This is a genomic window from Shinella pollutisoli (assembly GCF_024609765.1).
Classification (GTDB): domain Bacteria; phylum Pseudomonadota; class Alphaproteobacteria; order Rhizobiales; family Rhizobiaceae; genus Shinella; species Shinella pollutisoli.
On sequence record NZ_JANFDG010000016.1, the window covers coordinates 1 to 53,751 of the forward strand.

61 protein-coding genes and 1 tRNA gene (1 of these 62 only partly in view) are annotated in these 53,751 nt (G+C 65.7%); 33 read left to right on the forward strand and 29 right to left on the reverse strand.

Annotated features, from left to right (window positions below):
* The 3 genes from NNZ72_RS13980 to NNZ72_RS13990 form a co-directional block, all read right to left on the reverse strand.
* A partial coding sequence (locus tag NNZ72_RS13980) for a methyl-accepting chemotaxis protein (RefSeq protein ID WP_257315935.1) occupies positions 1-2,264 on the reverse strand: 2,264 nt, incomplete at its 3' end.
* Positions 2,265-2,497: 233 nt separating this feature from the next.
* Entirely contained in the window at positions 2,498-3,397 is a 900-nt protein-coding gene (locus tag NNZ72_RS13985) for a ribokinase (protein ID WP_257315936.1), read from the reverse strand.
* A gap of 44 nt (positions 3,398-3,441) precedes the next feature.
* The gene (locus NNZ72_RS13990) at positions 3,442-4,641 is read right to left on the reverse strand and encodes a DNA recombination protein RmuC (RefSeq protein WP_371747758.1); all 1,200 of its coding nucleotides are present in this window, start codon (positions 4,639-4,641) and stop codon (positions 3,442-3,444) included.
* 112 nt (positions 4,642-4,753) lie between these two features.
* Here NNZ72_RS13990 and def point away from each other — a divergent pair, with 112 nt between their 5' ends.
* The 3 genes from def (at position 4,754) to truA (ending at position 7,030) form a co-directional block, all read left to right on the forward strand.
* On the forward strand, positions 4,754-5,278 hold the full coding sequence (gene def, locus NNZ72_RS13995) for a peptide deformylase (RefSeq protein ID WP_257315937.1): 525 nt from the start codon (positions 4,754-4,756) through the stop codon (positions 5,276-5,278).
* A gap of 76 nt (positions 5,279-5,354) precedes the next feature.
* Positions 5,355-6,287, forward strand: a complete 933-nt coding sequence (gene fmt, locus NNZ72_RS14000) for a methionyl-tRNA formyltransferase (RefSeq protein WP_257315938.1) — start codon at positions 5,355-5,357, stop codon at positions 6,285-6,287.
* On the forward strand, positions 6,287-7,030 hold the full coding sequence (gene truA / locus NNZ72_RS14005; protein ID WP_257315939.1) for a tRNA pseudouridine(38-40) synthase TruA: 744 nt from the start codon (positions 6,287-6,289) through the stop codon (positions 7,028-7,030). The genes fmt and truA overlap by 1 nt, the downstream gene beginning before the upstream one ends.
* Positions 7,031-7,034: 4 nt before the next feature.
* Here truA and NNZ72_RS14010 read toward each other — a convergent pair whose 3' ends face one another.
* The 4 genes from NNZ72_RS14010 to dapD all read right to left on the reverse strand — a co-directional run bounded on the left by NNZ72_RS14010 (position 7,035) and on the right by dapD (position 10,144).
* Complete coding sequence (locus tag NNZ72_RS14010; protein WP_257315940.1) at positions 7,035-7,631, reverse strand: hypothetical protein; 597 nt, start codon at positions 7,629-7,631, stop codon at positions 7,035-7,037.
* Complete coding sequence (dapE, locus tag NNZ72_RS14015) at positions 7,618-8,811, reverse strand: succinyl-diaminopimelate desuccinylase (RefSeq protein WP_257315941.1); 1,194 nt, start codon at positions 8,809-8,811, stop codon at positions 7,618-7,620. Before dapE ends, NNZ72_RS14010 begins: the two co-directional genes overlap by 14 nt.
* 64 nt (positions 8,812-8,875) lie before the next feature.
* The gene (locus tag NNZ72_RS14020) at positions 8,876-9,280 is read right to left on the reverse strand and encodes a DUF805 domain-containing protein (protein WP_257315942.1); all 405 of its coding nucleotides are present in this window, start codon (positions 9,278-9,280) and stop codon (positions 8,876-8,878) included.
* Between the two features lie 3 nt (positions 9,281-9,283).
* Positions 9,284-10,144, reverse strand: coding sequence for a 2,3,4,5-tetrahydropyridine-2,6-dicarboxylate N-succinyltransferase (gene dapD, locus NNZ72_RS14025; protein WP_257315943.1), 861 nt, complete (start codon positions 10,142-10,144; stop codon positions 9,284-9,286).
* Positions 10,145-10,392: 248 nt separating this feature from the next.
* Here dapD and NNZ72_RS14030 point away from each other — a divergent pair, with 248 nt between their 5' ends.
* Positions 10,393-11,289, forward strand: a complete 897-nt coding sequence (locus NNZ72_RS14030) for an LOG family protein (RefSeq protein ID WP_257315944.1) — start codon at positions 10,393-10,395, stop codon at positions 11,287-11,289.
* A 37-nt stretch (positions 11,290-11,326) separates the two neighbouring features.
* On the opposite strand, the gene NNZ72_RS14035 is transcribed toward NNZ72_RS14030, so the two are convergent.
* Entirely contained in the window at positions 11,327-12,262 is a 936-nt protein-coding gene (locus NNZ72_RS14035) for an EF-hand domain-containing protein (protein ID WP_257315945.1), read from the reverse strand.
* Between the two features lie 130 nt (positions 12,263-12,392).
* Positions 12,393-13,088, reverse strand: coding sequence for a pyrimidine 5'-nucleotidase (locus tag NNZ72_RS14040; RefSeq protein WP_257315946.1), 696 nt, complete (start codon positions 13,086-13,088; stop codon positions 12,393-12,395).
* Between the two features lie 90 nt (positions 13,089-13,178).
* Between NNZ72_RS14040 and NNZ72_RS14045 the strand changes: the two genes are divergently transcribed.
* Entirely contained in the window at positions 13,179-14,093 is a 915-nt protein-coding gene (locus NNZ72_RS14045) for an EamA family transporter (protein ID WP_257315947.1), read from the forward strand.
* A 25-nt stretch (positions 14,094-14,118) separates the two neighbouring features.
* On the opposite strand, the gene argB is transcribed toward NNZ72_RS14045, so the two are convergent.
* A complete protein-coding gene (gene argB / locus NNZ72_RS14050; RefSeq protein ID WP_257315948.1) occupies positions 14,119-15,006 on the reverse strand; it encodes an acetylglutamate kinase in 888 nt (295 codons plus the stop codon).
* A 166-nt stretch (positions 15,007-15,172) separates the two neighbouring features.
* Here argB and NNZ72_RS14055 point away from each other — a divergent pair, with 166 nt between their 5' ends.
* The gene (locus NNZ72_RS14055; RefSeq protein WP_257315949.1) at positions 15,173-15,583 is read left to right on the forward strand and encodes a hypothetical protein; all 411 of its coding nucleotides are present in this window, start codon (positions 15,173-15,175) and stop codon (positions 15,581-15,583) included.
* A gap of 9 nt (positions 15,584-15,592) precedes the next feature.
* Here the strand turns inward: NNZ72_RS14055 and yihA are convergent, their stop codons facing one another.
* Genes yihA through rpmH form a run of 4 tightly spaced genes read right to left on the reverse strand, consistent with a single transcriptional unit; the run spans position 15,593 to position 18,619 of the window.
* Positions 15,593-16,237 carry a ribosome biogenesis GTP-binding protein YihA/YsxC gene (yihA, locus tag NNZ72_RS14060; RefSeq protein WP_257315950.1) on the reverse strand — a complete coding sequence of 215 codons (645 nt, stop codon included), beginning with the start codon at positions 16,235-16,237 and terminating at the stop codon, positions 15,593-15,595.
* Between the two features lie 16 nt (positions 16,238-16,253).
* Positions 16,254-18,056 carry a membrane protein insertase YidC gene (gene yidC, locus NNZ72_RS14065; RefSeq protein ID WP_257315951.1) on the reverse strand — a complete coding sequence of 601 codons (1,803 nt, stop codon included), beginning with the start codon at positions 18,054-18,056 and terminating at the stop codon, positions 16,254-16,256.
* Positions 18,056-18,448, reverse strand: a complete 393-nt coding sequence (gene rnpA, locus NNZ72_RS14070) for a ribonuclease P protein component (protein WP_257315952.1) — start codon at positions 18,446-18,448, stop codon at positions 18,056-18,058. Before rnpA ends, yidC begins: the two co-directional genes overlap by 1 nt.
* A 33-nt stretch (positions 18,449-18,481) precedes the next feature.
* On the reverse strand, positions 18,482-18,619 hold the full coding sequence (rpmH, locus tag NNZ72_RS14075; protein WP_037405882.1) for a 50S ribosomal protein L34: 138 nt from the start codon (positions 18,617-18,619) through the stop codon (positions 18,482-18,484).
* Positions 18,620-18,999: 380 nt separating this feature from the next.
* Between rpmH and NNZ72_RS14080 the strand changes: the two genes are divergently transcribed.
* The 3 genes from NNZ72_RS14080 to NNZ72_RS14090 all read left to right on the forward strand — a co-directional run bounded on the left by NNZ72_RS14080 (position 19,000) and on the right by NNZ72_RS14090 (position 22,819).
* A complete protein-coding gene (locus NNZ72_RS14080; RefSeq protein WP_257315953.1) occupies positions 19,000-21,003 on the forward strand; it encodes a methyl-accepting chemotaxis protein in 2,004 nt (667 codons plus the stop codon).
* A 149-nt stretch (positions 21,004-21,152) separates the two neighbouring features.
* Positions 21,153-22,622 (forward strand): sensor histidine kinase, encoded by a 1,470-nt coding sequence (locus NNZ72_RS14085; RefSeq protein WP_306766309.1) that lies wholly within the window; start codon positions 21,153-21,155, stop codon positions 22,620-22,622.
* A gap of 120 nt (positions 22,623-22,742) precedes the next feature.
* Positions 22,743-22,819, forward strand: a tRNA-Arg gene (locus NNZ72_RS14090).
* Here the strand turns inward: NNZ72_RS14090 and NNZ72_RS14095 are convergent.
* Positions 22,790-24,430 (reverse strand): recombinase family protein, encoded by a 1,641-nt coding sequence (locus NNZ72_RS14095; RefSeq protein WP_257315954.1) that lies wholly within the window; start codon positions 24,428-24,430, stop codon positions 22,790-22,792. The two genes, NNZ72_RS14090 and NNZ72_RS14095, sit on opposite strands and share 30 nt — an antisense overlap.
* Positions 24,427-24,651 carry a hypothetical protein gene (locus tag NNZ72_RS14100; protein ID WP_257315955.1) on the reverse strand — a complete coding sequence of 75 codons (225 nt, stop codon included), beginning with the start codon at positions 24,649-24,651 and terminating at the stop codon, positions 24,427-24,429. The genes NNZ72_RS14095 and NNZ72_RS14100 overlap by 4 nt, the downstream gene beginning before the upstream one ends.
* Before the next feature lie 263 nt (positions 24,652-24,914).
* Between NNZ72_RS14100 and NNZ72_RS14105 the strand changes: the two genes are divergently transcribed.
* Positions 24,915-25,562 carry a DNA methyltransferase gene (locus NNZ72_RS14105; protein WP_257315956.1) on the forward strand — a complete coding sequence of 216 codons (648 nt, stop codon included), beginning with the start codon at positions 24,915-24,917 and terminating at the stop codon, positions 25,560-25,562.
* 134 nt (positions 25,563-25,696) lie between these two features.
* On the opposite strand, the gene NNZ72_RS14110 is transcribed toward NNZ72_RS14105, so the two are convergent.
* The 3 genes from NNZ72_RS14110 to parA form a co-directional block, all read right to left on the reverse strand.
* On the reverse strand, positions 25,697-26,419 hold the full coding sequence (locus NNZ72_RS14110; protein ID WP_257315957.1) for a helix-turn-helix domain-containing protein: 723 nt from the start codon (positions 26,417-26,419) through the stop codon (positions 25,697-25,699).
* 359 nt (positions 26,420-26,778) lie between these two features.
* Positions 26,779-27,252 carry a hypothetical protein gene (locus NNZ72_RS14115; RefSeq protein WP_257315959.1) on the reverse strand — a complete coding sequence of 158 codons (474 nt, stop codon included), beginning with the start codon at positions 27,250-27,252 and terminating at the stop codon, positions 26,779-26,781.
* Entirely contained in the window at positions 27,194-27,868 is a 675-nt protein-coding gene (parA, locus tag NNZ72_RS14120) for a ParA family partition ATPase (protein WP_257315960.1), read from the reverse strand. The genes NNZ72_RS14115 and parA overlap by 59 nt, the downstream gene beginning before the upstream one ends.
* Positions 27,869-28,011: 143 nt before the next feature.
* On the opposite strand from parA, the gene NNZ72_RS14125 reads away from it, so the two are divergent.
* Positions 28,012-28,707, forward strand: a complete 696-nt coding sequence (locus NNZ72_RS14125) for a hypothetical protein (RefSeq protein WP_257315961.1) — start codon at positions 28,012-28,014, stop codon at positions 28,705-28,707.
* 96 nt (positions 28,708-28,803) lie between these two features.
* On the forward strand, positions 28,804-29,235 hold the full coding sequence (locus tag NNZ72_RS14130; protein ID WP_257315962.1) for a hypothetical protein: 432 nt from the start codon (positions 28,804-28,806) through the stop codon (positions 29,233-29,235).
* Between the two features lie 3 nt (positions 29,236-29,238).
* On the opposite strand, the gene NNZ72_RS14135 is transcribed toward NNZ72_RS14130, so the two are convergent.
* Both NNZ72_RS14135 and NNZ72_RS14140 read right to left on the reverse strand, forming a co-directional pair.
* Positions 29,239-29,478 (reverse strand): hypothetical protein, encoded by a 240-nt coding sequence (locus NNZ72_RS14135; RefSeq protein WP_257315963.1) that lies wholly within the window; start codon positions 29,476-29,478, stop codon positions 29,239-29,241.
* Between the two features lie 116 nt (positions 29,479-29,594).
* The gene (locus NNZ72_RS14140) at positions 29,595-29,783 is read right to left on the reverse strand and encodes a hypothetical protein (RefSeq protein WP_246225473.1); all 189 of its coding nucleotides are present in this window, start codon (positions 29,781-29,783) and stop codon (positions 29,595-29,597) included.
* 633 nt (positions 29,784-30,416) lie between these two features.
* Here NNZ72_RS14140 and NNZ72_RS14145 point away from each other — a divergent pair.
* From NNZ72_RS14145 to NNZ72_RS14155, 3 genes are all read left to right on the forward strand, one after another.
* Positions 30,417-31,322 carry an ArdC family protein gene (locus NNZ72_RS14145; protein ID WP_257315964.1) on the forward strand — a complete coding sequence of 302 codons (906 nt, stop codon included), beginning with the start codon at positions 30,417-30,419 and terminating at the stop codon, positions 31,320-31,322.
* A gap of 228 nt (positions 31,323-31,550) precedes the next feature.
* Positions 31,551-31,820, forward strand: a complete 270-nt coding sequence (locus NNZ72_RS14150; RefSeq protein WP_306766310.1) for a type II toxin-antitoxin system RelE/ParE family toxin — start codon at positions 31,551-31,553, stop codon at positions 31,818-31,820.
* A complete protein-coding gene (locus NNZ72_RS14155; protein ID WP_166956369.1) occupies positions 31,817-32,134 on the forward strand; it encodes a helix-turn-helix domain-containing protein in 318 nt (105 codons plus the stop codon). The genes NNZ72_RS14150 and NNZ72_RS14155 overlap by 4 nt, the downstream gene beginning before the upstream one ends.
* 114 nt (positions 32,135-32,248) lie before the next feature.
* Here the strand turns inward: NNZ72_RS14155 and NNZ72_RS14160 are convergent, their stop codons facing one another.
* The gene (locus tag NNZ72_RS14160) at positions 32,249-32,590 is read right to left on the reverse strand and encodes a hypothetical protein (RefSeq protein WP_257315966.1); all 342 of its coding nucleotides are present in this window, start codon (positions 32,588-32,590) and stop codon (positions 32,249-32,251) included.
* Positions 32,571-33,008 carry a hypothetical protein gene (locus NNZ72_RS14165; RefSeq protein ID WP_257315967.1) on the reverse strand — a complete coding sequence of 146 codons (438 nt, stop codon included), beginning with the start codon at positions 33,006-33,008 and terminating at the stop codon, positions 32,571-32,573. The genes NNZ72_RS14160 and NNZ72_RS14165 overlap by 20 nt, the downstream gene beginning before the upstream one ends.
* Before the next feature lie 616 nt (positions 33,009-33,624).
* Between NNZ72_RS14165 and NNZ72_RS14170 the strand changes: the two genes are divergently transcribed.
* From NNZ72_RS14170 to NNZ72_RS14185, 4 genes are all read left to right on the forward strand, one after another.
* Positions 33,625-33,858: a hypothetical protein gene (locus NNZ72_RS14170; protein ID WP_257315968.1), complete on the forward strand. Its 234-nt coding sequence runs from the start codon at positions 33,625-33,627 to the stop codon at positions 33,856-33,858.
* A 54-nt stretch (positions 33,859-33,912) separates the two neighbouring features.
* Positions 33,913-34,152 carry a hypothetical protein gene (locus tag NNZ72_RS14175; protein WP_257315969.1) on the forward strand — a complete coding sequence of 80 codons (240 nt, stop codon included), beginning with the start codon at positions 33,913-33,915 and terminating at the stop codon, positions 34,150-34,152.
* Positions 34,149-34,493 (forward strand): hypothetical protein, encoded by a 345-nt coding sequence (locus NNZ72_RS14180; RefSeq protein ID WP_257315970.1) that lies wholly within the window; start codon positions 34,149-34,151, stop codon positions 34,491-34,493. The genes NNZ72_RS14175 and NNZ72_RS14180 overlap by 4 nt, the downstream gene beginning before the upstream one ends.
* 111 nt (positions 34,494-34,604) lie before the next feature.
* Complete coding sequence (locus NNZ72_RS14185; RefSeq protein ID WP_257315971.1) at positions 34,605-34,853, forward strand: hypothetical protein; 249 nt, start codon at positions 34,605-34,607, stop codon at positions 34,851-34,853.
* An 8-nt stretch (positions 34,854-34,861) separates the two neighbouring features.
* Here the strand turns inward: NNZ72_RS14185 and NNZ72_RS14190 are convergent, their stop codons facing one another.
* Positions 34,862-35,170: a hypothetical protein gene (locus NNZ72_RS14190; protein ID WP_257315972.1), complete on the reverse strand. Its 309-nt coding sequence runs from the start codon at positions 35,168-35,170 to the stop codon at positions 34,862-34,864.
* A 13-nt stretch (positions 35,171-35,183) separates the two neighbouring features.
* The gene (locus tag NNZ72_RS14195) at positions 35,184-36,809 is read right to left on the reverse strand and encodes a type IV secretory system conjugative DNA transfer family protein (protein WP_257315973.1); all 1,626 of its coding nucleotides are present in this window, start codon (positions 36,807-36,809) and stop codon (positions 35,184-35,186) included.
* Between the two features lie 112 nt (positions 36,810-36,921).
* Here NNZ72_RS14195 and NNZ72_RS14200 point away from each other — a divergent pair, with 112 nt between their 5' ends.
* The 7 genes from NNZ72_RS14200 to NNZ72_RS14230 all read left to right on the forward strand — a co-directional run bounded on the left by NNZ72_RS14200 (position 36,922) and on the right by NNZ72_RS14230 (position 41,566).
* Positions 36,922-37,728 (forward strand): hypothetical protein, encoded by an 807-nt coding sequence (locus NNZ72_RS14200; RefSeq protein WP_257315974.1) that lies wholly within the window; start codon positions 36,922-36,924, stop codon positions 37,726-37,728.
* The gene (locus NNZ72_RS14205; RefSeq protein ID WP_257315976.1) at positions 37,728-38,084 is read left to right on the forward strand and encodes an ankyrin repeat domain-containing protein; all 357 of its coding nucleotides are present in this window, start codon (positions 37,728-37,730) and stop codon (positions 38,082-38,084) included. The genes NNZ72_RS14200 and NNZ72_RS14205 overlap by 1 nt, the downstream gene beginning before the upstream one ends.
* Before the next feature lie 93 nt (positions 38,085-38,177).
* On the forward strand, positions 38,178-38,504 hold the full coding sequence (locus NNZ72_RS14210) for an ankyrin repeat domain-containing protein (protein ID WP_257315977.1): 327 nt from the start codon (positions 38,178-38,180) through the stop codon (positions 38,502-38,504).
* Between the two features lie 410 nt (positions 38,505-38,914).
* Entirely contained in the window at positions 38,915-39,265 is a 351-nt protein-coding gene (locus tag NNZ72_RS14215) for a plasmid mobilization protein (RefSeq protein ID WP_257315978.1), read from the forward strand.
* On the forward strand, positions 39,262-40,704 hold the full coding sequence (locus NNZ72_RS14220; RefSeq protein WP_257315979.1) for a relaxase/mobilization nuclease domain-containing protein: 1,443 nt from the start codon (positions 39,262-39,264) through the stop codon (positions 40,702-40,704). Before NNZ72_RS14215 ends, NNZ72_RS14220 begins: the two co-directional genes overlap by 4 nt.
* Positions 40,705-40,723: 19 nt before the next feature.
* Complete coding sequence (locus tag NNZ72_RS14225) at positions 40,724-41,062, forward strand: hypothetical protein (protein WP_257315980.1); 339 nt, start codon at positions 40,724-40,726, stop codon at positions 41,060-41,062.
* Positions 41,063-41,170: 108 nt separating this feature from the next.
* Positions 41,171-41,566, forward strand: a complete 396-nt coding sequence (locus NNZ72_RS14230; RefSeq protein ID WP_257315981.1) for a hypothetical protein — start codon at positions 41,171-41,173, stop codon at positions 41,564-41,566.
* A gap of 81 nt (positions 41,567-41,647) precedes the next feature.
* On the opposite strand, the gene NNZ72_RS14235 is transcribed toward NNZ72_RS14230, so the two are convergent.
* Genes NNZ72_RS14235 through NNZ72_RS14250 form a run of 4 tightly spaced genes read right to left on the reverse strand, consistent with a single transcriptional unit; the run spans position 41,648 to position 46,668 of the window.
* Positions 41,648-42,760 (reverse strand): ABC transporter permease, encoded by a 1,113-nt coding sequence (locus NNZ72_RS14235; protein WP_257315982.1) that lies wholly within the window; start codon positions 42,758-42,760, stop codon positions 41,648-41,650.
* A gap of 4 nt (positions 42,761-42,764) precedes the next feature.
* Positions 42,765-43,895, reverse strand: a complete 1,131-nt coding sequence (locus tag NNZ72_RS14240) for an ABC transporter permease (RefSeq protein ID WP_257315984.1) — start codon at positions 43,893-43,895, stop codon at positions 42,765-42,767.
* A complete protein-coding gene (locus NNZ72_RS14245) occupies positions 43,892-45,673 on the reverse strand; it encodes an ATP-binding cassette domain-containing protein (RefSeq protein WP_257315987.1) in 1,782 nt (593 codons plus the stop codon). Before NNZ72_RS14245 ends, NNZ72_RS14240 begins: the two co-directional genes overlap by 4 nt.
* Complete coding sequence (locus NNZ72_RS14250) at positions 45,670-46,668, reverse strand: HlyD family secretion protein (RefSeq protein WP_257315988.1); 999 nt, start codon at positions 46,666-46,668, stop codon at positions 45,670-45,672. The genes NNZ72_RS14245 and NNZ72_RS14250 overlap by 4 nt, the downstream gene beginning before the upstream one ends.
* A 447-nt stretch (positions 46,669-47,115) precedes the next feature.
* On the opposite strand from NNZ72_RS14250, the gene NNZ72_RS14255 reads away from it, so the two are divergent.
* The 7 genes from NNZ72_RS14255 to NNZ72_RS14290 form a co-directional block, all read left to right on the forward strand.
* Positions 47,116-48,024 carry an alpha/beta hydrolase gene (locus tag NNZ72_RS14255; RefSeq protein WP_257315989.1) on the forward strand — a complete coding sequence of 303 codons (909 nt, stop codon included), beginning with the start codon at positions 47,116-47,118 and terminating at the stop codon, positions 48,022-48,024.
* On the forward strand, positions 48,024-48,767 hold the full coding sequence (locus tag NNZ72_RS25470; protein WP_306766311.1) for a TetR/AcrR family transcriptional regulator: 744 nt from the start codon (positions 48,024-48,026) through the stop codon (positions 48,765-48,767). The genes NNZ72_RS14255 and NNZ72_RS25470 overlap by 1 nt, the downstream gene beginning before the upstream one ends.
* Positions 48,768-48,781: 14 nt before the next feature.
* Positions 48,782-49,945 carry an FAD-dependent monooxygenase gene (locus tag NNZ72_RS14270; RefSeq protein ID WP_257315990.1) on the forward strand — a complete coding sequence of 388 codons (1,164 nt, stop codon included), beginning with the start codon at positions 48,782-48,784 and terminating at the stop codon, positions 49,943-49,945.
* Between the two features lie 56 nt (positions 49,946-50,001).
* A complete protein-coding gene (locus NNZ72_RS14275; RefSeq protein ID WP_257315991.1) occupies positions 50,002-50,292 on the forward strand; it encodes a DUF3861 domain-containing protein in 291 nt (96 codons plus the stop codon).
* A gap of 364 nt (positions 50,293-50,656) precedes the next feature.
* Positions 50,657-51,619: a galactofuranose ABC transporter, galactofuranose-binding protein YtfQ gene (gene ytfQ, locus NNZ72_RS14280; protein ID WP_257315992.1), complete on the forward strand. Its 963-nt coding sequence runs from the start codon at positions 50,657-50,659 to the stop codon at positions 51,617-51,619.
* A 76-nt stretch (positions 51,620-51,695) separates the two neighbouring features.
* The gene (ytfR, locus tag NNZ72_RS14285; RefSeq protein ID WP_257315993.1) at positions 51,696-53,216 is read left to right on the forward strand and encodes a galactofuranose ABC transporter, ATP-binding protein YtfR; all 1,521 of its coding nucleotides are present in this window, start codon (positions 51,696-51,698) and stop codon (positions 53,214-53,216) included.
* Positions 53,213-53,751 carry the 5' portion of an ABC transporter permease gene (locus NNZ72_RS14290; protein WP_257315994.1) on the forward strand. 490 nt of this gene lie beyond the right edge of the window, so only the first 539 of its 1,029 coding nucleotides appear in the window; the start codon lies at positions 53,213-53,215; its stop codon lies beyond the right edge, outside the window. Before ytfR ends, NNZ72_RS14290 begins: the two co-directional genes overlap by 4 nt.

The following is a 53,751-nucleotide window of genomic DNA, read 5'->3' on the forward strand; positions in this document are numbered from 1 at the left end:
GCGGCGGCACGCGGAGCCTCGGCGCGGGCGCGCCGCTGCTGCGGCCGCGCGGCGGGCTGCGCCGCCTGCTGGACTGCCGGCGTGCCGCCGCCGGCGCGGAAGCGGGCGACGAGCGACTTCAGCACCTGCGCCTCCTCGTTGAGCGCCATGCTGGCGGCGGTCGTCTCCTCAACCATCGCGGCGTTCTGCTGCGTCACCTGGTCCATCTGGTTGACGGCCGCGTTGATCTCGCGAAGCCCCACGGCCTGCTCCGAGGCGGAGCTGGAGATCTGGCGGATGAGGCCGTTGATCTGCATCACCTGCTCGGCGATCTTCTCCAGTGCGCCGCCGGCCCGGCCGACGAGATCGACCCCTTCGCGCACCTGCACCTCGGAGGTGTTGATCAGCGTCTTGATCTCCTTGGCGGCATTGGCGGAGCGCTGGGCGAGCTCGCGCACCTCCTGGGCGACGACGGCGAAGCCCTTGCCGGCCTCGCCGGCGCGTGCGGCCTCGACGCCGGCGTTCAGCGCCAGCAGGTTCGTCTGGAAGGCGATCTCGTCGATCACGCCGATGATGCGGCTCACCTCCGTCGAGGACTGCTCGATGCCGTGCATGGCGGCGATCGCCTTCTGCACGACCTCGCCGGAGCGCTCCGCGTCGGTGCTGGCCGTGGCGACGGACTGCGCGGCGGTGCGGGCGTTCTCGGCGCTCGAATTGACCTGCGAGGTCAGCTCGTCGAGGGCGGCGGCGGTCTCTTCCAGCGAGGCGGCCTGCTGCTCGGTGCGGTGCGAGAGATCGGCCGCGCCGTTGGAGATCTCGCTGGTGCCGTTGCCGATGTTGCCGATCGAGAGGTTGACCGTGCGGATCGTCTCCTCGAGGCTGGCGATCGCCGAGTTGAAGTCGGTCTTGAGCTTGGCGTATTCGCCCGGGAAATCGCCGTCGAGGCGGAAGGTGAGGTTGCCGGCGGAAAGCTGGGAGAGGCCGTCGCCGAGGCGGGCGACGATGTCGCGCTGGAGCGCAACCGCCTGGGCGCGCTCGCTTTCGGAGCGGCTGCGTTCGGCCTCCGTCATCTGCCGCTGGCTGTCGGCCTCGGCCTCGAGCCGCCTCGCGTCGGCGAGCTGGTGGCGGAAGCCCTCCAGCGCCTTGGCGACGGCACCCGTCTCGTCCGAGCGGTTCTGTCCGGAGATCGGCTGGCCGTAATTGCCGTTGGAAAGCGTCGCGACGTCGGCGACGAGGCCGGCGAGCGGCTTCTGCACGAAGCTGCGCAGGGCGAGATAGAGACCGGCGAGCACGGCGCCGAGCACGATGAGGCCGCCGGCGATCATCATGTAGGTCTGGTCCATCACCGGCGCGTTGATCGCCGCGCGCGGCACGTCGACGAGGATGACCCAGCTCGTGTTGATGTCGGGCAGTGCGAAGGGGTAGACGACGCGGTCGAAGGCGGCCATCTCGTCGAAGCTGAGGTTCTCGATATGGCCGGTCCTGCCGGTCGCGAGCGCCTCGCGGATCACCTCGACGCCCTCGCCGTCATAGTCCTTCATCAGCAGGTCGGCATTCGGGGCGACGAGCCACTTGCCGGTCTGCGACAGGAGCGTGACGCGGCCGGTCTCGAAGGGATGCAGCGCGTTCAGCTTGTCGGACAGCGTCTTCAGGGAGACGTCGACGCCGGCCACGCCGATGCGCTTGGCCCCCGACGTGACGGGATAGGCGATCGACGCCATGGTGAAGTTCTCGCCCGTCGAGCTTTCCACGTAAGGCTGGCTCATCGCGCCCTTGCCGCTCCTGGCGGCCAGCGCGTACCACTCGGCCTCGTAGTCGGAGGCGAACGTCGAGAGCGCGATGCCGTCCTTGCGCTTCGTCCAGTAGGCGTTGAACGAGCCGTCCTTGTGCGTGCCGTTCTGCACGTCTTCCGCCATCTCGCGGGACCTGCCGTCGAATGCGTTCGGCTCCTCGGCGAACCAGCTTCCGAGCGCGAAGCTGTTCTTCTCGACATTGGCCTTGAGGATGCTGACGACCTCCTGGCGATCCATGTGCCCGCCGGCATGGGCCTGCTCGATGACGCCCGCCATCGAGCGCGCCGCGCTGGCGAGCTGGCCGATATCGCCGGTGATATCCGCCGCGATCGCCTTGGCCTCGGTGTCGGCCCCGCTGTAGACGAGATGGGCGACCCGGTCCTGGGTCTGGGAAATGAGCACGACATTGGATGCGAGCATCACCAGGGCGATCGTGCCGCCGGTGACGGCGATGAGCTTCGTCGCGAGCGACTTGGCCTTGAAGCTGAACATGAAATCCTCACGGCAAGGGGTGTTCGCGGCAGGCAGGCCGCGAGACAGCGCATTCGGTGTAGGGGTGGACTCCGTCATGGAGGACGGGCGCAGGACCAGCGCCGAGACGGACCGTCCTCGATGCCGCGGCGGTCGACGTCCGGTGATTTGAGTAGCCGATCAAGTCTTAATAAAACGCCAAGTTTCGAGGGCGACTAATATGCAACCGCCTGGCTTTTCGGGATCCGCCGCGGCTAGGCCTGGGCGTCCACGGCCGCCGCGAAGGGGATCGAGGGCTGCGCGCCCGGCTTGAGGCAGGCGAGCGACCCGGCGACCGCGGCCCGGCGCAGCGCGCGGGCGAAGTCGAGGCCGCCGTCGAGCGAGGCGGCGAGGTAGCCGCAGAACGTGTCGCCGGCGCCCACCGTGTCGACGGGCTCGATCTTCAGGCCCTGGGCGCGGACGATCTCGCCGCGGCGGATGGCGACGACGCCGTCGGCGCCGAGCGTGACGATGATCGTCTGGCCGGTCCCGGCATGCAGAGCCCGCATCGTCTCCTCGCGCTCCGCGGCCGTCTGGTCGTCCTTGCCCGAATAGAGCGCGAATTCCGTCTCGTTGGCGACGAGGATGTCGGCGAGCGCGCCGAGGCGGCGGGCATCGGCGGTGAGCGGCGCGATGTTGACGATGGAGAGGACGCCCTTGGCCTTCGCGCCCGTCAGCGCGGCCTCGACGGCGTCGGCCGGGATCTCGAACTGCAGCAGCAGGTAGTCGCCGCGCGACATCGCGCCGATCGCCTTCCTCGCGTCCTCCGCCGTGACGGTGCCGTTGGCGCCGGGCACGACGACGATCATGTTCTCCCCGTCCTCCGCCACGAGGATATGCGCGGTGCCGGTCGCCTCCGCCGCCACGCGCACGTTCGAGAGGTCCACCGCCGCGTCCGCGAGCAGCGCCAGCGCCTGGCTCGCCATGGCGTCGTCGCCGACGGCACCCGCCATGCGGACGATCGATCCCGCCCGGCGCGCCGCCAGCGCCTGGTTGGCGCCCTTGCCGCCGGCCGCCGTCGTAAAGGCGCTGCCCATGACGGTCTCGCTCGGCTTCGGCAGGCGGGCGGTCATGGCGTTGAGATCCATGTTGATGGAGCCGAAAACTGTGATCATGGCGGCGCGTTCCCCTGTTTGAGCCGCGACACTGCCCGAGGCGGTCAGTCCTCGTCAACCACCCTCAGGCGCAACTGGCCGGTCCGGCTCTCCACGGCCCTCTCCTCCCCGCGGTCGGGATCGGCTCCGGCCGCCTCGAATTCCAGCTCGCCGATCCTGAGGCCCCGCTTGGCGAGCTTCTCGGTGGAGGTCAGGATCTGGTCCACGTCCCTCTGCGCGGCAGTGAAATGACCGTGCAGTTTTCGCACCCGGTCGTCGAGCCGCGTCAGGTCATCCATCAGCCGCACCACCTCGCCCTGGATGACATGGGCCTGCTCGCGCATCCGCTGGTCCTTGAGGAGCGCCTGCAGGACCTGCACGGAGAGCATCAGCAGCGAGGGGGAGACGATGACGATGCGGGCGCGCTGCGCGCGCTGCACGATCGCCTCGAAATGCTCGTGGATGCCGGCGAAGATCGATTCGGACGGAACGAAGAGGAAGGCCGTGTCCTGCGTCTCGCCGGCGATCAGGTACTTCTCGGCGATATCGCGCACATGCGTCTCCATGTCGCGGCGGAACTGCTGGCCCGCGGCCTTGGCGGCCTCCGGCGTCTTCGCCGCCGCCAAGGCGTTCCAGGCCTCCAGCGGGAACTTCGCATCGACGACGAGCGGCGGCTGGCCGTTCGGCATGCGGATCGTGCAGTCGGGCCTGACCCCGTTGGAGAGCTGCGGCTGGAACTGGTAGGCGCCGGTCGGCAGGGCGTCGGCGACGATCGTCTCCATGCGCGACTGGCCGAAGGCGCCGCGGGTCTGCTTGTTGGAGAGGATGGCCTGCAGCCCGACCACGTCCTTCGCCAGCGACTGGATGTTGGTCTGGGCGTTGTCGATCACGGCGAGCCGCTCCTGCAGGCGGCGCAGGTTCTCGTGCGTCGCCCGCGTCTGCTCGGAGATCGACTGGCCGAGCCGCTGGGTGAGGCCGTCGAGGCGGGCGTTGATCGCCTGGTTCGTCTCCGCCTGGCGGCTGCCGAAGACCTCGGCCATGGCGGCGAGCCGCCCCTGCATCTCCGTCTGCGCCTTCAGGAGCTCGGCGAAACGCTGCCCGGCCGCTTCCGCCGCCAAGCGCTGCCGCGCAGCATTCCGGCGGGCGGCGATCAGGCCGAAGAGCACGACCGCGGCGGCCGCAAGCAGCATCAGCGCCGGGACGGGGCCGCCCAGCCGGTCGGCGAAGGCGAGAAGCGTATTTTCAAGGGAAGGATCGAACTCCATCTATAAACCTTAGCATGAATTGCGGCGGAAACCAGATCATATCGTGAACAAACTGCGCGTCCCGGCCCCGGAAGTCGATTGAAAGCGCAGGCGAACCGCGCTAAGGAGGCGCATGACCATCAAGCCGCTGATCATCCTCCCCGACCCGCTCCTGCGTCAGGTCTCGAAGCCCGTCGAGACCGTGAACGACGAGGTGAAGAAGCTCGCCGACGACATGCTGGAGACGATGTACGACGCGCCGGGCATCGGCCTTGCGGCGATCCAGGTCGGCGTGCCGCGCCGCATGCTGGTGCTGGATGTCGCCAAGGACGGCGAGGAGAAGGCGCCGCGCGTCTTCATCAATCCCGAGATCGTCGCCTCCTCGAACGACCGCTCGGTCTACGAGGAAGGCTGCCTGTCGATCCCCGACTACTATGCCGAGGTGGAGCGCCCGGCCTCCGTCACCGTGCGGCACCTCGACCGGGAGGGCAGGGAGCAGATCATCGAGGCCGACGGCCTGCTCGCCACCTGTCTCCAGCACGAGATCGACCACCTGAACGGCGTCCTCTTCATCGACCATATCTCGAAGCTGAAGCGCGAGATGGTGATCCGCAAGTTCACCAAGGCGGCGCGGCTGCGCGGCGCGAAGGCGATCTGACGAACGCTTTGTTTCCACGCAGTTCCGGGCGCAAGACCGTCTTGCGCTTCGCCGGAATTGCCCACGGAGGCTCACCATGGCCCTTCGCATCATCTTCATGGGCACGCCGGACTTCTCCGTTCCCACGCTGGAGGCGCTCGCCGAAGCCGGCCACGACATCGTCGCCGTCTATTCGCAGCCGCCGCGGCCTGCCGGCCGGCGCGGGCTGGAACTGGTGAAGTCGCCCGTGCACCGGGCGGCCGAACGGCGCGGCATCCCGGTGTTCACGCCGGCCGATTTCCGCGACGAAGCCGACCGCGCCGCCTTCCGGGCGCTCGACGCGGACGTCGCGGTGGTCGTCGCCTACGGCCTGCTGTTGCCCGAGGCGATCCTGACGGGCACGCGGCTCGGCGCGTACAACGGCCATGCCTCGCTCCTGCCGCGCTGGCGGGGGGCGGCGCCGATCCAGCGGGCGATCATGGCGGGCGATGCCGAGACGGGCATGATGGTCATGAAGATGGACAAGGGGCTCGACACCGGCCCGGTCGCGCTGACGGCGCGCCTCGCCATCGGCGGGGACATGACCGGCGGCGAGCTGCACGGCGCGCTCTCGGCGGCCGGCGCCGCGCTGATGGTCGAGGCGATGGCGCGGCTCGAAGCCGGCGACCTGCCGCTGACGCCGCAGGCGGAGGAGGGCGTGCTCTACGCCGCCAAGATCGACAAGGCGGAGACGCGCATCGACTTCTCCCGTCCCGCCCGTAACGTGCACGACCATATCCGCGCGCTCTCGCCCTTCCCGGGCGCGTGGTTCGAGCTTGCGGGGGAACGGGTCAAGGTGCTGGGAAGCCGGCTTGCCGGCGAGGCGCCGGGCCATGCGCCGGGCACGGTCGTCGACGACCCGCTTGCGGTCGCCTGCGGCGACGGCCGGGCCGTGCGGCTCGTGCGCCTGCAGAAGGCCGGCGGCAAGCCGCTCGACGCGGCCGATTTCCTGCGCGGCACGCCGGTCGTGCCCGGTACGGCGCTCGCCTGATGCCGCGCTACCGCCTCACCATCGAATATGACGGCATGCCCTATGTCGGCTGGCAGCGGCAGGACAACGGGCCGTCCGTGCAGGGTGCGATCGAGGCGGCGATCCTCTCGCTCACCGGCGAGACCGTGTCGATCCGCGGCGCGGGGCGGACGGATTCCGGCGTGCACGCGCTCGGCCAGGTGGCGCATGCGGACCTGTCGCGCCCCTGGAAGGAGCACGTGCTCCGCAACGCGCTGAACGCGCATCTGGCGCTCGCCGGCGAACGCGTGGCGATCCTCGACGCGGCGGCGGTGCCGGACGATTTCGACGCCCGCTTCTCGGCGGTCCGGCGTCACTATCTCTATCGCATCATCTCGCGCCGCGCGCCGCTGGCGCTGGAGGCCAGGCGCGCCTGGCTGGTGATGAAGCCGCTCGATCACGAGGTGATGCACGCCGCCGGGCAGGTGCTCGTCGGCAAGCACGACTTCTCCACCTTCCGCGCCGCCCAGTGCCAGGCGAACAGCCCCGTGCGCACCATCGACCGGCTCGACGTCACCCGTTCGGGCGAACGGATCGAGATCCGCGTCTCCGCCCAGAGTTTCCTGCACAACCAGATCCGCTCCTTCGCCGGAACGCTGAAGCTTGCGGGCGAGGGCAAGTGGAGCGTGGGCGACGTGCGCGCGGCGCTGGAGGCGAAGGACCGCCGCGCCTGCGGCCCGGTCGCGCCGCCGGACGGGCTCTATTTCGTCGGCGTCGACTATTGAAGGGTCAGGCCGGCATGGTGCCGAGGAGGCGCTGCAACTCCTGGCCGACGATCATCGGCGGCAGCACGTAGATCGCCGTCATCGCCGAGGCGAGCAGTGTCTGGCGGCCGACGCACATCCAGACGAGCCGGTATTGCAGGATGACGCTCGCACCGAAGACGGCATAGAGCATGAGGCCCGCCACGGGGCCGCTCGACGGCACGAGCAGCGTCAGCGCGAAGGGGACGGCCGCCGCGTAGCCGAAGGGCACGGCGATCCAGTTGCTCGCCGTGATCACCGTCGCAAGCTGCCGGCCGTAGCCGAGCGGGCGGGCCAGCGCGGCGAGGATGACGGGCGGCAGCAGCCAGCCGGCGACGTCGATGGCCAGCAGCTTGCCGATGAAGCCGATCCCCGCCGCGGTGCCCTCGGGCATGCCGGCGAGGTAGTAGAGCCGCCAGGAGGCCCAGATGACGGCGAAGGCCGGCACGCACCAGGCGAAGGCCCAGAAGGAACGCAGCAGCCCCCGGAAGCTGAGGTCGAGCCAGCCGAACCCCTCCGGCTTCTGCCTCAGGAGCAGCCAGATGCCGTTGAGATAGTGGAGGACCTCGTCAAGACCGGGCATCGCCGAACCAGCGCGCGATGAAGGTTTCGTAGATGTCGGTCAGCGTCCCGAGATCGGCGAGCGCCACCCGCTCGTCCACCATGTGCATCGTCTGGCCGACGAGGCCGAACTCGACCACCGGGCAATAGTCCTTGATGAAGCGCGCGTCCGAGGTGCCGCCGGTCGTGGAGAGTGCCGGCTGCCGCCCTGTCACGGCGGCGACCGCGCCCGACAGCGAGGCGATCAGGCGGTCGTCGCGGGTGAGGAAGACGTGGCTCGGCCGCTCGGCCCAGGCGATGTGGTAGCGGATCGGCGGACGGCCGGGTCGGAGCGTCTCGTCGCGCGCGGCGGCGTCGAGCCGGCGGACGATCTCGGCCATCACCGTCTCGGCGCTCCAGGCGTCGTTGAAGCGGATGTTGAAGCCGGCGCTGGCCTTCGCCGGGATGACGTTGGTGGCGCGGTTGCCGACGTCGATCGTCGTGACTTCCAGGTTCGAGGGCTGGAAATCGGCGGTGCCGGCGTCGAAGGGCGGGTGCATCAGCGCCCTGGCGAGCGCGATGACGCCGCGCACCGGATTGTCGGCGAGGTGCGGATAGGCGGCGTGGCCCTGCACGCCGTGCACGGTGACCGTGCCGGAGACGGAGCCGCGCCGGCCGATCTTGATCATGTCGCCGAGCGCGTCCGGATTGGTCGGCTCGCCGACGAGGCAGGCGTCCCATTTCTCGCCGCGCGCGGCGGCCCATTCGAGGAGCTTCACGGTGCCGTTGACCGCCGGCCCCTCCTCGTCGCCGGTGATGAGGAAGGAGATCGACCCGTCCGGCGCCCCGTGTTTCCCGATGTGGCGCGCGACGGCGGCGACGAAGCAGGCGATGCCGCCCTTCATGTCCACCGCGCCGCGGCCGAACATCTGGCCATCGGCGATCTCGGCGGCGAAGGGGCCGTGCGTCCAGGCCGCCTCGTCGCCGACCGGCACCACGTCCGTGTGCCCGGCGAACATCAGGTGCGGGCCGCCGGTGCCGAGCCGGGCATAGAGGTTCTCGATGTCCGGCGTTCCGGGCTCGCGCGCCACCATGCGCTCGACCGCAAAGCCGAGCGGTTGCAGCATCGCCGCCAGCGCCGCCAGCGCGCCGCCCTCGGCGGGGGTCACGGACGGGCAGCGGATGAGGGTGGCGAGGTTGGCGATCGGATCGGTGGATGTCATGGCGTCGCGATTCGCGGACTGGAAGGAAGGGTTCCGGCAGTCTTAGCCGATCGCCCCCGCCCTGTCATCCACGGCCTGCGGGGGGATCCCGGGGGCCGTTCTGCAGCGTGCCGTGGTCGTTGGGGCCCTTGGTGCCGGGCCAGACCATGAAGGCGATGAGGGCGATGAAGGAGATCGCCGGGATGAAGAGACAGATGACGAGCGCCGCCGGCAGGTCCATGTCGTGCAGCCGCTTGACCGTCATCATGATCGTGGAGACCGTCGAGGCGATCGCCGTGCCGAAGAAGACGAAGGCCCAGAACAGGAAGGACGGGTCGTCGTTGGGCACGATCATGATGCGGGCGAGGGCCGCCGACAGCAGCATCAGCCAGAACAGCCAGCCGAGAGCATAGGGCGCCCGGCCGATCCGGCCGGACCAGCCGAAGAAGAACCAGCCGAGGCCCGGCCCGCGCCCGTCTTCGGCCGCCATGCCTCAATCCCGGAGCAGTTCGTTGATGCCGGTCTTGGCGCGGGTCTTCTCGTCCACGCGCTTGACGATGACGGCGCAGTAGAGGTTCGGAGAAGGCAGGCCGTTCGGCATGGTCGGGCTGCCCGACGGCATGGAGCCGGCGACGACGACGGAATAGGGCGGCACCTCGCCGTAGGTCACCTCGCCGGTGGCGCGGTCGACGATCTTCGTCGACTTGCCGATGAAGACGCCCATGCCGAGCACCGAGCCCTCGCGGACGATGCAGCCCTCGACCACCTCCGAGCGGGCGCCGATGAAGCAGTTGTCCTCGATGATCGTCGGGCCCGCCTGCATCGGCTCCAGCACGCCGCCGATGCCGACGCCGCCGGACAGATGCACGTTCCTGCCGATCTGCGCGCAGGAGCCGACCGTCGCCCAGGTGTCGACCATCGTGCCCTCGCCGACATAGGCGCCGAGATTGACGAAGGAGGGCATCAGGATGGCGCCCGGCGCGATATAGGCCGAGCGGCGCACGACGCAGTTCGGCACGGCGCGGAAGCCCGCCTTCTCGAATTCGTTGACGCTCCAGCCGTCGAACTTCGAGGGCACCTTGTCCCACCAGGCAGACTCGCCGGGACCGCCCTTGACGATCTCCATCGGGTTGAGGCGGAAGGAGAGGAGCACGGCCTTCTTCAGCCACTGGTTCACCGTCCAGGCGCCGTCCGCGCCGCGCTCGGCGACGCGCGCCTTGCCGCTGTCGAGCAGGTTCAGCGCAGCCTCCACCGCCTCGCGGACCTCGCCGCGCGTGGACGTGTTGACGCCGTCGCGATCCTCGAAGGCGCGCTCGATGGTGGCGGAAAGGGCGGCGAGATCAGTCGTGCTCATCGGAATTCCTTAAACTTCGAGGCTTATTTTCGATTGTCGGGATACCGGAAGATCGATTTCATCGAACTGCGGATTGCTCTAGGGCGCCGCGCGTCCTCACGGACGCGCAAAGGCCGCTCTAGCACTTTGAAGTTAGAGCATCTTATCTGCGATCGGGTGATTCCACCCGATCGCAGGATGCTCTAGAGCAAGTGCCCGGAAAGATGAAGCCCCCTCGGGGACATAAGTCGCAAGAGCAGGACAGGACGATGGCAAGACTGAAGAAGAAGAATCTCCGCCGCAAGGACGGCGTCTGGGATACGTTGGCCGACAGCGCACAGGACCGGCGCCGCGCGCTCGCCACCCCGCAGACGCCCCAATCGGCAAACCCCGCCTACCGGCTCGCCTATGTCGACGAGGATTTCCTCTGCCGCGAGGAACTGCGGCCGGTGCGCCTGCAGCTCGAACTCCTGAAGGTGGAGATGATGCTCGCCGAGCGCGGTATCCGCTCGACCGTGGTGATGTTCGGCGGCGCGCGCATTCCGGCGCCCGGCATGGAGGCCTGGGCCGCGCGCAACGAGACGCAGCGCGCCAACCTGGAGGCCGCCTCGGTCTATTACGACGAGGCGCGCAAGTTCGCCCGGCTGTGTTCGGAGCGCTCGGCGGAGCTCGGCTACAAGGAATATGTCGTCGTCACCGGCGGCGGCCCGGGCGTCATGGAGGCCGGCAACCGCGGGGCGGCGGAAGTCGGCGCGCCGTCGATCGGCCTCAACATCGTGCTGCCGCACGAGCAGGCGCCGAACGCCTACGTGACGCCGGAGCTCAGCTTCAACTTCCACTATTTCGCCATCCGCAAGATGCATTTCCTGCTGCGCGCCAAGGCGGTGACGGTGTTCCCGGGCGGCTTCGGCACGCTGGACGAGCTGTTCGAGACGGTGACGCTGATGCAGACGGGGCGCATGGCGCTGGTGCCGCTCATCCTGTTCGGGCGGGAATTCTGGCGCCGGATCATCGATCTCGACGCGCTCGCCGCCTTCGGCACGATCGCGCCCGCCGACGTCGACCTCCTGCAATTCGTCGAGACGGCCGACGAGGCCTGGGACATCATCGTCCGCTTCTACGAGCGGCTCGAGGCCGAGCAGGCCGCCGCCGTCGCCAACGGTTGAGGCGGAAACGCCCCGGCCATGGCCGGGGCGTCGGGGCTTACCTGTGGCGCCGGCCGATCTCGTCGGCGGCGATGAAGCCGTCGCCGTTGCGGTCGCGCTGCTTGAACATCGCCGCCGCGGCCGTCTCCATCTCGGCCTTCGTGAGCGTGCCGTTGCCGTCGGCGTCCGCGCGGGAGAAGAGCCGCCCGGCCATCGGCCCGGGCCGCGCCTCGCGCAGGGCGCGGCGCGCTTCCTGCCGCGCTTCGCCGCCGGTCGCCTTGACCTCGCGGAACGCCTTGCGGGCATCGCGGAAGGCTTCGCGCTTCGCATCGACCTCGGCCCGGGTGACCTCGCCGTTGCCGTCCGCGTCGACGCGCTGGAAGGCATCCGAGGCGCGCCGCAGGAACTCGTCCTGCGAGACCTTGCCGTCGCCGTCGGCGTCGAGGCGCTTCAGCATGCGGGCGGCGTGCTGCTCGCCGCGGCGGCCCTTGCCCTTGCGCGGGCCGGCGTCCGCCCGGTCGAGCGCGCCGTCGCCGCTGCGGTCGCGGCGTTCGAAGATCCGTTCCGCCGAGGCGAGCACCTCGGCCTCGGAGAGCGAGCCGTTGCCGTCGGCATCGGCGCGTTCGAACGTGCGGCCGGCACCCGGCAGCATGAACGGCCCGGCGGCGCGCAGCGCCTCGCGTGCCTTGTCCTTGTCGGCTGCGGCCGCCGTGCGGAGGGCCTTGCGGGCCTCCTTGAAGGCGTCGCGGCGGGCCTCGATCTCGGCCTTGGTCACCTGGCCGTCGCCGTCGGCGTCGAACACCTTGAAGGTGGCGGCGACGTGCGCCTTGAACTCGTCGAGCGAGACCTTGCCGTCCTTGTCGCCGTCGAGGCGCTCGATCATCCGCGCGCCGCGGGCCTCGTGTCCGCCCTTCGCCGCGAAGGCCGGGGCACTGTAGCCGGAAAGCAGAAGGCCGGCGGCAACCGCGCCGAGAAGAAGGTCTTTTGCTGCCATGGTCGTTTCCTTTCGTCCATCGTCGTCCCTGAGGGGCAGGATAGGCGGAAAGGCTGTCGGCACCAGTTACAAATTCGTAATTCAACCTTTTGACGGGAAAGGGTTTTTTCCGTGTCCGGAATGTGTCCGGCTAGCGCAGCGCGTTGAGGAAGGCCGTCAGGTCGGACGTGGTGTAGTCGATATGGATGTCCTCTTGCGAGTGCTTCTCCCAGGCGTCGGCGAATTCGTGTCCGGCGTCGCGGGGCGTGAGAAGCACGGTCTTCATGCCGAGCGCTTTCGGCACGAGAAGGTTGCGCGGCAGGTCCTCGAACATCACGGCGTGGAGCGTGTCGACCCGGTGCAGCGCCATGAACTTGTCGTAGGTGGCGCCGGCCGGCTTCGGCACGTATTCCGCCGCGACGATGTCGAAGACGTCGTCGAAATGATCGAAGATGCCGAGCGCGCGCGCCGCCATCTCGGCATGCTTCACGCTGCCGTTGGTGAAGATGAACTTGCGCCCCGGCAGCGCGCGGATCGCCTCGCCGAGGTCCGGGTCCGGCGAGAGCACGCCGTAGTCGATGGCGTGCGCCTTCTCCAGGAAGTCCAGCGGGTCGATGCCGTGATGGATCATCAGCCCTTTCAGCGTCGTGCCGTGATCGTGGTAGTAGCGCTTCTGCAGCGCGCGGGCCTCCTCGCGGGAAAGGTCCAGCAGCGCGGAGACATAGGCCGTCATGTTCCGGTCGATCTGCGCGAAGAGGTCGACGTGGTGGGGATAGAGCGTGTTGTCCAGGTCGAAGACCCAGTCGCGCACGTGGGAGAAATCGGTCTTGGTCGGCAGGTTCGTCATGGGCCGTCTTATCGCACGCGCGTGCGGCGAGGGGAACGGAATTTTCCGCGCCCGATGGATTTCGCGTGAACCCCGTGCTAGCGGCGGGCCATGGAAACCTGGGTCCTCATCACCGTCGCGGCGGCCTTCCTGCAGAACGTCCGCTCCGCCATGCAGAAACACCTGAAGGGACGGATGGGCACGACGGGCGCGACCTTCGTGCGCTTCGGCTTCGGCGTGCCCTTCGCGCTCCTCTACATGGCGCTCCTCGCCGTCGTGCTCGCCCGGCCGATGCCGGTGCCGGACGCGCGCTTCTTCGCCTGGGCCGTCGTCGGCGGCATCGCGCAGATCGCCGCGACCTTCCTGCTGGTGCACCTGTTCTCGTTCCGCAATTTCGCGGTCGGCACCGCCTATTCGCGCACCGAGCCGGCGCAGGCGGCGCTCTTCGCGCTCGTCTTCCTCGGCGAGAAGGCGTCTGCCGGAACGCTTGTCGCGATCGCCATCTCGGTCGCGGGCGTCATGGTGATCTCGGTCGCGCGCAGCGTCGTCTCCGTGCGCTCGCTGTTCCTATCGGTGTTCACGCGGACGGCCGGGATCGGGCTTCTCTCCGGCACCTGCTTCGGCATCTCCGCCGTCGCCTACCGCTCGGCCTCGCTGGCGCTCGCCCCGAGCCTGCCCGCACCCGACTACATGATCCAAGCGAGCTACACGCTGGTCTTCGTCATCGTGCTGCAGACGCTGCTGATGCTCGGCTGGCTCGTCATGAGAGAGCGGGGCGAGCTTGCCCGCATCGCGAGCGCCTGGCGGCCGGCGCTCCTCGTCGGCTTCGTCGGCGCCACGGCCTCCTTCGGCTGGTTCATGGCGATGACGCTGCAGCAGGCGGCGGTCGTCAAGGCGCTGGCGCAGGTGGAGATGCTCTTCACCTTCGCCTCCGCCGTCCTCGTCTTCAAGGAGCGCGTCAACCGGCTGGAGATCGCCGGCTGCACGCTGATCGTCATCGGCGTGCTGGCGCTGCTGATGACCTGACCAGGACCCAAGATCAAGGCCCGGATCAGGGGATGATCAGGGTGCCGGCGCCATGCTCCGTGAAGAGCTCGAGCAGCACGGAATGGGCGGTCTTGCCGTTGAGGATGACGACGCCCTGCACGCCCGCCTGGATCGCCTCGATGCAGGTCTCGACCTTCGGGATCATGCCGCCGGAAATCGTGCCGTCCTTGATGAGCGCGCGGGCCTCGGCGACCGACAGCTCCTTGATGAGCTGGCCGTTGCGGTCGAGCACGCCCGGCACGTCGGTGAGGAAGAGCAGGCGCGTGGCGTTGAGCGCGCCGGCGATGGCGCCGGCGAAGGTGTCGGCGTTGATGTTGTAGGTGTGGCCGTCGCGGCCGGGCGCCACCGGCGCGATCACCGGGATCATCTCCGAGCGGGCGAGCAGGTCGATCAGCGTGCGGTCGACCTCGACCACCTTGCCGACGAAGCCGAGGTCGAGGATACGCTCGATGTTGCTGTCCGGGTCGACCACGGTCTTCCTGGCCTTCTCGGCGAAGACCATGTTGCCGTCCTTGCCGCAGAGCCCGATCGCCCATTCGCCGGTCTGGTTGATGAGCGCGACGATCTCCTTGTTGATCGAGCCGGCGAGCACCATCTCGACGATCTCGACGGTCTTCTCGTCGGTGACGCGCAAGCCTCCCTCGAACTTCGATTCGATGCCCATCTTCTTGAGCATGGCGCCGATCTGCGGGCCGCCGCCGTGCACCACGACGGGGTTGACGCCGGACTGCTTGAGGAGCGCGATGTCGCTGGCGAAGGCCTTGCCGAGTTCCGGATTGCCCATGGCATGGCCGCCGTATTTCACCACGATGGTCTTGTTCTCGTAGCGCTGCATGTAGGGCAGCGCCTGGGCGAGAAGGCGGGCTTGGGTTTCGCTTTCGGAAAGGGACATGGGCGGCCTCGTCGATCTGGTGCCGGTCTCTTTAGCGCATGTCCGACGACGATGGAATGACGCGTCCCGGCAAAAAGAGGCGAGGAACCGCGTGCGAAGATGGTGGCAAGGCGCGCCGATGCGGCCTATGATGCCGGTTCGCTGGAACCCGGAGAATGCAGCGCCGATGACGGCCTTCGACAAGGACATGAGCGACCCGCGCCGCGACGAGGTGATCGCCGGGGAATATGTGCTCGGCGCGCTTTCGGCGGAGGATCGCCGCAGGGTGGAGCGCCGGCTGGCGCGGGACCGCCGCTTTGCCGCCGTGGTCAGCCGCTGGGAGAGGAATCTTGCGGATTTCGACGAGGATCATCCGGCCTATCCCGCCGTCGCCCGGCGTCTGCGCGTCACCGCCACGCCCTGCGACGTCCGGTTCGCCGGAACGGTCTCGGGCGGCCTGTGGAATTCGCTCGTCTTCTGGCGCGCGCTGGCGCTCGCCCTGCTCGCCGTCGTGGTCGCCCTCGCCGTCACGGCGAGGTTGCCGGTGCCGGACACGGCCGCCCCGGCGCCCGCCTCGGGCAGCGTGCGCGTCGACTGACGCAGGCCGTCAGCGGCGGATGGCGGTGAGGATGGCGTCCCGCAGCGCGTCCAGCCCCTTGCCCTTTTCCGAGGAGGTGGCGATCACGTCCGGAAAGGCGGCCGGGCGCTTGGCGATCTTCTGCAGCGTCTCCTCGACGAGCCGCGGCACGCCGGCCTCCTTGATCTTGTCCGTCTTGGTCAGCACGACCTGGTAGGAGACGGCCGCCTTGTCGAGGAGCGCGAAGACCTCCTCGTCGTTCTTCTTGATGCCGTGGCGGCTGTCGATGAGGACATAGACGCGCTTCAGCGTCGAGCGGCCGCGCAGGTAGTCGAAGACGAGCTTCGTCCAGGCATCGACCTGTTCCTTCGGCGCCTGGGCATAGCCGTAGCCCGGCATGTCGACCAGCGCCATCGGCGGCAGGTCGTCGGCCGCCCCCGAATGGCCGTCCGGCACGAAGTAGTTGAGCTCCTGCGTGCGGCCCGGCGTGTTCGAGGTGCGCGCCAGACCCTTGTGGCCGACGAGCGCGTTGATGAGCGAGGACTTGCCGACGTTCGAGCGACCGGCGAAGGCGACCTCGGGCGGACCTTCCGGGGGCAGGAACTTCATGGCCGGCACGCCGCGGATGAAGATCCACGGCGTGGCGAACAGAGGCTTGTCGTCCGGTTCCGTCATAGCGCCTTCGCCATCGTCAGGCCGATCCGGCCTTCTTCCGGAACAATCCCTTGAGATTGTCGAAGAGCTCGATCTTCACGCCGTGGCGCTTCATGATGATCCCCTGCTGGATGATCGAGAGCAGGTTGTTCCAGGCCCAGTAGATGACGAGGCCCGCCGGGAAGGCCGCCAGCATGAAGGTGAAGATCAGCGGCATCCAGGTGAAGATCATCGCCTGGGTCGGATCCGGCGGCGTCGGGTTCATGCGCATCTGCAGGAACATCGTGATGCCCATGACGATCGGCCACACGCCGATCATGAGGAAATGCGGCACGTCGTAGGGAAGCAGGCCGAACAGGTTGAAGAGCGACGTCGGATCCGGTGCCGAAAGGTCCTGGATCCAGCCGAAGAACGGTGCGTGCCGCATCTCGATGGTGACGTAGATGACCTTGTAGAGCGCGAAGAACACCGGGATCTGCAGGAGGATCGGCCAGCAGCCCGCGAGCGGGTTGATCTTCTCCTCCTTGTAGAGCTGCATCATCGCCTGCTGCAGCGCCATGCGGTCGTCGCCGTGCTTGGCCTTCAGCTCCTCCATCTTCGGCTGGATCTTCTTCATGTTCGCCATCGACGCGTACTGCTTGTTGGCGAGCGGGAAGAACAGCGCCTTGACGACGATCGTGGTGATCAGGATGGCGATGCCGAAATTGCCGAAATAGCGGTAGAAGAAGTCCATGAGCTGGAACATCGGCTTGGTGAAGAACCAGAACCAGCCCCAGTCGATCATCAGGTCGAAGCGCGGGATGGAATAGGACGCCTCGTACTGGTCGATGATCGGCACCTCCTTGGCGCCGCCGAAGACGAGGTTCTTGAGCTCCAGCGTCTGGCCGGGCGCGACGGTGACGGCGTCCTGGCGATAGTCGGCCTGGTAGCGCGCGCGCCCGTCGGTAAAGTGCGAGAAGCGCGTCTCGTAGGGCGTGCCCTGCGGGGGCACAAGCGCGGCCGCCCAGTACTTGTCGGTGATGCCGAGCCAGCCGCCCGTCGCCTTGCCGGGCGCGACGGTCGTCTCGTCCTCGGTCTCGGAATACTTGACCTCGTGCAGGCCGAGCTCGCCGAGCACCCCGATGAAGCCTTCGTGCAGCACGTAGACCGACGGATCGGTGGGCTTGAAGAAGCGCGTGACGCGGCCGTAGGGCGAGAGCGAGACGGGCGCTTCCGACCGGTTCTCGATGGCGTCGACCACCTGGAACATGTAGTGCTCGTCGACCGAGATCGTGCGGGTGAAGGTGAGGCCCTTGTCGTTGACGAAGGAAAGCTTCACCGGCGTCGTCGCCGTCAGCTTGCCGCTGCCCTCGTGGGTCCAGACGGTCTGTGGGCCGGGCACCTGGCCGGTCGCCTCGCTGCCGACATAGCCGAGTTCGGCGAAGTAGCCGTGCTCGGTCTCCGCGGGGCTGAGAAGCGTGATGATCGGGCTCGACTTGTCCACCGTCTGGTGGAAGTCCTTGAGCTTGAGGTCGTCGAGGCGGGCGCCGGCGAGGTTGATGGAGCCGGAAAGCGAGGGCGTGTCGATCTCGACGCGCTGCGAGCCGCCGAGCGCCGCTTCGCGGCTTTCCGTCGTGCTGCCGGGCGTGGCGCCGGCCGGCAGCGTGCCGCTCGCGCCGGTCTCGGTCGTGGTCGTCGCCGTGCCGCCCGCAGCCTTGTTCTGCTCGGCCTGGACGGCCTGCTGGGCTTCGAGCGCGGCGCGGTCGGCCTCGATCTTCGGGTTCACGTAGAGAAACTGCCAGGCGACGAGGATCAGCACCGACAGTGCGATCGCCACGAAGTAATTACGGTTGTTTTCCATCACTCTTTCCCGGGCGCGGCGGGGTCCTGCCGCTGCTTCTGTTTCTGCCTCGGCGCGATCCTGTCCTTGAGACCGGCTTGCAGGGCTTTAAAGGGCGCGGTGAGCACGTCCCGCCTGGCGACAACCACATAGTCGTGTCCGGGCTGCATTGCAAATCCGGCCGAAAGCCGCACGGCCTCCTTGAGGCGGCGGCGCATGCGGTTGCGCTCCACGGCATTGCCGTGTTTCTTGGTCACGGTGAAGCCGACGCGGGGCGGCTCGTCGGGTGCCTGCCTGTCGCGCACCTCGAGGAGGAACAGCGGTCCCTTGCGCCGTTCGCCCTCGCGCACGAAAAGAAACTGCGGACGGCTTTTCAGCCGTCCGACAGCGGGTTTTCTAGCAGTTTTCGCCATTGCCCGTCGTCTCCGTTCGGGCGGGCACGGCCCTTAGGCCGAGAGGCGGGCGCGGCCGCGTGCACGACGGGCGGACAGGACCTTGCGGCCGCCCTTGGTCGCCATGCGGGCGCGGAAGCCGTGGCGACGCTTGCGCACGAGCTTGGAGGGTTGGTAGGTACGCTTCGACATTTATTTAATACCGCGGTGTGCGGCCCTTCTTGGGTTTGCGTTTCAGCAAGGAGCGTTACCGCCCGGCACAGCTTCGCGCTTACGGGAAGCGGGCTTTCCGGACGTGCGCGGCTTATAAGGGCAAAGGCGGTGGAGAGTCAATCGCGCGCCGCCGTCACGAAGGTTAACGCCGCTTCGCCCGCCGGTCCGGCAACGACACGGGCTGCCTTCCGTAACGTGAAGCAATATCTGCTGTTTTCCTGAGCAGACGAAGCGCCTGCCCGCCCGACTCCTGACAAATATTAAAACTCTAATTAACTTTTCACTGTCACAATCCGACGGAATGCTTGGGATGCACTGGTCATCCCGCCGACCCCGTTTCCGGATTTTGGAGTTGTGACGTGAAGATACGCGGCAAGATCTATCTCATCGTGGGCGTTATGAGCCTCATCTCGATGCTCATCGGCGGCATCGCGCTGCATGTCGTCTCGGAATACAACAAGAAGCTCCGCCAGTACGAGAACGCCGCCGACCGCGCCTTCCTCGGCGAGCATCTCAACCGCCAGGTCACGGCGGTGGTGATGGAGGCGCGCGGCATCTACGCCTCGAAGGACGCCGAGGGCGCCAAGAAGTTCGGCGAGGGCATCGCCAGGGAACTGGACGGCATCGACGAGACGCTCGCGCAGTGGCGCCCGCTGGTTCCCGCCGCGCAGATGGCCGCCTTCGACGCGGTCGTCGCCCGCGCCGCCGAGTTCCGCACCTTCCGCATGGAGACGGTCCGCCTCGGCACCGAGGTGTCGATCGCCGCGGCCAACGAGCAGGGCAACAACGAGGGCAACCGCGCCAACCGCAAGGCCTTCCAGCAGGAGATCGACGCCGTCGTCCAGACGGACCGCGAGAACCTCGACGCGATCAAGGCGGAGATCGCCTCCTTCGAGACCTTCATGCTCACGCTGGTGCTCGGCACCGTCGGCGTCGGCATCGTCATCGGCGGCGGCACGGCCTTCTACATCGCCACGAACCAGTTGAGCCGTCCGATCCAGAACGTGACGGAGACGATGAACCGGCTCGCCGGCGGCGACCTCGACACGGAAGTGCCCTATGCCGGCCGCAAGGACGAGATCGGCGAGATGGCCGCCGCCGTCGCCGTCTTCCGCCAGAACGCGCTGACGGTGCGCGACCTCAACGCCCAGGAGCAGGCGCTGCGCGAGAAGAGCGCCGACCTGCAGTCCTCGATCGCCACCGTGGTGCACGCGGCCGCCGACGGCGACTTCAGCGCCCGCATCGACAAGGACTACGGCAACGACGACCTGAACCGCTTCGCCGAAAGCGTGAACGCGCTGGTGAGCGGCGTCGAGGACGGCATCGCCGAGACCCGCCGCGTCATCGGCGCGCTCGCCGAGGGCGACCTGACGCAGACCATGAACGGCAGCTTCCGCGGCGCCTTCGCCGAGCTGCAGCAGAACGTCAACGCCACGCTCGCCACCCTCCAGCGCACGATGCGCGAGGTGCGCGCCTCCACCGACTCGCTGAACGCCGGCTCCGGCGAGCTGCGCACCGCCTCCGACGACCTTTCCAAGCGCACCGAGCAGCAGGCGGCCGCGCTGGAGGAGACCTCCGCCGCGCTGGAGGAGATCACCGCCGCCGTCAAGAACTCGACGGAGCGCGCCCAGGAGGCGACCGTCATGGTGGGCGAGGCGACGCAGAGCGCCAAGCAGTCCGGCGACGTCGTGCGCAACGCCGTCGACGCCATGGGCCGCATCGAGCAGGCCTCGAACGAGATCACCCAGATCATCAACGTCATCGACGAGATCGCCTTCCAGACCAACCTCCTGGCGCTCAACGCGGGCGTCGAGGCGGCCCGCGCCGGCGATGCCGGCAAGGGCTTCGCCGTCGTCGCCCAGGAAGTCCGCGAGCTCGCCCAGCGCGCGGCGAGTGCGGCCAAGGACATCAAGGGCCTCATCACCAAGTCGAGCGACGAGGTGGCCGTCGGCGTCAAGTACGTCCAGGCGACGGGCTCGGCGCTCTCCGACATCGAAAGCCGCGTGCTGAAGATCAACGACCACATCCATTCGATCGCGACGGCCGCCCGCGAGCAGTCGACCGGCCTGCAGGAGGTCTCCACCGCGATCAACCAGATGGACCAGGTGACGCAGCACAACGCCGCGATGGTCGAGGAGACCTCGGCCGTCACCCACAAGCTGAAGAACGAGGCCGACGGCCTTGCCGACCTCGTCGCCCGCTTCCGCACCGGCGAGGCCGCCGCCCGCCCGGCCGTCGCGGTCGCCGCGGCGGATGCCCGGCCGGCCGCTTCGCCCGCGCGGCGGATGATGGGCAGCGTCGCCCGCGCCTTCAGCGGACGCCAGGCGGCCGCAGCCGTGCAGGAGAACTGGGAAGAGTTCTGATCCCGGGCTATCTTTCAAGGAAGGGCGCGGCGGCCAGGGGCTGCCGCGCCCTTTTGCCGCCTGCCCTGCGGCGTTGGAAAATCCCGGCCGATCCCCTATTATGGCCGCCGATCGATTTGCCGCCGCGGCGGCATGGCCGGAGCAGAGAGATGATGGACAGGGAGCCTCCTCCGCCCGAAGCCGGGGCGCCGGTTCCGGTGGCGGGTTTCTTGTCCGGCCTTTCCGGCAAGCTCCTGATGCTCACCGTCGCCTTCGTGATGATCGCCGAGGTGCTGATCTTCGTGCCGTCCGTCGCCAACATGCGGCTGATGTGGCTGCGCGACCGGCTGAGCACGGCGGCCGCCGCGAGCGTCGTGATCGAGGGGCTGCCGGACCGCGAGCTGCCGCGCCCCGTCCAGGACGAGACGCTGATGGCGACGGGCACCAAGGCGATCGTGCTGCGCCGCGCCGACGCCTCGCGCATGGTCGCCGCCGTCGACATGCCGCCGAGCGTCGACGCCCAGTACGACATCGCCCACGTCTCCTTCCCCGGGGCGATCTACGATGCCTTCGACACGCTCCTCTTCGGCGGCAAGCGCATCATCCGCGTCTATGGCCCGGTGGCCGATTCGCAGACGACGATCGAGCTGCTGCTCGACGAAGGGGCGCTCAGGCGCGCCATGCTCGTCTATGCGCGCAACGTCTTCGCACTCTCCATCATCATCTCGCTGATCACGGCGAGCCTCATCTTCTTCGCCATCAACCGCCTGCTGATCCGGCCGATCCGCCGGATGACGGCGAACATGCGCGACTTCTCCGAGGAGCCCGCCAACCCGGCGCGCGTCCTGGTGCCCTCGCCGGGCAGGGACGAGCTCGCGGTCGCCGGCATCCACCTCTCGCAGATGCAGCAGACCCTGCAGCGCACGCTCAAGGAACAGAAGAACCTCGCCGATCTCGGCCTTGCCGTGTCGAAGATCAACCACGACATGCGCAACATCCTCTCCTCGGCGCAACTGATGTCCGACCGGCTTGCCGCCGTCGACGATCCGGTCGTCAAGCGTTTCGCGCCGAAGCTCCTGCGCAGCATCGACCGCGCCGTGGGCTACACCAACGAGGTGCTGTCTTACGGCCGCATGAAGGAGCCGGAGCCGCGGCGGCGCTTCGTGGCCCTGCGGCCGCTCGTGCTGGAAGTGTCGGAGATGCTGGCGCTCGACGCGCGCGCCGACATCGATTTCGGCCTCCAGGTCGAGCCGGGGCTGCAGGTCGACGCCGACGGCGAGCAGCTCTTCCGCGTCATCCACAATCTCTGCCGCAACGCCGTCGAGGCCTTGTCGCAGGACAGCGGCGCGGCGCGGCGCAGCCTCACCGTCACAGGCTTGCGCACCGGCAGCGTCGTGTCGATCGCCATCGAGGACAACGGCCCCGGCATGCCCCCCAAGGCGCGGGAGAACCTCTTCGCCGCCTTCCGCGGCTCGGTGCGCTCCGGCGGCACCGGCCTCGGCCTGGCGATCGCCCGCGAGCTGGTGCTCGCCCACGGCGGCACGATCGCGCTCGTCGAGAAGAACACGCCCGGCACGCTCTTCCGCATCGAGCTGCCGGACCGGCCCGTTCCGCTGGACGCCTTCCGCCACCGTGCCTGAGCGTCCGGCCGCGTGCGAAAGGGACGAAAAGTGCATTTTTTCTCCGAAAGGCGCTTGCAATAGGCCGGCGGACGCTTTAGGAGATCGCCTCGCAGCCGGGCGCTAAGCCCCGCTGCCAGCGCACCCGTAGCTCAGCTGGATAGAGCACCAGACTACGAATCTGGGGGTCAGGAGTTCGAATCTCTTCGGGTGCGCCATTTGCGAACAAAACTGGGCACTCCTGCGGGAGTGGCCCCGCCTCCCATGACAAGACGCTCCAGAACGGTCCGGCGACCGTGGATGCGGATTTCCCGGTCATCGACTTCCACCCCGTCGATGACGGCGCGCAGCCAGGCGCGGCGGAAGGGCGTGTCGCCCGACAGCACGTTGTCGCGCATCGTGCCGACGAAGGAAGCGATCTTTTCTTCCGTGATTCGCGCTTCCGGGCGCATTTCGGCGACGGCGCGGTCGAACGCGGCCTGCGCAATGTCGCGTTCGGTCTTCACCGCCGCGATGCGGTCTTTCAGCGTCGGGTCGTTCGGATCGGCAATGCCGTTTTCGATGGCCTGATAGAGCCGCGTCAGCCGCCCTTCCGCCTCTGACAGCTTGCCCCGCAGCGCCGTCAGGCGGTTGCCGTAGTCCTCATCCCTCTTCGTCTGGCGATCCATCAGGCCGCGCAGCATGTCCGCCACGCGGTCGGGCATCAGCAGCTCGTCGGAGACGCGGTCCATGACCGCATTGTCGAGCCGGTCCATCGGCACCGAGCGGCCGGCGCAGGCGGTCTTGCCCTTCTGCGCTGCCGCCGCACAGACATAGTAGCGGTAGCGCCCCGACTTGCCCGTGCGGATGGTCATGCCCCCGCCGCAACTGGCGCAGGTGGCGATGCCAGTCAGCAGGATCGGCCCGGTAACGACGCGCGGCGGCAGAACCTTGGGATTGCGTTCCCTCATCTGCGCCTGGAGCGCATCGAAGACGGCCGGGTCGATGATCGGATCGACCGGCACGATGATGTGCTCGGAGACGGGCTTGGGCTTCCGGGTCTTCGAGTCCATGCGGTTGAAGACAGCCTCGCCCTTGTAGACCGTGTTCGAGATCAGATTGTAGAGCGGGCCGATGCCCCACCGCGCGCCGCCGCGTGTGCGGTAGCCGCGCTCGTTCAGCCAGCACACCGCCGCCTTGACGCCCATCGGCCCCGTGGTGCCGTCCCCTTCCGTCAGCAGCCGGAACATCAGGCGCACGGTCTCGGCCTCGACCGGGTCGATGGCGAGCTTCTTCTTGAAGCGCGCGCCGCGCTGCCCGACCACGACCGTCGTATAGCCGAAGGGCGGAGCCGCACCGTTCCAGAAGCCCTGCCGCGCATTCTCGTTCATCGAGCGGCTGACATGCTTGCGAATCTCGTTCGACTGATACTCGTCGAACAGCGCGAAGACCTGACGCACCATGACGCCGACCGGATCGTCGCCGACATCCTGCGTCATCGACACGAGCCGCACGCCCGCCTTGGCGAGACGCCGGACGTGCATCTCCTGAAGGAAGGCGTCGCGCATGAAGCGGCTCAGAGAATGGACGACCACCACGTCGAACGGCGGCGCGCCGTTCGTCGCCAGATCGAGCAGGCGCTGCAATTCGGGGCGGTTGTCCGTGGTGCCGGACAGGCCCGCATCGACAAACTCGTTGACGACCTCCCAGCCCCGCGCCTTGCAAAAGGCGGTGGCCTGGCGGCGCTGATCGGGAATCGACAGATCGCTTTCAGCCTGACGGCCCGTGGACACACGCATGTAGAGCGCGGCGCGCGAGGCGACTGGCTGTTCGGCAGGTGCGGTTTTCATTGTCTGGCCCCCCGGCGTTTCGGAATTTCCTCAAGTTCACCATGCATTTGCGGCGGTTCCGAGTCCGGCGCGAACAAATCGCGCAGCGCCTGTCCGAGAAAGGCTTCGATGGCGTCGAGTTCGGCATTCGTGACCGGCAGGCCGGCAAGATCGTCCGTCACCACGAAGTCAAACGACTTGGCGGGCGAAGGCATGCCGGTCCTGGGATCGACGGTTTCCATGCCACCGTGATCGCACCGACCGCACCACCCCGTATTGCGCACAAACTGGTCAGGATGGCTGCGCTGGCCTGTCCGGCCCTGCCCGACTCCTGCCTTCGCGGTTTCATTGACACCGGCGTTCTGGCGGACCGCGCCGAACCCGCAATGGCCTGCCCGCTCCTTCGCTCATCGCTCCCGTGTTGACCATTCCCCTCGCGGTGCGCGCCCGGCTTCTTCGGCCCGCCCTGTCACGCGGCATCAACCGCAACAGGCAGGAGGATGCCATGACCTACAAGACCAACCAGCTCCGCAATTCGATCCAGCGCGGCGACTGCATCGAGGTGATGCGGCAGATGCCGGCCCGCTCCGTCGATTTCATCCTGACGGACCCGCCCTATCTCGTCCGCTACAAGTCGCGCGACGGGCGCTCGATCGCCAACGACGACAATGCCGACTGGCTGGAGCCGGCATCGCGCGCGATGTTCCGCGTCCTGAAGAACGACAGCCTGTGCGTGAGCTTCTACGGCTGGACCCAGACGGACCGCTTCATGAGCGCCTGGCGCGCGGCGGGATTCCGCATCGTCGGCCATATCGTCTTCCGCAAACGCTATGCCTCGCGGGCACGGTTCGTCAGCTACACGCACGAATCGGCCTATGTGCTGGCCAAGGGCCGCCCGGTGCTGCCGGCGAACCCGCCGGCCGATGTGATCGATTTCCCCTACAGCGGCAACCGGCTCCATCCGACGCAGAAGCCGGTGGCGGCGCTGAAGCCCCTGATCGAGGCGTTCTGCCCCGAAGGCGGGCTGGTGCTGGACCCGTTCTGCGGCTCAGGCTCGACCCTGGTCGCGGCCTGTGAGGCAAACTGCGACTATCTCGGGATCGAGCTGGACCCTGCCTATCACGGGATCGCAGCCCGGAGGCTGGCGGCATGACGCCGCCGCCTTTGGCCGAGGATCGCTCAGGATGCGTTCTGGCCCTGACCGGGCCGAACCACCTCCTGAAGGCAATACTGCACTCTCCGGCCCGCTATCGGGCAGGAATCGGCATCGACGGAGAAGCCGCTGCCCTATGCCGGCAGGACCGGCGGCAGGCCGGCGAGCGGGTTTGTTTCCATATAGCGGCGGAATATCCCGTCCATGCAGCGCATCGCCCATTGCTGGACGCCCATGCGCTGGCCTTCGACCTGCGCATGGGCGTCCTTCGCCTTGGAATAATATCCCTTGCTCTGATTCAGTGACTCCGGTGTCGCCCCTGGATTTCCAAGGCTTCCGGGCCAGCGATGGCGGTGATGCGCGGCCATGAGGTTGCCAAGCAGGCGCACGACGAGGCCGACGCACATGCGCGCCCGCTGCGAGACGACTACATCGACCGCGACATAGCCTTCCCTCTCAAGCTGGCGGAGATAGCGTTGCACGGTGCGCCGGCAACGGCCGAGCGCCCGCGCGAGGTATGTGACTGTCACCGGCAGCGCCCGGTCTTCCCGGTTCCGGCGATAGGTCAGCTCGGCGAGCTTGCGGGCGCAGCGCCGCGCGCCGTCGCAAAGGTTCGGATCGTCCTCGATGCGCGCGGCCAGCTCGGGCACATAGGCCCGGCTGTCGCGCGGCGCGGGCTTGCGCGGCCGCCCCGTCTGCGCATAGCGATGGCAGGTGTTGAGCGAGCGTCTGCCCCGTTCGGTGCGCGGCACAGGCACGGGCTCCCGCTCCCGCGACGCCGGCCCGCCCTGGCTGGCGATCCGGTTCTTGAGACGCGCCGCCGATTCGATGAAGGCGGCTTGCGGATCATTTTGCATAGTCACTGGTTTCCTCCCTTTGGCATGGAGAAAACCCGCAGAAACTCAGGGCGCACAAATCTGTCGCAAAATATACTTGCGATGTTTTTAGATGTCTGAGATATTCGGATTGTTCAGTTCGCGAATATCAAGATTTGAAACACCCGCTTCGGCGGGTTTTCTTTTTGTTAGTTCACTAAATCCTCATTTCAGATCAGGCATGACTTCACGCGGCCCGAAACGGGCCAATGCGAATTGTCCGCAATGTCCGGCGCTATAGCAAGTCAGTTCTGTCCGGCAAGGGTTTCTGCGCCTTTCAGCGCAATGCGAGACATGCGGCAGCGGCCCGTTGCCGCCGCCATCGGCGAATCGCCCGATGGCTAGGCGCGGCCGGCGTCCTCTTCCAGCTCGGCCGTGCGACGCTCGATAAAGGCGCGAACCTCATCGACCATCTTCCGCTTCGTCATGGCGCAGGCGGTCTTGAACCGGGTGTGGGCCGGCTCCGACAGGTCGATCGTCAGCCGCACGACGGAGCCGGAAATCCGTGTTTCCGTGTTCACGGATTTCCGGGGTTCAGGCTTTGCGGCGATCTGTGAATCCGTATCGGCAGGTTTCTGTGAAGGCGGGTTTCCGTGTTCACGGGATTCCGCCTCTGCGGGAATGCGGGTTCCCACATTGTCGTGTTCACGGCCTTCCGCGTTCACGCCTGCACGGCTTTCCGCATTGGCGGCTTTCCGTGTTTCCGTGTTCACGGAAGGAGAAGCCCTGCCGGTTTCCTCGAAAGCGGCGATCTGCTCAGGCGTCGGCTGCCTGACGGGCTTTTTCAGGTCCGCGAATGTTTTCGTGCTCGCCATAACGCAACAACTCCTTCACCAGTCGTTCAATGTCCTTTGCAGCCTCGCTTTTTGCCGCCCACTCGAAGATCGTCCGGCCTGCCGTCAGCGCCTCTGCGAAGGCGACGCGGTTCTGGATCTCCGTGCGGAGGATCTGAATGCCGGCGTCGGCGGCGTAGGCTTTGGCCTCGCGGCCGATCACCGTGTTTGCCTGTTTCCGTGAAACCAGAAACACGGCTTCGAGCTGTTCCTTCAGCGCCCGGCCGTTGTTGACGGCCTCGATCGTTTCGGTTGCCGCCCACAGGGAGGGGCCGCCCGGCTCGATCGGAATGACGACGAGGTCGGAGGCGATCACGACCGAATGCGCGATGTCCTTGCCGCGCGCCGGACCGTCGATGATGGTGTGCGTATAGTCGGCGGCCATCGCCATCGCGTCGCGCGCCATCTTCGGGCGCGGCAGCGAGGCGACGACGAAGGGTGTCGTCTCGCGCAAGCTGGCCCATTGCGCGGAGGTCTGCTGCGGATCGGCGTCGATCAGCAGGACCTTGTGGCCGGAGCGGGCGAGACGAGCGGCCGTGTTGACCGCGAGAGTAGTTTTTCCGACGCCGCCTTTTTGATTGAGGAATGAAATAATCATACCGATATTCTACGGCGGTCATGCGGAAACACGGAAACAAAGAAAAAATTCTATCCACATGACCCAGCTTGCCATAATTCTACTTCTTGAAGATTCCTCGATGCGCGAATGCTGATCGTCTACAATTGCGGCGGAGGATAGTGATGCCCGATATCGACGATCATGATGCCGAATGGCGGGAACGCCCGCAGGACGACCCGCGCTACGTCGCAGCGGCGAAGGCAGCCCGCGAGGCGTATCTGGCCGCGCATCCGCCTGTCGATTGCTGGATCGACTCGGTTCAGACGATTGACCTCTATCTGGAAGGCCGGCACCGCGCCCGCGTCTTTCCGCGCAAGGCACGGGCCGACATCTTCGATGAAAACGGCAACACGACAGCTACCGTCACCTATCTGCGATCGGAGACGGCATTCGGCGCTGTCGAAGGCCACCTTCGCGTCGGACATATTGCCGAGGTGCGCGACGACAGCAACGAGGGCGGCGGAGAGATCAGCCGTTTCCTTCGCAAACAAGCGGAGAAAGATGCCGCGAATTTCCGTTCAGCCTGTCCGCCTCCTGATGAGGCCGCCCACTATTTGCAGGAGGCCATCCGCGCCTCGAAGTCTTTCGGCGGCGAAGAAATTCCGGCGGCACGCAAATGGCGCGACCTGATCGGCGACGCCCTGGACGCGATCGCCGCCAACGACCGCGCTGCCGCCCACGGCATCGTGCTCACGGCGCTATCCGGCATGGACGAGGATGCCCTCTTTGACTGGCAGATGGCCTGGGTTGACTGCGCCCGCGCCGCAGAGGCGCTGCGCAGGGATTTGGAGAAGGCAGGCGGCGAAAGCCGGGGCTAGAAGCCCCGCGCTGGATATTACACGCTTCGACGAGTGCTGATAAAAGCAGAACGGTCGTTGATTGATAATCGAGGCGATCAAGAGGGGAGTTTAGTCATGCGATACAACGAGCTTTTAATTGATGAACGTCTAGATGAAATCGATGACGGACCGTTCCAGATCACCATCGAAACAATTTTCGACGACGAATCGTGTTCGGTTGATTACTTTATTCGAATCATGAAACCCGATAATTCGCCTTTGTGCGTTCTTAGCCTTCGGGGAACCGTCACCAACCCTCTTGATGTTAGTGCGGTAGTCACGGTGGCAGCCGGTTACTACGGCATCTGTGTCGCCAGTGGTATGTTGGGCGCGGTCGGCAAAGCTGCCTTTCAGTCGTATGAGGCAGCCAAGAAAGAGATGCCAGAAGCATCGCGCACGGATAAAGCTCGGCGCGTCTGGAAAGGGACTCTCGAAAAGAAATCCGAACTGAAGGCCGAAGCGGCGAAGTCGCTAACGGGTTGCGTTACGAAAATTTTCGGGGCCTAGCCATCAAGGGGCGGATGGCGCTGTCGGCTTTAGCATATAGCCCGCGACGCGATAGCCCAATCCGATGCCCTGATAGACAGTCGGCACGGACAAAATGAAGAGCGTAGCGGAGAGGCTAAACGGCAGAGCAGCAACTCCCATAAGCACCGCTGAACCGACGAACCAGGGATTGACCATTCCAATGATGCCATCAGCGCGGCGATTGAACTTTTCATTCAATTGATGGCGAGTTTCTATTTTCATATTGCAGCCCTTTGTTGTTTTTCTTGGACGCATTCATCTTACCACGACGCGCGGGTAAAGTCCGATTTACCGCAATGTTTCATCCACAGGCCCTGGTCGAGATGGGAAAGGCGGGGCTAGAAGCCCCGCGCTCCCGCCGTCATCGCCAGCGCCCGCGAGATATTCTCGATGCTGGCGAGGCCGTTGCGGCGCTCCGGCGTGCCGGTGGCGGTGCGGGCCAGAGCCTGCGACGCCTGCCGGAACAGGGCGTGCAGTTCCGTCTCGGTGCGCTGTTGCAGTTCGGCGATGGTCAGTAAGCGGTTCATGAGTTCCTCCACTCTGTTGCGACCGGCTTGATTGCCGGCCTTGTGAATGACCCCGGCGTCGGGATGGACGGCGCGCATGCGAAAAAACCGAGGGGAATCGCCCGCCTGCAACCCTTGTGGTGAAGGCAGGGGATACGGGGCTTTTCGCTTGCGCGGGGAACGGACAGACCGGCGCACATTCACAGCAGGACCGGCAGGAAAGGCAGGTCGTGAACACGGGTTCGGAAGGGACTCGGGAAGCGATTGCTGATCTTTGTTGAACAGGACAGGGCAGCGGCAGGGAACGGGCGCGCCCGCGTTGCGGCCAGGCTCGCAGGCTTCGCCCGGAACCGACCACGGGCCGTTTCCGCCATCCGGTTTTGATCCTTCGCGCGAAGAATAGCGGTGCCGGCCTTGCCGGCGCTTTGACACGCGGGCCGGTGCCCGCCGTCAGAAGACGGGGGCTTGCAGCCCCCCTTCGTCAAGGACTGGACGCAAGCGCAGCGCGCCGGGTTTCCCCGGCCTTCCGCGCCTTCGGCTTGTGCAGGCCGGGTGATCCCCCTCCCGGCGCACTGGTCCTTGTCGATCTCCCCCCGCTCATTGGCGCGGGCCTAGTCCGGTTGCATGCGCAACCGAAAAACTAGGAGAAGATCAATGAAATCAGACGTTTATCAACGTGTAACCGACAGCATCGTGGCCGAACTGGAAAAGGGCGTGCGCCCTTGGTTCAAGCCGTGGAACGCCGAGCACACCGCAGGGCGCATTACGCGCCCGCTACGCGCCAACGGCATTCCCTATCGCGGCATCAACATCCTGTTGCTGTGGGACTCAGCCATCATGCACGGCTTCACCGCGCCGCTGTGGATGACCTACAAGCAGGCGCAGGAGATGGGCGGACAGGTGCGGAAAGGCGAGAAGGGGAGTCTTGTCGTTTACGCCAACACCATCACCAAGACCGAGCAGGACGAGGCGACCGGCGAGGACGTGGAGCGGGAAATTCCGTTCATGAAGGGATACACCGTTTTCAACGCCGAGCAGGTGGACGGGCTGCCCGCGCATTTCTACGCCGTGCAGGCCCCGGCGCTCGACCCCGTGCAGCGCATCGACAGGGCGGAGGCTTTCTTTGCCGCCACCGGCGCGGAGATCAGGGAAGGCGGAGACCGCGCCTATTACACCGCCGCCGGCGACTATGTGCAGATGCCGCCCTTTGTCGCGTTCGCGCAGCCGGAAGGATTTTACGCCATCTTGGCCCATGAGCTGACTCACTGGACGAAGGCCCCGCAGCGCCTCGGCCGTGATCTTGGCCGCAAGCGTTGGGGCGATGAAGGCTATGCGATGGAGGAACTTGTCGCCGAGCTGGGCGCGGCTTTCATCTGCGCCGATCTGGCGCTGACGCCGGAGCCACGCGCCGAACACGCCGCCTATATCGGATCGTGGCTGAAGGCGCTGAAGGATGACAAGCGCGCCATCTTCACCGCCGCCGCCCATGCGCAGCGTGCCGCCGACTATCTGACCGGCTTGCAGCCGCAGGAGGCGGAGGAAGAAAAGGCGGCCGCGTGAGCAGCTACCGACCTGCGCGCAGGGCCAAAAAAATCGCGCCGCCGGGCATTCCGGCGGCGTTTCCGCTTGCGGCGACCGACGAAAAATTGCCGCCCGGCATCGGGCCGGGCGGCGGCGCGCTGCGCGCGGGCAGGCAGCACTTGCAAAATATTGCAAAAATGGTATATTCTGGTAATGGAGTGGTCAGTCGAGTTCTTGGATGCGGATGTAAGGGCGGAGCTTTCCGCCTTGCCGCGCGACATCCGGGCGAGTTTCGAGCGAATCGTTGGGCTGATCCAGTCTCATGGCCTGGAAAGGATGCGAGAACCCTACATCAAGCATCTGGAAGGGCCGCTTTGGGAAATGCGCATGAAGGGCAAGGATGGCATTGCCCGCGCCGCCTATGTCACGGCAACCGGACGCCGGGTGGTTGTCGTCAGGGTATTCCCGAAGAAGACCCAGAAGACGCCCCGGCGCGAAATCGAGCTGGCCCTGAAACGGGCGAAGGAGGTTCTATGAGCCGCAAGTTCATCCCGGTCGAGGAGGCTTTCGCCGAATGGCGGAAAGACCCCGAATACATGGCCGAATACGACGCGCTGGAGGAGGAGTTCGCGCTTGCCTCCGCGCTGATCCGCGCACGCGGCGAAGCCGACATGACGCAGGAGGAAGTGGCGAAGGCTATGGGCACGACCCAGGCCGTTGTCGCCCGGCTTGAAAGCGGGCGCACCATGCCTTCGACCCGGACGCTGCAACGCTTCGCCAAGGCCACGAAGTCCCGGCTGCGCATCAGCTTCGAGCCGGATACGTCCGACTCCGCTCCGGCGGGCCGATAGTCCCGATGGCTGAACCGAAAACCGCGAGGCCATCGCCGCCGGGCTGACGGTGCTCTATTCGCCATGGTGGTGACGAAAACGCTGCGGCGGCCGTCCGGCCGCCGCAGCTACATTTCAGAATGGTATCCCGTCAGGGTCGGGATCATCGTCATCAGGCGACCGGTCGATGATGACTGGCGAGCCGAAGATCACGACGGTGCCGGCGTCTTCGGCCTCTCGCTTTGCGTCGGCCTCGATCTCCCGGAACTGCCGCTCCAATTCCTCAATCCCCGTCCTGAGCGCAATCATCCAGAACGCCTGATCGTCCGCTATCGCGGAGCCGAGGAACGACGCCGCCCGGTCGGAGAGGGCCGGCGGGATCGTCACCGTCAGCATGGCGAGCGTGGAAGCGGGCTTTCGGGCCGGCTTCGCCGCCGGCCCGGATTTCTTTCGCTTGTCAGTGGAGCGTCGAGCCATCGGGCGCTCTCCTTTCCACCGGGGCAAAGAGGAGAGGATGACGGCCTTCACGGCACGCCTCGAACTCCTCATCCAGTCGGGCTACCAGCATTCCCGACAGATAGCGCAGCGCGTCCGCCATAGCGGTCGGATCGTCGAGGTCGAGGGGTTCCCCGACCAGATGCAACCCGCCGCGACGGCTTCTCCGTTCGAGGCGGCCGAGGAACGCGAGCGCGATCAGACCTGCCTCGTTGACGTGGATCACAACGGGTTTGTCCTTGGTCCCGTCGCCATCGTCCGCAGCCACCGATTGCCGAACCTGCATCTCCGCAGCTTCAAATTCGGCCACCCGCGACGGCATGGGACGCTCGCCGCGACGCATGCGGCAGGCCAAGCAGTCGGGGTTGCCGCAGTCACGGTTTTCGAGATCGTCTGACATGGTGCAACTCCTTTCGTTCGAGCTGCATCCCATATGAAGCACGTCGCGCCGCCGGTCGTGGTCACTAACTGGTCACGCCATCGGTGCCGTGCGGTCTCGATTTTCCAGAACGCACTTTTTCGGTGAGCCTCCAAGCCGTTGATACGCTTGGGCTTTACGCCCCCTATTTCCCAGAATGGTTGTTATCACATCAGCGATAGAGGACTCTGGCCGTATCATTTCCGGCATTTCGATGCCCGGCCGGACAGCCCTTCCGCCGCTCCGCGCGACCACGGCTGCCGATGTTTTCCGGGTCCGCGCTTTGTCCTCGATCCCCGCGACATGACGGACATTCCCGATCATGGTTTCGCGGCCGGACGGCGGTGTCGTCGTTTCAGAGTGCCTGTGACGCTGCCTTGCGCGTTGGGTTTGCCTCGACTTTTCACGCCATAACCTGACCGGGCGCGCGTCCGGTTCAAGGCCCTTCGGCCCTTCGGGTGATGCCCCGGTATCCCCGACCTTCCTGCGTGCAGGCCGGGCGATTCCCCTCCGGCGCATCAGCCGTGAACCCGCCGCTTCTCCGCCCGCTCAAACGGTTGGCGTGTCGAGATCAACCCAAGCGAAAGGAGCTTACATCATGGCACGTAACGACCAACAGAACCGCCGCCCCGCCCGCGAGAACCGCAGCCCGGCCTACATCGCCTGGCACGTCGCGGGGAACGAGGACAAAGCCTTCTGGACCCGCATCGGCGCGGCGTGGACCCACCAGGACGGCGAAGGGCTGACCCTACAGCTCGATCTGGTTCCGGTGAACGGCGGCCGCATCGTCCTCCGCTTCCCGAGTGAAAACAACAACGGAGCGGGCGCGTAAGCGCCCCTCCCACAAACGGCCCGCTACGGCCCAACAACAAGAGGAGTTCTAGACATGGAAAATCACGACCCTATTACGCAGCGCATTGGCAATTTCAGTGTTTGCATGGATGTTATCGACGGCGATCTGCAAATCCGCGTTTATCCGGTAGGAGCAGACGGCCAAACGTGGGACTACCCCGTCGATACTTTCGATGTGCGGGCCGCAGATTGTTCCCTTGATGGCAACGGTGAGCCTGACGACGACCGTCGCGCGGTCAAGCATTTCAACGACGAGACCGGGGGCGCGTCATGACGCGCTCCCTCATCGAGGCCGACAAGCGCGAGGGTTTCTTGCGTGCAACCGGCGGGTTCTCCCGCGCGGGCGAGCGCTGGACCGAACGCGCCGCGCGCGGCATGACCGACGCGGAGCTTGCCGAGGCGCTGGCGTTCGAGCTGGGCATCTTCGGTGGATCGTGCGGCCCCGGTGCGCTGCATCTGACCTTTCAGGGCGCGGGCCTGAAGATCTGGATTTCGTGGGAAATCCACAATCACGTCACCACGAAGCCGACCTTCGAGGGCAAGAGCACCATCGCAATGGCCCGCCTGATCTACGGCATCAAAGACCCTGCCGACAAGCAGCTTGCCCTCTTTTGAGGGCAGGCTTTCGATCCCTCCAGTAGCGTCCGCGCTAAAAGTGATACCTAAGCAATCTCACGTTGATTATGATATATTATAACGTATCATCAATTGAGTGAGGAAATACATATGGCAATGTCAAGTAAATCAGCCCGCTACGATCTGATAGTCTTCGAGAATTTCGAGCATAACGGCCAGAAGCGCAGCCGCGCTTTCCGTGTCGGCAGCGCGGTGACGACCGCCAAGGGGACCGCCCTCTATATCCCGGCCGGCATTTCCATCACCGGCCGGGTTCTGCTGGTGCCCGAGAAAACCCCTCTCAACGAGGTGGACGTTCTCGAAACCTACCAGTCCGCCGCCGACGCCTTCGGCGTCTGACGGCCGCGTCAGCGCAGGGTGAACGGCGAGCATCCGTCCCGGCGGTCGGCCGCCATGCCCTTTTTCATGCCGGTGATCCCGACATAATCGCAGCTATAGGCGCGCTCGGGCGTGCAGCGCCCGATGGAGCAGCGATAGGTCACGAGCATATGCGGCGTGCCGAAGATCAGGCCCCCCGCGACGAGCGCCGCGAGCGTCCAGAACCGGACGCCGAGACGGGCATCGAGCCAGTCCGCAGCAGCTATGCTGCGCTGCTGCCATTCCGGCTTGGGCTTGTCGCCCTTCGCCGAGTCCACTTTCACCTTGAAGTCGGGCATCGGGATTCTCCTTTCAGTAGTAGCTCAGGCGGAATGACGGCTCCGGGCGCGGATGCGCGCCCTCGACCGGATTGGGTGCGGCCCACTCGCCCCACGGCGCGACATTCCAGAACGGCACGCGCACCGCGCGGATCGGCGGCAGGGACTGGATCAGCAGCAGTTGCTCCCCCGTCCCCATCAGACGAATTTCATCGGGCGACATCAGCGGCCGGGCGGCCTCGCCCCGGCTCACGCCGGGATCGTCGTCCTCCTTGCGGCCGAGATTGATGGAGGTCGTCTTGACCGTCCGCTGCCCGAGCGCGTCCGACAGCATCTTCGCCAGGCCCAAATCCTGGACCGCGAAGAACTGCCGGACTTCCGCCTGCGACAGGATGGTGTTGGTCGCTGCCGTGCCGTAGACGACGCGCAACTGATCGAGCGATTGCACGATCATCCACACGCGCACGCCCAGCCCCGGCAGCAGCGTCAGCGCGTCCGACAGGCCCGCGAGCTTGCCCATGTTGGCGAACTCATCGAGCATGAACAGCACCGGCGTATTGCCGGGCTGGCGCGCGACCGCCGCGATGGCCTGCCGGGCGAGAAGCCCGAGCCACATGCCATGCGTGGCGACGCGATCGGGCGGGATGACCAGATAGACGCTGACCTTCCCGGTCTTCATTTCGGCGAAGGAGAAGTCCGACGCCTCGACGCTCCCCGCCAGCCAGCCGGCGGGGTCGAAGATCGAAACGGTCTGCCGCGCGCCTTCCGCGAAGCTCTGGAAGCTCTCGGGACTTTTCTCGATGGCACCGGCGATGTCGTCGGCGAGGTCTGCGACCACGCCGCCGAGCACATCCGATCCGGCCATTTCGACCAGCGCCGCATCCAGCCTTCGGCTGTTCTGAAGGAGCCGCCACAGCTCCGGCAGGGTGCATCCCTCCGGCTGTCCGCGCGTCGCCAGATGCAGCATCAGAGCGCGCAGCAGCTTGCGGCTGCCCTCCCGGAAGAAGCGGTTGCGCGCGTCCTCCGGCTCGGGGAGTAGTTGCAGCGCCAGCGCCGCGACTTCCTCCGTCAGCCCACGCCGGCCGGCTTCGTCGTTGTAGAGATCGACCAGATAGGCGAGCGGGTTGAAGCGGTGCTGCGGCAGCCCGTGCAGGCCCCACGGGTTAAGGATGACGACCTTTTGCCCGAAGCGGCTTTGACGGTGCCCGGCGGTGACGCCGGCCAGCTCGCCCTTCGGATCGGTCACGAAAACACTGCCCTGCCAGTGCAGCAGGTTGGGCACGACGACCGAGATTCCCTTGCCCGAGCGGGCCGGAGCCACGGTCAACAGATGCGCCTTGCCCTTGTGGAACAGCATGCGGCCGTCGAGCGCGCCGAGGAACAGGCCCGAAGGATCGGTCAGGCCCGCACCCGCCGCCGCGTCGCCGTTCAGCCACGCCGCCGTGCCGTAGACGCCGCTTGGCGTATCCGCTTCCTTGCGGCGGCGATCGCGCTCCAGCTCTCCGCGCAGGCGATCCGCGCCGGCAATGAGAGAGATCGCGCTGACCGTGCCGAGTGCCCATGTCGCGGCATCGTTCGGCACCGACCACGCCCCCCAGGCGCAGCCGGCGGCCACCAAAAACGCGCCCCACGGCGACGGATGCTGCGGATTGTTAGCCATGACCGTTTTCCTTTCCGCGCCCGTGTGAGAAAGTGCCGGGGCGTAGTCGGGAGAAAGCCAGAAATCAGACGCCTGCGATTGCGCACAAACTGGTCACGGTATGGAGAACGCGGTGGAGGCGAGGACACCTCCGACAGTCACGTTCTATGACGACGCGGAGCGCGGCCGCATCCGCGCCGCCCTGCGGCGTTACCTTGCGCAAAATGGAATCGGTGCGCCGAAGCTCCGCGATCTGATCGCGGACGCCAATGGCCTCGCCTTCAGGAAGGACGGCGGCGAACCCATCGCCCTGAGCACCGTTCAGCGTTTCATCACCGGAAAGCATCGTGTGAACGACAGCTTCGTCCGCCTGTGCGCCCGCTTCGCCGAGGGCCTGCCGGGCGATGATCCGGTCGCGGTCTTTGGCGAACAGTTGACGGCCTTCCTCGGCGTTCGGCGCGGCGAGGGCGAATTTCCGCCCGTGCCTGCGGAGGTCGCCGGATCATATACGTGCCACGCAAAGCGCGCCCTGCCGACCGGCCAGCTTCTGCGGCTCTTGCCCAAGGGCAATCCCGCAGACCTGGTGCCGTTCTCGCGAATTGAGATCGACCTGATTCCGGACCGCCCCTTCGCGTCCATCCGCGAAACCATCGAGAATTGGGGAGCCGCCGCGCCTACCGCCGCCGACATCAAACTGGAGACGCCGCCACGCCGCTCTTACGTGGGGATCGTCGCCTGCCCCGAAGGTTTGCTGTTTGCCCTCATGCGTAATGTCACCACCGGGATGCCGCGCGTCTATTGGCTGGCCCAAACCGGCGGCAATGGCCTGGGCGGCTACGGGCACGAATCCATCTCCAATCTCGACAGCGGAGAGGCAATCGAGCGAGCCGTCCACACGACCACTCAAGTCGCGCTCTCCCTGGCGAAGGAGGCTGTCTGATGGCCGAAACTCCCCAGCCGAAGCCGCGCTCTGCCGGCAACGACGAAACGCTCACCCCGGACTACAATCAGCTCATGCTGCGGTGTGCCTACGCTGCCGACATCAAGGGCGTGGTCGAAGCGCTCAAGGCGGGTGCGGACGTGAATGCCACCGACCCGTTCATGGGACTGACGGCCCTCCACATTGCGGTCAGCACCAACAATCTGAGCTTGACCCGCATTCTGGTCGAGGACTGGCATGCTGCGTTCAAAGCCGACGCTGCGGGCCGGTGGCCGACCCTGATCGCCGCCGAAGCCGAAGTCGATGACGCCCTGTCGGATTATATTGTTGAGGCCGAGGCGGAATTTATTGGATAGAATTTTCACGTCAGATCAGTAATTTATAATATTAAATTGATATTTTCTGTAAAATAATATATACATACTCTACATTTTCGGAATGGAGGATATGTGAAAGATACTGGATTGAGCATTAAATTATTGCGTTCGGCCTACAGTGCAGAAAACAAGACTGTCATTAACCTTCTGAAATCTGGCGCGGACGTGAACGCCACAGACCCGTTCATGGGACTGACGGCTCTCCACATCGCTGTCAGCACCAACAATCTGACCTTGACCCGTATCCTAGTCGAAGACTGGAACGCCGCGTTCAAGGCCGATGCCACTGGACGGTGGCCGACGCTCATTGCTGCCGAAGCCGAGGTCGATGACGCCCTGTCCGACTATATCGTGGAGGCCGAAGCCAAGGCATACTGTGCCAACTGTAGCCCTGCGTGACCAGTTTTTGACCAATGGCACTAAGTTCTGTAAATTGTTTGGGAATTTGAGCGGCGCATACAGGCGTATGTCATCTTAAGCCGTTCCTAAACTTGATCCCCCATACTGAAATCTACACCTACTGAGCGTTGCAAGATGTGCGCGGATTATCCGCGCCATCTTGGCAAGGGGGCTTTAGCCAGCCCCCGTTGCATCCCCCGGCATTGCCCGGCGGGCGGCATCGAGCCTTGCCGTGCAACGCAGCGTATCCCGCTGCACCGGACCGAAGGAGCCTTCGTGCTCCCTCTGGACACCCATCGACCGGGAGGGAGGATATTGCCTCTCCCTCCTGGACCACCCATGCACCAGCGCCCCGGCGCTGGACCCGGCCGGGGACACCGTGCCCCCGGACCCGCGAAAGGAGGTGCGCCGTGGCCAGTGGCAGCGAGTCCCGCCAGCGCCCGATCATGCTGGCGGCACGCTTCAACGAACAGGAAGCCGAAGCGATCCGGCAAATGGCCGATCGCGCGGGTATCCCCGTGGCTTCCCTCATTCGCTCCGCGACGTTGAGCCTGCCGCCGCCGCATGCCGTCCGGCGTCCCACGGCCAGCCACACGCTGACCGCCCGTCTGCTCGGCGAGGTCGGCCGCCTTGCCGAAACCCTGCATGCGGCCGGCGCGGCGGGCACGCTGGATTTGGACAATCCGCATGTCGCCGCCGCGCTGCGGGACATCGCCGAGATACGCACCGCCTGCTTCCTGGCCCTCGGGAGGCAGCCATGATCCTCAAGGGCAGCCAGCGGGCCGGCGGCGCGGATCTCGCCACGCACCTGTCGAACGAATACGACAATGAGCGTGTCGAGATCGCGCAGGTGCGCGGGACCGCCGCCCGCGACCTTCACGGCGCGCTCGCGGAATACGAGGCGGTGGCGGCCGGCACCCGCTGCAAGGAGCCGCTTTACAGCCTTGCCATCAACCCGTCCTCGCCTCTGTCCCGCGAGCAATACATGGCGGCCATCGACCATATCGAAGGCAAGCTGGGCCTGACCGGCCAGCCGCGCGCCGTGGTCTTCCATGTGAAGAACGGCCGCGAGCATTGCCATGTCGTATGGTCGCGCATCGACCTCGACAACATGCGGGCGATCGGCCTCAGCCACGACCGCATGAAGCTCCGCACCTGCGCCCGGGAGCTGGCCCATGCCTACGGCTTGTCCCTGCCTGCCGGCCTTGCCGAGGATCGCGGCGACGCCCGGTTCGAGAAGAACCGCGACGTGACCTTCGCCGAGAAGGCGATGGCCGAGGCATCCGGTCTCACACCGGAGCAGCGACGCAGCGAGATCACCGTCCTGTTCCGGGCGTCCGACAGTGCGGAAGCCTTCCGCGCCGGACTGGAACGGGCGGGCTATGTGCTGGCCCAGGGTGAGCGCCGTGCCTATGTCGTCGTGGACCGGGCCGGCCACGTCCATGCCCTTGCGCGTCAGATCGACGGCGCGAAGACCAGAGACGTGAAAGCCCGCCTTGCAGACCTGCCGGCCGAGAGGCTGCCGACCGTCAACGCGGCGCAGGCGCAGCAGGTCGCGCGCCAGCAGGCCGTCGATGAACGGCTGCGCGAGAAGGCCCGTGCGCGTGGCGCGAAGTCGGCGTCGGACCTGAAGGCCAAGCAGGAAACCCGTCGCCACCGTCAGATCGAGGGAAAGCGCCAGCAGCTTGCCGTCACCCATGCCGCCGAGCGCATCGCGCTTCATGCCGCCCACAAGGCCGAGGAAGGAAAGCTATTCAACATCATCGCCGGCAGGATGTTCGCGCTGTTCGAGCGCGTTCCCGCCCTGCGGTCGGTGATCGCGCATCTCCGCCGCAATCCGGCGATCAATGCCGCCGAGCGGCATCGCCTCGAGGACGAGGCGCTGGATCGCCGGCACGACCGGGAGCGCCATCAGATCGACCGGCGCGCGGTCGCGCTCGACAAGATCGAGGCCCGCGAACGGCGAAGCCTTGTCCGCGATCTTGTCAGGCAGGTGCGCGTCGAGGATCAATTGCGCGAGGCGCAGAGCGAGCAGCGCGAGCGCGAATTGCGTCAGACGGCCCGCGATATCACGGCCGAAAAGCCTGACAATGAACAGCGCACAACGACAGACGATCGACGTGCCCGCATGCAGGAACGGCTTGAACAGGCGCGGCAAAAACCGTCAGGCCCGCAGCGCGGCGGACCGGGATGGGAATAGTCCAAAGGAGAAGAACAGCATGAGCGACGATCAATATGAGGAAGACCGCCTTGCCGCACTCAAGGAGCGGTGGCGCGCGGAAGCCGAAGGGCCGGACCACCGCAGCCTGCAAGCCCGATTCGGGCCGGGATCGTTCGGCTGCCACGAGGCGGTTCACACCACCCTGCTGGTCGTGGAATTGATCGAGCGGCAGTTGGCGAACCACAGCGCCGTGCTGCTCGATCCGTTCTGGTATAGGAGCGTGCGCGAGGCGCAGGCGATACTCCATCACGCCTACAGCGCCGCCGCGCAGATGCACCTGGACGCGCCGCTACCGACCGGCGACCGCCCGAACCTGACGCTTGTTCCGAAGGACTGACTTTGCCGGCGATGTAGCATCCTATGAGTGCCAGCCGGCGCGAGAAGGAAGTGGAGCGGTTCCTCCCCATTCGTTTGGCCTCATACAAAACCAACAAAAAGAAAGGCGATGGCGATGACCGATATTCCTTACCCGCTTTGCAGACCGGAAGAATATGACCCGTTGGACCTCCGAAAACGGCCGAGCGCGATTGATCTGTTCAAGGTCGGGGATGCTCCCATGATGGGGCAATTCGTGGAGGCCGCGAAAAAGACCCGCGACTCTATCGTGCCGGCGGACCTGATCGACCAGCTATCGCGGACGAGCGGGAGCGACATGGGAGCATGGCTCGATCGGAACCGTGAATCCATCACCCTCGCGCTGAATGTGCTGGACTGCTGGAAGTCGTATATGGACGGCGGGTTCCTGAACGACGACGAGTTCGTCGGCGAAACGCTCGCTCATTTCGCCGAGGCCGGCGGCTGGTATGTTGATCCCGAAACTGGTGAAGGGGTCATCATATAGTGCGCTCGTCTCACCTATGCAGGAAATAATGCTTGGAAGCTACGTCGTCGGTAAGAGCGAATGAGACTTGACGGCGGTAATTCAAGCCATCCGATTCCGGAACAGCCATGCGGCGAGTGGCAGGGTGACGGCGGCGACGGCGAGCAGTGGCACGAAGTTGGACGCCACATCCGCGAAGGTGGCACCTTCGAGATAAACGCGGCGCACGAGGTCGACGCCGAAGCGCAGCGGGTTCACATAGGTGGCGACCTGCAGGATCGCCGGCATATTGCGTACAGGCGTCAGCAACCCGGATAGCAGCATCAAGGGCATGACCAGCATGAAGGTGTAGAGCATGGCCTGCTGCATGGTCAGCGACACCGCCGATACCGACAGGCCGATGCCGACGGAAGCCAGCGTGAACATGGCGAGCCCGAGATAGAGCAGCCAGACCGAGCCGTTCATCGGAATCTGGAACCAGAACAGGATGATCAGGAAGATGAGGGTCGACTGGAGGATGCCGACCAGCATGGACGGCAGCGCCTTGCCGATCAGAATCTGCAACGGCGTCATCGGTGTCACCAGCAACTGGTCGAACGTGCCCTGTTCGCGCTCACGGGCGACGGACAGCGCCGCCAGCATGAGCGTCTGCATCATGCTGAGTGCCGCGATCAGCGCGGGCATGATGTTCCAGCGGGATTCGAGGTTCGGATTGAACCAGGCGCGGCGGACGATCGTCAGTGAAGAGGTGTTGCCGAGTGACTGGTTGTAGGCGGTGACGATCGAGCTGACATAGGCCGAGGCGAGGCCAGCGGTGGAGGAGTTGCGGCCGTCGAGGATGAGCTGCAACGGCGCTTGCTGGCCGGAAGCCAAGCGCTGCTGGAAATCCGAGGGGATACCGATGACGAGCAGCGCATCGCCGCTGTCGATCATCTCCGCAATCTGATCGGATGATGTCAGCGACGCGACGCGACGAAACACGCCAGTTCCATCAAGGCGGGCCAGCAGTTCGGTGGAGGCCGCGCTCCTGCTCTGGTCGAGCACGACATAGGGTGCATTGGTGAGGTCGTATGTCGCGCCGTAACCGAACAACAGCGCCTGCATGATCGCCGGAGCGAAGAGCAGCGTCCGGTTCGCCGGGTCCTTGACCAGCGCCAGCAGTTCCTTGCGGATGAGCGACAGCACTTGCGCGATATAGGTGATCAGTCTGGCCATCGCGTCAGTCCAGCTTCTTGGCGAGCGACCTGCGCGACAGCGCGATCAGCACAGTGGCGTAGAGCGCGAGGATGGCGCAGTTGCGCAGGATGTCGGGCCAGTAGTCTCCGGCCATGAATAGCGTCTTGATCAGTCCCATGAAGTGAGTAGCCGGCAGGACCTGGCTGATCACCTGGATGACCACGGGCATGTTGCGCAAGTCGAAGACGAAGCCGGACAGCATCATCGCCGGCATGAAGCTCGCCAGCAGCGCCATCTGGCTGGCGGCGAACTGGTTGCGCGTCGTGGCGGAGATGAACAGCCCGAGACCGAGCGACACCAGCAGATAGAGAAGCGACGAGACGATGATGATCCAGAGCGAGCCGCGCATCGGCACCTGGAACAGGTACTTCGCGGCGAGCAGGCACATGATCAGGTCGATGGCGCCGATGACGATGTACGGGGCGAGCTTGGCCAGAACCAGTTCCAGCGGCCTGACCGGGGTGACGAAGAGTGATTCCAGCGTGCCGCGTTCCCATTCGCGGGCCACGAGCAGCGAGGTCAGGAAGGCGCCGATCAGCGTCATGACCAGCACGATCAATCCCGGCACCAGATACCAGGTGCTTTCGCTCGCCTCGTTGAACCACATGCGCTGCACGATGGTGATGTTGGCCGCAGCGGCCGGCTTGTTGCCGCCCCGATCCACCTGCTGCTGGCCCGGCAGCGCGAGCGACCCGCCGACATACCCTTCGATCGCCGCCGCCGTATTGGAATCGACACCGTTGAGCAGCAACTGCAATTGCCCGTCGCCGGCGGCAAGACGCCGTGAGAAATCGCCCGGTACTCGCAGGATGGCGTCGGTCTGGCCGGCCCGGATCATCCGTTCGGCCTCGGCCATCGAGGACGCCCAAGTGGGCGCGATATAAGGCGAGCCGCGAAGGCCGGCGACAACGTTGCGCGCGGTCGGCGAACTGTCCTCCAGCACCACCGTCACACGGGCATCCTTCACGTCGAAGGAGAGGCCGTAGCCGAACAGCAGGATCAGCACGACCGGCAGCACAAGCCCGACGACCAGATTGCTGCGGTCGCGCAGCATCTGCCGGGTTTCCTTGCGTGTCAGCGCGACGAGACGAGTGGCGAAGCCGGATGCGCTCATGCCGCCCGCTCCTTGTCCTTTGCCTTGTTGTCACGGGCGGCGCGGCCCTGCTCGACGATGGCGATGAAGGCGCTGTTCATGTCGGTGCCGGCATCGCCCGCCTGCTTGCGCACCTCGCGCGGCGTACCCAGCGCCAGCATCTCGCCGGCGTCCTGAATGGCGATCCGGTCGCAGTATTCCGCCTCCTCCATGAAGTGCGTGGTGATAATGATCGTCACGCCGCTCATGGCGAGCGAGGTGATCGTGCGCCAGAAGGCGCGGCGGGCCAGCGGATCGATGCCGCTCGTCGGCTCGTCCAGGAACAGGATGTCGGGCTCGTGCAGAAGGCCTGTCGCCATGGCAAGGCGCTGCTTGTAGCCGGCGGGCAGGATGCCGCTCTGCGCGGCAGGATCGAGGTTGAACTGTTCGATCGAGGCGGAGACACGCTTGCGCAGTGCCTTGCCTCGCAAGCCATAGGCGCCGCCGAAGAACTCCATGTTCTCGCGCACGGAAAGATTGCCGTAGAGCGCGAATTTTTGCGACACATAGCCGATGCGGCCGCGGGCCTCGGCGCGTGCGTTGCGCAGGTTGAGGCCAGCCACTTCGAGATGGCCGCTGGTCGCCGGCAGGAGGCCGCAGAGCATGCGGAAGGTGGTCGTCTTGCCCGCGCCGTTCGGGCCGAGCAGCCCGAAGATCTCGCCCTGGGCGACATCGAAGGAGGTGCTGGCGACGGCGGTGAAGTCGCCGAACTTGCGCACGAGATCGCGTACGACGATGACGGGCTTGTCTTCATTGCGCCGGGGTTCCGGGGCTGCTTTGTCGGTCGCAGGTTTCGCCGCTGCCTCGCCGTCCTGCGCCTCGTGCTGGCGCAGCATCATCATGAAGGCGTCTTCCAGTTCCTCATCGCGCGGCTCGCTTTCGGCGTCGCGCAGAAGCTCACCGATTCGGGCTTCATCGGCGTCCTGCTGCCGGATGAAGCTGACATTGCCGCCTTTCGGCACGGCATCGACGATGAAGTCGGGCGCGTCGATCAGCCGGGCCTGAAGTTCGCGCGCCGGCATGCCGTCGGGCGTCGTCGCGGTGAAGGTCAGACCCCGCGCACGTTTCTTCAGTTCGTCGGGCGCGCCCTCTGCCAGCAGCTTGCCCTTGTTCATCACGAAAACCTGCGCGCAGCGCTCGGCCTCGTCCATATAGGCGGTGCTGACGATGACGCTGAGCTTCTCGTCGTCGATAAGCTGCTGCACGATTGTCCAGAGATCGCGCCGCGACAGCGGATCGACGCCGACGCTCGGCTCGTCCAGCAGCAGGAGGTCGGGCGAGCGGACGAGCGTGCAGGCAAGCCCGAGCTTCTGCTTCATGCCGCCCGACAGTTTTCCGGCCGGGCGCTCGGTGAAGCGCGCCATATCCGTCATTTCGAGCATGCGTGTGAAGCGTTGTTTCCGTTCGCCCTCGGGGACGCCGTGCAGGTCGGCATAGAGGTCGAGGTTTTCCTGAACGGAGAGGTCCTCATAGAGGCCGAAGCGCTGCGGCATGTAGCTGATGCGGTCCTGCACCGACTGCGGGTCGGCCGCGACGTCGATACCGAGCACGGAAAGCGAACCGGCATCAGGTTTCAGCAAACCGGCCATCATGCGCATGAGCGTGGTCTTGCCGGCGCCGTCAGGTCCGACCAGCGCCGTCAGTTCGCCGGCCCGCACCGACATCGAAATCCCGTCGATCGCGGCAACTTCGCCGCCATCAGGTCCTTTGAAGGTCTTGCGCAGGTTCTCGACCGAAACGGTAAGGTCTTGATCGCTCATGGAGCCGCCCTAGTCGACAGACGCACCGTGGCGGGTTGACCGAGACGCAGAACATTGTCGGCATCGGCGACGATGATCCTCACCTCATAGACGAGATTGGTGCGCAGCTCTTCAGTCTGCACCGATTTGGGCGTAAACTCCGCGACCGACGAAATATATCCAACCCTGCCGCTGATCGGTTGGTCAGGCTGGCTATCGATGAAAACACGCGCTTCCATGCCGGGCCTGATCCTGCCGAGATCGGCCTCCCTGACATAGACGCGCACCCATTTCGGCTCGGTCAGCGCCAGCGCGAACACCGCCGATGAGGAGGTCACCATGTCGCCGGGCTCGCGCAGCCGCGAACGCACGACGGCATCGACAGGGGCGCGAAGCTGACCCTGCTCAATCTGGTGGCGAAGAAGCGCAAGACTGGCTTCCGATGCCTTGAATTGCGCTTCGGCGCCAGCGATGTCCTCGGCGCGCGCGCCCGCTTGCGCGAGTGCGAGCGCTGCACGCAGCTCATTGACCTTCGCCTGGGCAGCCTGCGCGTCAGCGCGTCTCTGATCGACGGTCTGCTCGCTGATCGCACCACTCGCGGAACGCTGCAGGCTCGTCGCTCGAGCATAGTCCTGGTCGGCGCGCGTCGCCGCCGCCTCGGCTGATGCCAGTTGTGCGCGCGCCTGCTCGATCTCCTCTGGTCGCGATCCGTTGCGAAGTTTCGCGAGCGTTTGCCGCTGCGCCTCGACATTGGCCTCCTGCTGCTCGGCCTGAAGCGCCAGTGTCTTCGTGTCGAGAAGGCCGATGACCTGTCCGGCCTTGACGCTGTCGCCTTCTTCGGCCCGGAGCTCGGCGATCCGGCCGCTGCCGTCGAAAGCGAGCGACACCTGCCGGATGTCGACATTGCCGAAAACCGTCAGCGCGCTCGCATCGTCGGTATTCCGATGGTTCCACCAGTACCAGCCGCCTGCGGCGAGTGCGGCGATGAGTAGGACGATGACACGGGCTTTCTTCATGAGGCGGACTTTCGGCAACGCGGCTGAGCGGGCGACCAAATATGGACACTAAATTTAAATTGAATTTAGTCACAAAGATGGTTATTGTCGAGTCCTGTTTGCGAGGAGCCGCCTTTGCCGCACGCCTGCTCTCCCATCGTCGCGCCTGCGCCTCACATGCCCGGAGCGCCCCCCAACGCTGGAGCCGTGTCCGCATGCTGTGGTTCCTCCGGCCCGGAGGCAGCGCGGGCGCCGATCGGCATTCGCGGGCGGTCCTTGGGGCTGTCTTGCCGTGTATCCTTTCTGGTTCTTGCAACAGCGCTGGCAGGATGTGCGAGCCGGCCGGGGCCGGAGACGCTCAATCCTGTCGCGGCCCGTCCAACGGACACACAGGACATCGCCGTCTTCGCCGTGACGGATCGTTCCCTTTCGGGTACGCCGTCCGCTTTCGGTGGGGATCGTGGGGCTTTGACCTACGAGCAGTTCACGATGCAGACGGTCGGGCCGGCCGGTGCATCTGCGCCGTCGCGCGAAGGCGATCCGTCAAAGGACTTCATCACTGTCGGGCGGCGGGAGCACGACCGGAAAAGCTTCGAGGCGAGCGTCAGCCGCATGCGGCAAGCCGAAGGCAACAATGTGGTCGTCTTCGTCCACGGCTATAATTACAGTTATCAGGAGGCGGTGTTCCGGCTCGCCCAACTGAAGGCCGAGGCGGGCGCTCACGCTGTGCCCGTGCTGTTCTCCTGGCCATCGCAGGCCGATTTCAGGGGCTATGTCGCCGATCGGGATTCGACGACCTATGCCCGTGACGACCTCGTTCAGCTTCTCACGATGCTCAGCCGTTCGCGCTCTGGCGGTCGCGTGACGGTCGTCGGTCACAGCATGGGCGCGTGGCTGGTCATGGAAGCGCTGCGCCAGTTGCGGCTTCAGGGTCGGGGCGACGTGATCGCGCGGCTTCAGGTCGGACTTGCCTCCCCCGACATCGATGTCGACGTCTTCCGCAAGCAGGTGGCGATCGTCGGGCGGCTGTCGCCGCCGCTGACGGTGCTCGTCTCAAACGATGATCGCGCGCTGGCCGTGTCGAGCCGGATCACCGGCGGCAAGCCTCGCCTCGGCGCGGCCAAGGTGGACGATCCGGAAATCCAGAAGATTGCCGCGCTCAACGGCGTGCAGATCATCGATATCAGCACATTGCCTTCAAACGACGCCTTCAACCACGACCGTTTCGTGACCTTCGCCGCCCGCTATTCCACGGCGGAGCGGGACAGAACGGCGGGTGGCTTCCGGCAGGCCGGGGTCTTTCTGCTCGATACAACAGGCCGCATCCTGTCGGCGCCGTTCAACGGCACGGCGCAGATCATTGCGGGGGCACAGTGATGGTGTCGATAGAGGCCGGAGAGAAGCGTGAACCGGAACAAGTGGTCGCCATGAAGAAGACAGTTCGCACCCAGCGCACGGACGGGGGAGTGACCTATCACCGCATTCTCGACGCGGCGGGCGAGTTGTTTGCTTCGATTGGTCTCGCGGAAACGACAAACAAGATGATTGCGGCGAAAGCCGAAGTTGACCTTGCTTCGATCAACTATCACTTCGGCAGCCGCAATGGCCTCTATCAGGCGGTCCTGGTCGAGGCCCATCGACGGCTGGTCAGCATCGAGAGCCTTCAGCAACTGGTCTCAACCGATTTGCCGGCGCGCGAAAAACTGAGACTGCTCATCGAAATGCTGGTGGAGAGCGCGACCCTCGACCACGGCTGGCACGCGAGGGTTCTGAGCCGCGAGTTCTTGTCCCCGACCTCCAATCTTCAGGCGCTGCAGCGGAGCGAGATACCGGGCAAGTTTCCCTTCGTGCTCGCCATTCTGGCCGAGATCACAGCGATCCCATCCGGCGATCCGGCCCTGCTCCGTTGCTTGATCAGCGTCGTTGCCCCTTGCGCGATGCTTCTCGTCGTCGGGCGGAACGTCTCGGCCTTGGCAGACGAGATCCGTCACATGCCGCGCGAGGATCTGGTCGAGCATCTCTACAGCTTCGCGATCGCCGGACTGGAGGCGATCGGCAACTGTCAAGCGAGCCCCGACGCGCGGGGTTCCGCATCTGCCTCCAACGGCCACACTGACTAGAACGGAAAAGAACAATGAAACCACGTGCACTCGTCGTCGGACTCGGCATCGCCGGTATGTCCAGCGCCATCTCGCTCAAGAAGAACGGTTGGGAGCCGATCATCGTCGAACGCGCGCCTGAAAGGCGTACCGGCGGCTATTTCATCGGATTGAACGACATCGGGAAAGAGGCGGCCGAAAAGCTTGGAGTGACCGCAGGCATTCACGTCCGCACTCCCGAGAACTCGGAAAACTGGCACCTGACAGGAGACGGCAGCCGCGTGCGCGTCGCAGGCTTTGCCGACCAGCCCACCAAGCCCGCAACCCTTCTGCGCGGGGACATAGAGGCCGGGTTGTGGCAGGCGGTCGACGGCCAGATCGAGGTTCGCTTCGCCACCACCCCGATTGAGATTGCGGAGGGGGGTGAGCGGGTACACGTCCGGCTACGTCACGCCGACGAGGCCGAAACCGAAGAGACCTTCGACCTCGTAGTCGGCGCGGACGGCCTTCGCTCCACTGTGCGCAAGATGGTGTTCGGACCACATGAAGAATTCATGCATTCGCTCAATGCCATCATCTGCGCCTATCAGCTCAGCGGCCAGATTGAGACCTTCCGCCCGAGGGACGGCATCATCCTGAACGACGGCCCGCGCTCGCTATACGTATTTCCTCTCCAGGATCATACGCCAACAGCGCTCTTCAGTTACCGTACAGATGATATCGATGCGCAATTCAAGAAGCCCCCGGTCGAAACGCTTCGGGAGGCGTACAAGGACATGAAAAGCTCTGGCATTGTCGACGAGGCACTGAGCGATCTCGAAAGAGCTGGAAAGAACTATCTGTTCGATTCGGTGCACGAGGTCCGAATGCCGAAATGGCATAAGGGCCGCGTCGTGCTCGTCGGCGACTCCGCCTGGTGCCTGACGCTCTATTCCGGCGTCGGCGCTTCGATGGCGATGAAGGGCGGCTACGAGCTGGGCGAGGCGGTTTCCGTAACGAAGGGCGATGTCGCCACCGGACTGGCCAAATGGGAAGAAACGCTCCGTCCGATGGTGAAAAAGGAGCTGCGCCTCGTCTGGTTCAAGTCGCAGATTTTCGTTCCCACGAACGGGTTCATGTTCATCGTGCGCAGGCTCGTGCTGCGGCTCGGCGGCCGCTACATCGCCAAGCTCTCGCAAGGTCCCGGAGCGGCTGCATAGACACATCTACAAACGGTATGAAAGGCTGTCGAAAGGTATTTTCTCGGAGGTCGTGCATGAAGGGCAATTTATACAGGATAACAATCGATCAACTTGAAGACGCAAAAGGCAATTCCGTGCGGGATTCCTCACTGTCATTCGATTTGAGAAATCATGATGACATCTTTGTGGTCGTGCAAAGAATGAAAGACAAAGCTCTTTTCTCTGAAGATGAGGCTACCGCTCTCGCTATAGGACTGAAGCTGTTCGGCGAGGTCATGTTGGCACATCGCAGCCACGAACTATTTAAGCCCCTCCTGCCGCATTTCGGCGAGTTTATGAAGGAGCTGAAGAAAGGGGCGCGGTAAGAGAGATTACCGTGCAGCGCTCATCTCGTTCACCGGCATGAGACGGAACAAGCCGAACACGGACCGGATCAAGCCGGGTTCAACCAAAATTATAAAGGCCCTGCAATGACATAGCGGTGCCCAGTTTTATCCTGAACGGTGCGCCACTTCCCTCTTCCTGAAAATCGATCGTTTTTGCCGCGTGCGCATCGCCTTCTCGCGTGCGTCGACGCCTTTGCGGCTTTCGCCGGCAAGGGCCGCGTTCTGCCGTTTTGCGGCCGCCGGCCGGAAAAGTGCGCCGTCGCCAATTTGATGGTTTACAATAGTAATATAATATGATGTTTTAAGCCGGCTGCCGCGCGGCAGCTTTCTTTGGGAGGAAATCATGACATTCAAAGTCGCACTCGCGAGTGCCACGATCCTTGCTGCCTCGTTTTTCGGCACCGCCTCGGCCGCGGATCTCACCGTCGGCTTCTCGCAGATCGGGTCGGAATCCGGCTGGCGCGCCGCCGAGACCACGCTGACCAAGCAACAGGCCGAGGAACGCGGCATCGACCTCAAGTTCGCCGATGCCCAGCAGAAGCAGGAAAACCAGATCAAGGCGCTGCGCTCCTTCATCGCCCAGGGGGTCGACGCCATCCTGCTCGCCCCCGTCGTCGCCACCGGCTGGGACGAGGTGCTGCAGGAGGCTAAGGACGCCGAGATCCCGGTCGTGCTGCTCGACCGCACGGTCGACGCCCCCGACGATCTCTATCTCACCGCCGTCACCTCCGACCTCGTCCATGAGGGCAAGGTCGCCGGCCAGTGGCTGGTCGACACCGTTGCCGGCAAGGACTGCAACGTCGTCGAGCTCCAGGGGACGACCGGCTCCTCGCCGGCCATCGATCGCAAGAAGGGCTTCGAGGAAGCGCTCGCCGGCCACGCCAACCTGAAGATCATCCGCAGCCAGACCGGCGACTTCACCCGCACCAAGGGCAAGGAAGTCATGGAGAGCTTCCTGAAGGCCGAAGACGGCGGCAAGAACATCTGTGCGCTCTATGCCCACAACGACGACATGGCCGTCGGCGCCATCCAGGCGATCAAGGAGGCGGGCCTGAAGCCCGGCACGGACATCCTCGTCGTCTCGATCGACGCCGTCCCGGACATCTTCCAGGCGATGGCCGCCGGCGAGGCGAACGCCACCGTGGAGCTGACGCCGAACATGGCCGGCCCCGCCTTCGACGCGCTCGAAGCCTACCGCAAGGACGGCAAGGCCCCGCCGAAGTGGATCCAGACGGAATCGAAGCTCTACACCCAGGCCGACGATCCGATGAAGGTCTACGAGGAGAAGAAGGGCCTCGGCTACTGATCTCTCCCGCGCGCTCCGCTATCCTGCGGGAAGCGGGGCGCGTGCCTCGACAGTCCATATCATTCGGGTCGGGATCATGCAGTCGGCCAGTTCCTATGTTCTTTCGGCGGTGGGGATCGACAAGGTCTTTCCCGGCGCCAGGGCGCTCGACCGCGTCGATTTCTCGCTTGCGCGCGGCGAGGTGCATGCGCTGCTCGGCGAGAACGGCGCCGGCAAGTCGACGCTCGTCAAGTGCCTCACAGGCGCCTATCGCCGCGATGGCGGGCGCATCCTCCTCGACGGCGGGGAGGTGGACCCGCGCGACACGCTGGAGGCCCAGAAGCTCGGCATCGGCACGGTCTACCAGGAGGTGAACCTGCTGGCGAACCTGACGGTCGCCGAGAACCTCTTCCTCGGCCGCCAGCCGCGCCGCTTCGGCCTCGTCGACGCGCGCGAGATGAACCGCCGCGCCCGGGCGCTGCTTTCCGAATACGATCTCGACATCGACGTCACGGCCGGCCTTTCGGCCTATTCCGTCGCCGTGCAGCAGGTCGTCGCCATCGCCCGTGCGGTCGATCTCTCCGGCAAGGTGCTGATCCTCGACGAGCCGACGGCCAGCCTCGACACGCACGAGGTCGCGCTGCTCTTCCGCATCGTCCGCCGTCTCAAGGAGCGCGGCCTCGGCATCGTCTTCATCACCCATTTCCTCGAGCAGGTCTACGAGATCTCCGATCGCATCACCGTGCTGCGCAACGGCCAGCTCGTCGGCACGCGCGAGACGGCGGCGTTGCCGCGGCGCGATCTCATCGCCATGATGCTTGGCCGCGAGCTCGTCGGCGAGGTGGGGAGCGGTAACCGCCATGCGGCACCGGGCGGCGACGTGCGCTACCGCTTCCGCGGCTTCGGCCGCAAGGGCCATATCCGCCCCTTCGATCTCGACGTGCGCACGGGCGAGGTCGTCGGCATCGCCGGCCTGCTCGGCTCCGGCCGCACCGAGACGGCGGAAATCCTCTTCGGCGCCGAGCGTGCCGACAGCGGCACGGCCGAGGCCGACGGCCGCCCGCTCGACCTCTCCTCGCCGCGCGCCGCCATCCGCGAGAAATTCGGTTTCTGCCCGGAGGATCGCAAGGTCGACGGCATCATTGGAGACCTCTCGGTGCGCGAGAACATCGCGCTGGCGCTCCAGGCCCGTCGCGGCTGGGCGCGACCGCTCAGCCGCGGCGAGCAGGACCGGCTCGCCGACCACTACATCAGGGCGCTCGACATCCGCACCTCCGACCGCGAGAAGCCGATCCGCCTGCTTTCCGGCGGCAACCAGCAGAAGGCGATCCTCGCGCGCTGGCTCGCCACCAATCCGGATTTCCTGATCCTGGACGAGCCGACTCGCGGCATCGACGTCGGGGCGCATGCGGAGATCATCCGCCTCATCGAGGAGCTTTGCGAAAAGGGCATGTCGCTGATCGTCATCTCGTCCGAGCTGGAGGAGCTCGTCGCCTATTCGAGCCGCGTGCTGGTGCTGCGCGACCGCGCCCATGTGGCGGAGCTCGCCGGTGAGCGCGTCACCACCGGGGCCATCGTCGAGGCCATCGCCGCATCCGACGGGAGGGCCGGGACATGAGCGCGACCCTCAAGGCTTATGCGCGCCGCCTCTTCCCGCAGGTCGCGGCTCTTGCCGTCATCCTGCTGATGGTCTCGCTCGCCTTTCCGGGCTTCTTCAAGCTGGAGATCCAGAACGGAAGGCTCTACGGCAGCCTGATCGACATTCTCAACCGCGGCGCGCCGGTGGCGCTGCTCGCCATCGGCATGACGGTGGTGATCGCCACCAAGGGCATCGACCTGTCGGTCGGCGCGGTGATGGCGATCTGCGGCGCGGTCGCCGCCGCCTGCATCACCTCCGGTTACGGACTGGCCGCGACGCTTGCGATCACGCTCGGCACCGGCGTGCTGTGCGGCCTTTGGAACGGCCTGCTCGTCGCGGTCCTCGACATCCAGCCGATCATCGCCACGCTGGTGCTGATGGTGGCCGGCCGCGGTATCGCCCAGCTTGTCACCGAGGGCGCGATCCTCACCTTCAACGATCCGGGACTGATCTTCATCGGCAGCGGTTCGTTCCTCGGCCTGCCGATGCCGGTCGTCATCTGGCTCGTCTTCGG

Bases quoted from the DNA above. Each gene is read 5' to 3' on its own strand.
- NNZ72_RS13985 (WP_257315936.1), bottom strand. From the start codon at position 3,397: ATGATCACAGTTTTCGGCTCCATCAACATGGATCTCAACGCCATGACC.
- NNZ72_RS13990 (WP_371747758.1), bottom strand. From the start codon at position 4,641: ATGGAGTTCGATCCTTCCCTTGAAAATACGCTTCTCGCCTTCGCCGAC.
- def (WP_257315937.1), top strand. From the start codon at position 4,754: ATGACCATCAAGCCGCTGATCATCCTCCCCGACCCGCTCCTGCGTCAG.
- fmt (WP_257315938.1), top strand. From the start codon at position 5,355: ATGGCCCTTCGCATCATCTTCATGGGCACGCCGGACTTCTCCGTTCCC.
- truA (WP_257315939.1), top strand. From the start codon at position 6,287: ATGCCGCGCTACCGCCTCACCATCGAATATGACGGCATGCCCTATGTC.
- NNZ72_RS14010 (WP_257315940.1), bottom strand. From the start codon at position 7,631: ATGCCCGGTCTTGACGAGGTCCTCCACTATCTCAACGGCATCTGGCTG.
- dapE (WP_257315941.1), bottom strand. From the start codon at position 8,811: ATGACATCCACCGATCCGATCGCCAACCTCGCCACCCTCATCCGCTGC.
- NNZ72_RS14020 (WP_257315942.1), bottom strand. From the start codon at position 9,280: ATGGCGGCCGAAGACGGGCGCGGGCCGGGCCTCGGCTGGTTCTTCTTC.
- dapD (WP_257315943.1), bottom strand. From the start codon at position 10,144: ATGAGCACGACTGATCTCGCCGCCCTTTCCGCCACCATCGAGCGCGCC.
- NNZ72_RS14030 (WP_257315944.1), top strand. From the start codon at position 10,393: ATGGCAAGACTGAAGAAGAAGAATCTCCGCCGCAAGGACGGCGTCTGG.
- NNZ72_RS14035 (WP_257315945.1), bottom strand. From the start codon at position 12,262: ATGGCAGCAAAAGACCTTCTTCTCGGCGCGGTTGCCGCCGGCCTTCTG.
- NNZ72_RS14040 (WP_257315946.1), bottom strand. From the start codon at position 13,088: ATGACGAACCTGCCGACCAAGACCGATTTCTCCCACGTGCGCGACTGG.
- NNZ72_RS14045 (WP_257315947.1), top strand. From the start codon at position 13,179: ATGGAAACCTGGGTCCTCATCACCGTCGCGGCGGCCTTCCTGCAGAAC.
- argB (WP_257315948.1), bottom strand. From the start codon at position 15,006: ATGTCCCTTTCCGAAAGCGAAACCCAAGCCCGCCTTCTCGCCCAGGCG.
- NNZ72_RS14055 (WP_257315949.1), top strand. From the start codon at position 15,173: ATGACGGCCTTCGACAAGGACATGAGCGACCCGCGCCGCGACGAGGTG.
- yihA (WP_257315950.1), bottom strand. From the start codon at position 16,237: ATGACGGAACCGGACGACAAGCCTCTGTTCGCCACGCCGTGGATCTTC.
- yidC (WP_257315951.1), bottom strand. From the start codon at position 18,056: ATGGAAAACAACCGTAATTACTTCGTGGCGATCGCACTGTCGGTGCTG.
- rnpA (WP_257315952.1), bottom strand. From the start codon at position 18,448: ATGGCGAAAACTGCTAGAAAACCCGCTGTCGGACGGCTGAAAAGCCGT.
- rpmH (WP_037405882.1), bottom strand. From the start codon at position 18,619: ATGTCGAAGCGTACCTACCAACCCTCCAAGCTCGTGCGCAAGCGTCGC.
- NNZ72_RS14085 (WP_306766309.1), top strand. From the start codon at position 21,153: ATGATGGACAGGGAGCCTCCTCCGCCCGAAGCCGGGGCGCCGGTTCCG.
- NNZ72_RS14095 (WP_257315954.1), bottom strand. From the start codon at position 24,430: ATGAAAACCGCACCTGCCGAACAGCCAGTCGCCTCGCGCGCCGCGCTC.
- NNZ72_RS14100 (WP_257315955.1), bottom strand. From the start codon at position 24,651: ATGGAAACCGTCGATCCCAGGACCGGCATGCCTTCGCCCGCCAAGTCG.
- NNZ72_RS14105 (WP_257315956.1), top strand. From the start codon at position 24,915: ATGACCTACAAGACCAACCAGCTCCGCAATTCGATCCAGCGCGGCGAC.
- NNZ72_RS14110 (WP_257315957.1), bottom strand. From the start codon at position 26,419: ATGCAAAATGATCCGCAAGCCGCCTTCATCGAATCGGCGGCGCGTCTC.
- NNZ72_RS14115 (WP_257315959.1), bottom strand. From the start codon at position 27,252: ATGGCGAGCACGAAAACATTCGCGGACCTGAAAAAGCCCGTCAGGCAG.
- parA (WP_257315960.1), bottom strand. From the start codon at position 27,868: ATGATTATTTCATTCCTCAATCAAAAAGGCGGCGTCGGAAAAACTACT.
- NNZ72_RS14125 (WP_257315961.1), top strand. From the start codon at position 28,012: ATGCCCGATATCGACGATCATGATGCCGAATGGCGGGAACGCCCGCAG.
- NNZ72_RS14130 (WP_257315962.1), top strand. From the start codon at position 28,804: ATGCGATACAACGAGCTTTTAATTGATGAACGTCTAGATGAAATCGAT.
- NNZ72_RS14135 (WP_257315963.1), bottom strand. From the start codon at position 29,478: ATGAAAATAGAAACTCGCCATCAATTGAATGAAAAGTTCAATCGCCGC.
- NNZ72_RS14140 (WP_246225473.1), bottom strand. From the start codon at position 29,783: ATGAACCGCTTACTGACCATCGCCGAACTGCAACAGCGCACCGAGACG.
- NNZ72_RS14145 (WP_257315964.1), top strand. From the start codon at position 30,417: ATGAAATCAGACGTTTATCAACGTGTAACCGACAGCATCGTGGCCGAA.
- NNZ72_RS14155 (WP_166956369.1), top strand. From the start codon at position 31,817: ATGAGCCGCAAGTTCATCCCGGTCGAGGAGGCTTTCGCCGAATGGCGG.
- NNZ72_RS14160 (WP_257315966.1), bottom strand. From the start codon at position 32,590: ATGGCTCGACGCTCCACTGACAAGCGAAAGAAATCCGGGCCGGCGGCG.
- NNZ72_RS14165 (WP_257315967.1), bottom strand. From the start codon at position 33,008: ATGTCAGACGATCTCGAAAACCGTGACTGCGGCAACCCCGACTGCTTG.
- NNZ72_RS14170 (WP_257315968.1), top strand. From the start codon at position 33,625: ATGGCACGTAACGACCAACAGAACCGCCGCCCCGCCCGCGAGAACCGC.
- NNZ72_RS14175 (WP_257315969.1), top strand. From the start codon at position 33,913: ATGGAAAATCACGACCCTATTACGCAGCGCATTGGCAATTTCAGTGTT.
- NNZ72_RS14180 (WP_257315970.1), top strand. From the start codon at position 34,149: ATGACGCGCTCCCTCATCGAGGCCGACAAGCGCGAGGGTTTCTTGCGT.
- NNZ72_RS14185 (WP_257315971.1), top strand. From the start codon at position 34,605: ATGGCAATGTCAAGTAAATCAGCCCGCTACGATCTGATAGTCTTCGAG.
- NNZ72_RS14190 (WP_257315972.1), bottom strand. From the start codon at position 35,170: ATGCCCGACTTCAAGGTGAAAGTGGACTCGGCGAAGGGCGACAAGCCC.
- NNZ72_RS14195 (WP_257315973.1), bottom strand. From the start codon at position 36,809: ATGGCTAACAATCCGCAGCATCCGTCGCCGTGGGGCGCGTTTTTGGTG.
- NNZ72_RS14205 (WP_257315976.1), top strand. From the start codon at position 37,728: ATGGCCGAAACTCCCCAGCCGAAGCCGCGCTCTGCCGGCAACGACGAA.
- NNZ72_RS14220 (WP_257315979.1), top strand. From the start codon at position 39,262: ATGATCCTCAAGGGCAGCCAGCGGGCCGGCGGCGCGGATCTCGCCACG.
- NNZ72_RS14225 (WP_257315980.1), top strand. From the start codon at position 40,724: ATGAGCGACGATCAATATGAGGAAGACCGCCTTGCCGCACTCAAGGAG.
- NNZ72_RS14230 (WP_257315981.1), top strand. From the start codon at position 41,171: ATGGCGATGACCGATATTCCTTACCCGCTTTGCAGACCGGAAGAATAT.
- NNZ72_RS14235 (WP_257315982.1), bottom strand. From the start codon at position 42,760: ATGGCCAGACTGATCACCTATATCGCGCAAGTGCTGTCGCTCATCCGC.
- NNZ72_RS14240 (WP_257315984.1), bottom strand. From the start codon at position 43,895: ATGAGCGCATCCGGCTTCGCCACTCGTCTCGTCGCGCTGACACGCAAG.
- NNZ72_RS14245 (WP_257315987.1), bottom strand. From the start codon at position 45,673: ATGAGCGATCAAGACCTTACCGTTTCGGTCGAGAACCTGCGCAAGACC.
- NNZ72_RS14250 (WP_257315988.1), bottom strand. From the start codon at position 46,668: ATGAAGAAAGCCCGTGTCATCGTCCTACTCATCGCCGCACTCGCCGCA.
- NNZ72_RS25470 (WP_306766311.1), top strand. From the start codon at position 48,024: ATGGTGTCGATAGAGGCCGGAGAGAAGCGTGAACCGGAACAAGTGGTC.
- NNZ72_RS14270 (WP_257315990.1), top strand. From the start codon at position 48,782: ATGAAACCACGTGCACTCGTCGTCGGACTCGGCATCGCCGGTATGTCC.
- NNZ72_RS14275 (WP_257315991.1), top strand. From the start codon at position 50,002: ATGAAGGGCAATTTATACAGGATAACAATCGATCAACTTGAAGACGCA.
- ytfQ (WP_257315992.1), top strand. From the start codon at position 50,657: ATGACATTCAAAGTCGCACTCGCGAGTGCCACGATCCTTGCTGCCTCG.
- ytfR (WP_257315993.1), top strand. From the start codon at position 51,696: ATGCAGTCGGCCAGTTCCTATGTTCTTTCGGCGGTGGGGATCGACAAG.